Annotated in this window: 60 protein-coding genes, 1 tRNA gene and 2 pseudogenes (1 of these 63 only partly in view); 25 read left to right on the top strand and 38 right to left on the bottom strand. The window is 64.9% G+C overall.

The annotated features are described in order from the left end of the window. From IT41_RS07190 to IT41_RS20620, 3 genes and pseudogenes are all read left to right on the top strand, one after another. Positions 1 to 1,589 carry the 3' portion of a capsule biosynthesis protein gene (locus IT41_RS07190; RefSeq protein WP_036739909.1) on the top strand. It extends 154 nt beyond the left edge of the window, so 1,589 of the gene's 1,743 nt are visible here — the last part of the coding sequence; the start codon falls outside the window, past its left edge; it ends in the stop codon at positions 1,587 to 1,589. After that, positions 1,586 to 2,419, top strand: a complete 834-nt coding sequence (gene kdsA / locus IT41_RS07195; RefSeq protein ID WP_036739910.1) for a 3-deoxy-8-phosphooctulonate synthase — start codon at positions 1,586 to 1,588, stop codon at positions 2,417 to 2,419. The genes IT41_RS07190 and kdsA overlap by 4 nt, the downstream gene beginning before the upstream one ends. A 68-nt stretch (positions 2,420 to 2,487) precedes the next feature. Next, a pseudogene (locus IT41_RS20620) lies at positions 2,488 to 3,241 on the top strand (IS5 family transposase); the annotation flags it as partial. On the opposite strand, the gene IT41_RS07205 reads toward IT41_RS20620, so the two are convergent. After that, positions 3,238 to 3,483, bottom strand: a complete 246-nt coding sequence (locus IT41_RS07205; RefSeq protein ID WP_036739913.1) for a hypothetical protein — start codon at positions 3,481 to 3,483, stop codon at positions 3,238 to 3,240. The pseudogene IT41_RS20620 and the gene IT41_RS07205 overlap by 4 nt on opposite strands. 16 nt (positions 3,484 to 3,499) lie before the next feature. On the opposite strand from IT41_RS07205, the gene IT41_RS07210 reads away from it, so the two are divergent. After that, entirely contained in the window at positions 3,500 to 4,411 is a 912-nt protein-coding gene (locus IT41_RS07210; protein ID WP_217642785.1) for an AraC family transcriptional regulator, read from the top strand. A gap of 6 nt (positions 4,412 to 4,417) precedes the next feature. Here IT41_RS07210 and tsaA read toward each other — a convergent pair whose 3' ends face one another. The 4 genes from tsaA to IT41_RS07230 all read right to left on the bottom strand — a co-directional run bounded on the left by tsaA (position 4,418) and on the right by IT41_RS07230 (position 7,098). After that, positions 4,418 to 4,837: a tRNA (N6-threonylcarbamoyladenosine(37)-N6)-methyltransferase TrmO gene (gene tsaA, locus IT41_RS07215; RefSeq protein ID WP_052081336.1), complete on the bottom strand. Its 420-nt coding sequence runs from the start codon at positions 4,835 to 4,837 to the stop codon at positions 4,418 to 4,420. Next, positions 4,834 to 5,190, bottom strand: a complete 357-nt coding sequence (locus tag IT41_RS07220; protein WP_036739915.1) for a DUF5368 domain-containing protein — start codon at positions 5,188 to 5,190, stop codon at positions 4,834 to 4,836. The genes tsaA and IT41_RS07220 overlap by 4 nt, the downstream gene beginning before the upstream one ends. A 12-nt stretch (positions 5,191 to 5,202) precedes the next feature. Further along, a complete protein-coding gene (locus IT41_RS07225; protein WP_036739916.1) occupies positions 5,203 to 6,540 on the bottom strand; it encodes an NAD(P)/FAD-dependent oxidoreductase in 1,338 nt (445 codons plus the stop codon). 186 nt (positions 6,541 to 6,726) lie between these two features. Then, a complete protein-coding gene (locus IT41_RS07230) occupies positions 6,727 to 7,098 on the bottom strand; it encodes a DsrE family protein (protein WP_036739917.1) in 372 nt (123 codons plus the stop codon). 179 nt (positions 7,099 to 7,277) lie between these two features. Here IT41_RS07230 and IT41_RS07235 point away from each other — a divergent pair, with 179 nt between their 5' ends. The 8 genes from IT41_RS07235 (at position 7,278) to IT41_RS07270 (ending at position 12,620) form a co-directional block, all read left to right on the top strand. Further along, positions 7,278 to 7,940, top strand: coding sequence for a Crp/Fnr family transcriptional regulator (locus IT41_RS07235; RefSeq protein ID WP_036739919.1), 663 nt, complete (start codon positions 7,278 to 7,280; stop codon positions 7,938 to 7,940). Between the two features lie 67 nt (positions 7,941 to 8,007). After that, entirely contained in the window at positions 8,008 to 8,220 is a 213-nt protein-coding gene (locus tag IT41_RS07240; RefSeq protein ID WP_036739920.1) for a YgaP family membrane protein, read from the top strand. Further along, on the top strand, positions 8,217 to 8,648 hold the full coding sequence (locus IT41_RS07245) for a YeeE/YedE family protein (protein WP_036739923.1): 432 nt from the start codon (positions 8,217 to 8,219) through the stop codon (positions 8,646 to 8,648). The genes IT41_RS07240 and IT41_RS07245 overlap by 4 nt, the downstream gene beginning before the upstream one ends. Position 8,649: 1 nt before the next feature. Next, positions 8,650 to 9,084, top strand: coding sequence for a DUF6691 family protein (locus tag IT41_RS07250; protein WP_036739926.1), 435 nt, complete (start codon positions 8,650 to 8,652; stop codon positions 9,082 to 9,084). Between the two features lie 15 nt (positions 9,085 to 9,099). After that, entirely contained in the window at positions 9,100 to 9,807 is a 708-nt protein-coding gene (locus IT41_RS19415) for a beta-lactamase hydrolase domain-containing protein (protein WP_052081337.1), read from the top strand. Beyond that, complete coding sequence (locus IT41_RS07260) at positions 9,792 to 11,660, top strand: SulP family inorganic anion transporter (protein ID WP_231564705.1); 1,869 nt, start codon at positions 9,792 to 9,794, stop codon at positions 11,658 to 11,660. The genes IT41_RS19415 and IT41_RS07260 overlap by 16 nt, the downstream gene beginning before the upstream one ends. Beyond that, positions 11,599 to 12,033 carry a hypothetical protein gene (locus IT41_RS07265; protein WP_036739928.1) on the top strand — a complete coding sequence of 145 codons (435 nt, stop codon included), beginning with the start codon at positions 11,599 to 11,601 and terminating at the stop codon, positions 12,031 to 12,033. Before IT41_RS07260 ends, IT41_RS07265 begins: the two co-directional genes overlap by 62 nt. A gap of 14 nt (positions 12,034 to 12,047) precedes the next feature. Next, positions 12,048 to 12,620 carry a rhodanese-like domain-containing protein gene (locus tag IT41_RS07270; protein WP_036739930.1) on the top strand — a complete coding sequence of 191 codons (573 nt, stop codon included), beginning with the start codon at positions 12,048 to 12,050 and terminating at the stop codon, positions 12,618 to 12,620. An 83-nt stretch (positions 12,621 to 12,703) separates the two neighbouring features. Here the strand turns inward: IT41_RS07270 and IT41_RS07275 are convergent, their stop codons facing one another. Further along, the gene (locus IT41_RS07275; protein WP_036739932.1) at positions 12,704 to 13,606 is read right to left on the bottom strand and encodes a hydrogen peroxide-inducible genes activator; all 903 of its coding nucleotides are present in this window, start codon (positions 13,604 to 13,606) and stop codon (positions 12,704 to 12,706) included. Between the two features lie 103 nt (positions 13,607 to 13,709). On the opposite strand from IT41_RS07275, the gene IT41_RS07280 reads away from it, so the two are divergent. From IT41_RS07280 to IT41_RS21535, 9 genes are all read left to right on the top strand, one after another. After that, the gene (locus IT41_RS07280; protein WP_036739934.1) at positions 13,710 to 14,348 is read left to right on the top strand and encodes a peroxiredoxin; all 639 of its coding nucleotides are present in this window, start codon (positions 13,710 to 13,712) and stop codon (positions 14,346 to 14,348) included. Between the two features lie 61 nt (positions 14,349 to 14,409). Further along, positions 14,410 to 15,753, top strand: coding sequence for a bifunctional sulfur transferase/dioxygenase Blh (gene blh / locus IT41_RS07285; protein ID WP_036739936.1), 1,344 nt, complete (start codon positions 14,410 to 14,412; stop codon positions 15,751 to 15,753). A 327-nt stretch (positions 15,754 to 16,080) separates the two neighbouring features. After that, entirely contained in the window at positions 16,081 to 17,703 is a 1,623-nt protein-coding gene (cydD, locus tag IT41_RS07290) for a thiol reductant ABC exporter subunit CydD (protein ID WP_231564706.1), read from the top strand. Further along, positions 17,700 to 19,391, top strand: a complete 1,692-nt coding sequence (locus IT41_RS07295) for an amino acid ABC transporter ATP-binding/permease protein (RefSeq protein ID WP_036739940.1) — start codon at positions 17,700 to 17,702, stop codon at positions 19,389 to 19,391. The genes cydD and IT41_RS07295 overlap by 4 nt, the downstream gene beginning before the upstream one ends. Before the next feature lie 53 nt (positions 19,392 to 19,444). Beyond that, entirely contained in the window at positions 19,445 to 21,022 is a 1,578-nt protein-coding gene (locus IT41_RS07300) for a cytochrome ubiquinol oxidase subunit I (protein ID WP_036739942.1), read from the top strand. Positions 21,023 to 21,026: 4 nt separating this feature from the next. Then, complete coding sequence (gene cydB, locus IT41_RS07305) at positions 21,027 to 22,178, top strand: cytochrome d ubiquinol oxidase subunit II (protein WP_036739944.1); 1,152 nt, start codon at positions 21,027 to 21,029, stop codon at positions 22,176 to 22,178. A gap of 12 nt (positions 22,179 to 22,190) precedes the next feature. Beyond that, positions 22,191 to 22,322: a cytochrome bd-I oxidase subunit CydX gene (gene cydX, locus IT41_RS19820; RefSeq protein ID WP_074948018.1), complete on the top strand. Its 132-nt coding sequence runs from the start codon at positions 22,191 to 22,193 to the stop codon at positions 22,320 to 22,322. A 711-nt stretch (positions 22,323 to 23,033) separates the two neighbouring features. Then, a tRNA-Ser gene (locus IT41_RS07310) sits at positions 23,034 to 23,123 on the top strand. A 45-nt stretch (positions 23,124 to 23,168) separates the two neighbouring features. Continuing rightward, positions 23,169 to 23,426: a hypothetical protein gene (locus tag IT41_RS21535; RefSeq protein WP_036739947.1), complete on the top strand. Its 258-nt coding sequence runs from the start codon at positions 23,169 to 23,171 to the stop codon at positions 23,424 to 23,426. A 273-nt stretch (positions 23,427 to 23,699) separates the two neighbouring features. On the opposite strand, the pseudogene IT41_RS21540 reads toward IT41_RS21535, so the two are convergent. From IT41_RS21540 to IT41_RS07410, 19 genes and pseudogenes are all read right to left on the bottom strand, one after another. Next, positions 23,700 to 24,743, bottom strand: a pseudogene (locus IT41_RS21540) (recombinase family protein); the annotation flags it as partial. Further along, positions 24,740 to 25,126: an HVO_A0114 family putative DNA-binding protein gene (locus IT41_RS07325; protein ID WP_036739952.1), complete on the bottom strand. Its 387-nt coding sequence runs from the start codon at positions 25,124 to 25,126 to the stop codon at positions 24,740 to 24,742. The gene IT41_RS07325 and the pseudogene IT41_RS21540, both read right to left, overlap by 4 nt. Before the next feature lie 19 nt (positions 25,127 to 25,145). Continuing rightward, positions 25,146 to 25,460: a hypothetical protein gene (locus tag IT41_RS07330; protein WP_139221608.1), complete on the bottom strand. Its 315-nt coding sequence runs from the start codon at positions 25,458 to 25,460 to the stop codon at positions 25,146 to 25,148. Between the two features lie 146 nt (positions 25,461 to 25,606). Next, complete coding sequence (locus tag IT41_RS07335; protein WP_036739956.1) at positions 25,607 to 25,828, bottom strand: DUF2274 domain-containing protein; 222 nt, start codon at positions 25,826 to 25,828, stop codon at positions 25,607 to 25,609. Between the two features lie 2 nt (positions 25,829 to 25,830). Next, a complete protein-coding gene (locus IT41_RS07340; RefSeq protein ID WP_036739957.1) occupies positions 25,831 to 26,970 on the bottom strand; it encodes a TraB/TrbI/VirB10 family type IV secretion system protein in 1,140 nt (379 codons plus the stop codon). After that, positions 26,967 to 27,989, bottom strand: coding sequence for a P-type conjugative transfer protein TrbG (gene trbG / locus IT41_RS07345; RefSeq protein ID WP_036739959.1), 1,023 nt, complete (start codon positions 27,987 to 27,989; stop codon positions 26,967 to 26,969). Before trbG ends, IT41_RS07340 begins: the two co-directional genes overlap by 4 nt. After that, on the bottom strand, positions 27,986 to 28,675 hold the full coding sequence (gene trbF / locus IT41_RS07350) for a conjugal transfer protein TrbF (protein WP_036739963.1): 690 nt from the start codon (positions 28,673 to 28,675) through the stop codon (positions 27,986 to 27,988). The genes trbG and trbF overlap by 4 nt, the downstream gene beginning before the upstream one ends. After that, positions 28,672 to 30,048, bottom strand: coding sequence for a P-type conjugative transfer protein TrbL (gene trbL, locus IT41_RS07355; protein ID WP_036739965.1), 1,377 nt, complete (start codon positions 30,046 to 30,048; stop codon positions 28,672 to 28,674). The genes trbF and trbL overlap by 4 nt, the downstream gene beginning before the upstream one ends. Before the next feature lie 3 nt (positions 30,049 to 30,051). Next, a complete protein-coding gene (gene trbK-alt, locus IT41_RS07360) occupies positions 30,052 to 30,339 on the bottom strand; it encodes a putative entry exclusion protein TrbK-alt (RefSeq protein ID WP_036739967.1) in 288 nt (95 codons plus the stop codon). An 18-nt stretch (positions 30,340 to 30,357) separates the two neighbouring features. Continuing rightward, positions 30,358 to 31,137, bottom strand: a complete 780-nt coding sequence (gene trbJ, locus IT41_RS07365) for a P-type conjugative transfer protein TrbJ (protein ID WP_036739969.1) — start codon at positions 31,135 to 31,137, stop codon at positions 30,358 to 30,360. Next, positions 31,134 to 33,590, bottom strand: a complete 2,457-nt coding sequence (gene trbE / locus IT41_RS07370) for a conjugal transfer protein TrbE (RefSeq protein WP_036739972.1) — start codon at positions 33,588 to 33,590, stop codon at positions 31,134 to 31,136. Before trbE ends, trbJ begins: the two co-directional genes overlap by 4 nt. 10 nt (positions 33,591 to 33,600) lie before the next feature. Next, entirely contained in the window at positions 33,601 to 33,882 is a 282-nt protein-coding gene (locus tag IT41_RS07375; protein WP_036739975.1) for a VirB3 family type IV secretion system protein, read from the bottom strand. Continuing rightward, on the bottom strand, positions 33,882 to 34,214 hold the full coding sequence (locus IT41_RS07380; protein WP_036739977.1) for a TrbC/VirB2 family type IV secretion system protein: 333 nt from the start codon (positions 34,212 to 34,214) through the stop codon (positions 33,882 to 33,884). Before IT41_RS07380 ends, IT41_RS07375 begins: the two co-directional genes overlap by 1 nt. After that, positions 34,211 to 35,158: a P-type conjugative transfer ATPase TrbB gene (trbB, locus tag IT41_RS07385; RefSeq protein WP_425320045.1), complete on the bottom strand. Its 948-nt coding sequence runs from the start codon at positions 35,156 to 35,158 to the stop codon at positions 34,211 to 34,213. The genes IT41_RS07380 and trbB overlap by 4 nt, the downstream gene beginning before the upstream one ends. Positions 35,159 to 35,352: 194 nt before the next feature. Next, positions 35,353 to 35,796 (bottom strand): ribbon-helix-helix domain-containing protein, encoded by a 444-nt coding sequence (locus tag IT41_RS07390; RefSeq protein WP_425320044.1) that lies wholly within the window; start codon positions 35,794 to 35,796, stop codon positions 35,353 to 35,355. 29 nt (positions 35,797 to 35,825) lie between these two features. Then, positions 35,826 to 37,805 carry a conjugal transfer protein TraG gene (locus tag IT41_RS07395; protein ID WP_036739981.1) on the bottom strand — a complete coding sequence of 660 codons (1,980 nt, stop codon included), beginning with the start codon at positions 37,803 to 37,805 and terminating at the stop codon, positions 35,826 to 35,828. A 184-nt stretch (positions 37,806 to 37,989) separates the two neighbouring features. Further along, positions 37,990 to 38,955, bottom strand: a complete 966-nt coding sequence (locus IT41_RS07400) for a LysR family transcriptional regulator (protein WP_052081338.1) — start codon at positions 38,953 to 38,955, stop codon at positions 37,990 to 37,992. Positions 38,956 to 38,964: 9 nt separating this feature from the next. After that, positions 38,965 to 39,804: an SDR family oxidoreductase gene (locus IT41_RS07405; protein WP_036739983.1), complete on the bottom strand. Its 840-nt coding sequence runs from the start codon at positions 39,802 to 39,804 to the stop codon at positions 38,965 to 38,967. A 4-nt stretch (positions 39,805 to 39,808) separates the two neighbouring features. Then, a complete protein-coding gene (locus IT41_RS07410; RefSeq protein WP_197055983.1) occupies positions 39,809 to 41,389 on the bottom strand; it encodes an MFS transporter in 1,581 nt (526 codons plus the stop codon). Positions 41,390 to 41,468: 79 nt separating this feature from the next. Between IT41_RS07410 and IT41_RS07415 the strand changes: the two genes are divergently transcribed. Next, the gene (locus tag IT41_RS07415; RefSeq protein WP_036739985.1) at positions 41,469 to 42,053 is read left to right on the top strand and encodes a TetR/AcrR family transcriptional regulator; all 585 of its coding nucleotides are present in this window, start codon (positions 41,469 to 41,471) and stop codon (positions 42,051 to 42,053) included. Positions 42,054 to 42,111: 58 nt separating this feature from the next. On the opposite strand, the gene IT41_RS07420 is transcribed toward IT41_RS07415, so the two are convergent. The 9 genes from IT41_RS07420 to IT41_RS07460 all read right to left on the bottom strand — a co-directional run bounded on the left by IT41_RS07420 (position 42,112) and on the right by IT41_RS07460 (position 49,082). Continuing rightward, on the bottom strand, positions 42,112 to 44,166 hold the full coding sequence (locus IT41_RS07420; RefSeq protein ID WP_036739987.1) for a relaxase/mobilization nuclease domain-containing protein: 2,055 nt from the start codon (positions 44,164 to 44,166) through the stop codon (positions 42,112 to 42,114). A 313-nt stretch (positions 44,167 to 44,479) separates the two neighbouring features. Then, a complete protein-coding gene (locus tag IT41_RS07425) occupies positions 44,480 to 45,391 on the bottom strand; it encodes a lytic transglycosylase domain-containing protein (RefSeq protein WP_036739988.1) in 912 nt (303 codons plus the stop codon). A gap of 4 nt (positions 45,392 to 45,395) precedes the next feature. Further along, on the bottom strand, positions 45,396 to 45,743 hold the full coding sequence (locus IT41_RS07430) for a DUF736 domain-containing protein (protein ID WP_036739989.1): 348 nt from the start codon (positions 45,741 to 45,743) through the stop codon (positions 45,396 to 45,398). A 67-nt stretch (positions 45,744 to 45,810) separates the two neighbouring features. Further along, a complete protein-coding gene (locus IT41_RS07435) occupies positions 45,811 to 46,368 on the bottom strand; it encodes a S26 family signal peptidase (RefSeq protein ID WP_036739990.1) in 558 nt (185 codons plus the stop codon). Further along, complete coding sequence (locus IT41_RS07440; RefSeq protein WP_036739992.1) at positions 46,365 to 46,883, bottom strand: DUF2840 domain-containing protein; 519 nt, start codon at positions 46,881 to 46,883, stop codon at positions 46,365 to 46,367. The genes IT41_RS07435 and IT41_RS07440 overlap by 4 nt, the downstream gene beginning before the upstream one ends. Next, positions 46,880 to 47,134 carry a hypothetical protein gene (locus IT41_RS07445; RefSeq protein ID WP_036739993.1) on the bottom strand — a complete coding sequence of 85 codons (255 nt, stop codon included), beginning with the start codon at positions 47,132 to 47,134 and terminating at the stop codon, positions 46,880 to 46,882. The genes IT41_RS07440 and IT41_RS07445 overlap by 4 nt, the downstream gene beginning before the upstream one ends. Continuing rightward, positions 47,131 to 47,784 carry a ParA family partition ATPase gene (gene parA / locus IT41_RS07450; protein WP_036739995.1) on the bottom strand — a complete coding sequence of 218 codons (654 nt, stop codon included), beginning with the start codon at positions 47,782 to 47,784 and terminating at the stop codon, positions 47,131 to 47,133. The genes IT41_RS07445 and parA overlap by 4 nt, the downstream gene beginning before the upstream one ends. Then, complete coding sequence (locus tag IT41_RS07455; protein WP_036739997.1) at positions 47,781 to 48,809, bottom strand: replication initiator protein A; 1,029 nt, start codon at positions 48,807 to 48,809, stop codon at positions 47,781 to 47,783. Before IT41_RS07455 ends, parA begins: the two co-directional genes overlap by 4 nt. After that, on the bottom strand, positions 48,810 to 49,082 hold the full coding sequence (locus tag IT41_RS07460; protein ID WP_036176815.1) for a helix-turn-helix transcriptional regulator: 273 nt from the start codon (positions 49,080 to 49,082) through the stop codon (positions 48,810 to 48,812). A gap of 470 nt (positions 49,083 to 49,552) precedes the next feature. On the opposite strand from IT41_RS07460, the gene IT41_RS07465 reads away from it, so the two are divergent. The 3 genes from IT41_RS07465 to IT41_RS07475 all read left to right on the top strand — a co-directional run bounded on the left by IT41_RS07465 (position 49,553) and on the right by IT41_RS07475 (position 51,337). Continuing rightward, positions 49,553 to 49,840 carry a DNA -binding domain-containing protein gene (locus IT41_RS07465; protein ID WP_036739998.1) on the top strand — a complete coding sequence of 96 codons (288 nt, stop codon included), beginning with the start codon at positions 49,553 to 49,555 and terminating at the stop codon, positions 49,838 to 49,840. Between the two features lie 109 nt (positions 49,841 to 49,949). Further along, positions 49,950 to 50,621, top strand: coding sequence for a hypothetical protein (locus IT41_RS07470; protein WP_036739999.1), 672 nt, complete (start codon positions 49,950 to 49,952; stop codon positions 50,619 to 50,621). Positions 50,622 to 50,626: 5 nt separating this feature from the next. Then, positions 50,627 to 51,337, top strand: coding sequence for a PIN domain-containing protein (locus tag IT41_RS07475; RefSeq protein WP_074948015.1), 711 nt, complete (start codon positions 50,627 to 50,629; stop codon positions 51,335 to 51,337). Positions 51,338 to 51,383: 46 nt separating this feature from the next. Here the strand turns inward: IT41_RS07475 and IT41_RS07480 are convergent, their stop codons facing one another. From IT41_RS07480 to IT41_RS07490, 4 genes are all read right to left on the bottom strand, one after another. Beyond that, positions 51,384 to 52,016 carry a DUF2285 domain-containing protein gene (locus tag IT41_RS07480; RefSeq protein ID WP_081967488.1) on the bottom strand — a complete coding sequence of 211 codons (633 nt, stop codon included), beginning with the start codon at positions 52,014 to 52,016 and terminating at the stop codon, positions 51,384 to 51,386. Next, positions 51,943 to 52,158 carry a transcriptional regulator domain-containing protein gene (locus IT41_RS19830; protein ID WP_074948014.1) on the bottom strand — a complete coding sequence of 72 codons (216 nt, stop codon included), beginning with the start codon at positions 52,156 to 52,158 and terminating at the stop codon, positions 51,943 to 51,945. The genes IT41_RS07480 and IT41_RS19830 overlap by 74 nt, the downstream gene beginning before the upstream one ends. 313 nt (positions 52,159 to 52,471) lie before the next feature. Next, positions 52,472 to 53,668 (bottom strand): hypothetical protein, encoded by a 1,197-nt coding sequence (locus tag IT41_RS07485; RefSeq protein WP_036740062.1) that lies wholly within the window; start codon positions 53,666 to 53,668, stop codon positions 52,472 to 52,474. Between the two features lie 400 nt (positions 53,669 to 54,068). Then, complete coding sequence (locus IT41_RS07490) at positions 54,069 to 54,386, bottom strand: DUF736 domain-containing protein (protein WP_036740003.1); 318 nt, start codon at positions 54,384 to 54,386, stop codon at positions 54,069 to 54,071. Positions 54,387 to 54,487: the final 101 nt, after the last annotated feature.

Raw genomic sequence — 54,487 nt, forward strand, 5'->3', positions numbered from 1 at the left:
GGCAGCCCTTTGCCGCCGCTGCCGGCGAAGACGGTTTCGGCGACATGCGCTTTCCACAGGCCGCGAAACCGGCGCCCGATGCCGGGACCGACAAGGGCGGAGACATGGCCGAACGTATTGCCGCCGTCCGGGCGGAAAACCTGACCGATCGCCAGCTGCGCCTGGCCAGGCGCATCGCCGCCATGCACGAGATCGACGTGGCATCGGATCATGAGGCGGTGATTGCCCTGCGCGATCGCGGGATCGATCCGTTTCACCGCGCCTCGGTCGGTAAGATCCTGTCCGCCGAGGCTGCGCGCGCACAGGGCCAACCCCAGGCCGGAATGCCCGTGCCCGCGCGCCGTGACGCGGGTCCTGCCCGGCGCCCGCAGGGCACCGAAATCGTGCCGGTGGCGCCCGGCACGACCAGACTTCCCTCGCGCGAGGCGTTGACCGAGGACAAGCGCGCCGCCGAAATCATCCGCATCCAGCAGGATATTGCCCGGCGTCGCCGCCGCAAGCTGATCATGCTTGGCGCCCGGCTGGCGGTTTTCGTCGGCATTCCGACCATATTGGCGGCATGGTATTTCTTTTTCATGGCGACGCCGCTTTACGCCACCGTGTCGCAGTTTCAGATCCAGCAGGCCGAAAAGGCAAGCACGGGCGGCCTCGGCGGGCTGTTCAGCGGCACGCAGCTGGCGACCAATCCCGATTCGGTCTCGGTCCAGAGCTATCTGACCTCGCGCGATGCGATGCTGCGCCTGGACGGGGAATTGGGCTTCAAGCGCGCCTTTCAGGATCCCGGGGTCGATCCGCTGTTGCGGCTGGCGGCGGATGCCAGCAATGAGGAAGCCTACAAGCTTTACAAGAACTCGGTAAAGATCGGCTACGACCCGACCGAAGGCGTGGTGAACATGGAAGTGATCGCCCCCGATCCACAGCTTTCGCAGCAATTCTCGCTCGCGCTGATCAAATATGCCGAGGGGCAGGTCGATCAGATGACCGCCCGCCTGCGCGAGGATCAGATGCAAGGCGCCGTCGAAAGCTATCAGGATGCCGAGGCCAAGGTGCTGGCCGCCCAGAACCGCGTTCAGGAACTGCAGCAAAAGCTGGGGGTTCTGGACCCGGTGGCCGAGGGCAGCGTCATCATGGGCCATATCGCCGAGCTCGAGACCCAGCTCTCGGGCAAGCTGCTTGAGCTTGGCCAGCTCGAAGCGAATGCGCGTCCCAACCAGAGCCGGGTGGCGGGCGTCAAGGGCGATATCGGCCGGTTGCAGGAAATGCTCGCCGATACCCGCCGCCAATTGACCGAAGGCAACGAGATCCGCGGCTCTCTGGCGGCCATTTCGGGCGAGATCCGGATCGCTGAATCCGACCTGCTCACACGGCAGGAACTTCTGGCGGCCGCCGCCGCCCAGATGGAGACGGCCCGGATCGAGGCCAACAAGCAGGTCCGCTATCTGTCGCTTTCGGTGGCGCCGGTGGCGCCCGACGAAGCGACCTATCCCAAGGCTTTCCAGAATACGATCGTGGCGTTTCTGATCTTTTCCGGCATCTATCTGATGCTGTCGCTGACCGCCTCGATCCTGCGCGAACAGGTGTCCTCATGAAACATGTCCAGACCGGAAACGTCACTTTTGGCAATGACCTGCCCCTGGTGGTGATTGCCGGCCCGTGCCAGCTCGAAACGCTGGATCACGCGCTGATGATCGCTGAAACCCTGGCCGAGGCCTGCGAAAGGGTCGGTGCGGGCTATGTCTTCAAGGCCAGTTACGACAAGGCCAACCGGACCTCGCTGACCGGCCGTCGGGGCATCGGGATCGACGAGGGGCTGCACATGCTGGACGAGCTGCGCGGCCGTGTCGGCTGCCCGGTCCTGACCGATATCCACGATATCGAACAGGCTCGCGCTGCCGGTGCGGTCGCGGACATCATTCAGATACCGGCCTTTCTGTCACGCCAGACGGATCTTCTGCTGGCGGCCGGCGAAACCGGCGCCACGGTGAACATCAAGAAAGGGCAGTTCCTGGCGCCCTGGGATATGCCGAACGTCGCCGAGAAAGTCGCCTCGACCGGAAACGAACGCATCCTGCTGACCGAGCGCGGGGCGAGTTTCGGCTATAATACACTGGTCGCGGATATGCGCAGCCTGCCGATCATGGCGCGTACCGGCTGGCCCGTGATCATGGATGCCACGCATTCCGTGCAGCAACCGGGCGGCAAGGGCGGCTCATCCGGCGGGCAGCGGGAGTTCGCGCCGGTGATGGCCCGCGCCGCGGTATCCCTGGGTGTGGCCGGCGTGTTCATCGAGACCCATCAGGATCCGGACAATGCGCCGTCAGACGGCCCGAACATGATCCTGCTTGACCGCATGCCCGATCTGATCGCCTCGCTGATGCGCTTTGACGCGTTGGCGAAATCCGATCCGGTGATGGGCTAGAGCGCGTCTTCATCTGAGGATTTTCTTGTCGCCCGAGTTCTGATTCAAGACCGAAAACGGAGGCGAACCTCAGCAGACGGACACGTACCGACGGGCGTGGGAACGGATCGGGCCGCTGTTGCCCGGTAAGGCCGGTGACCGGGGCCGCAGTGGTGCCGGCAATCGGCTGTTCATCGATGCGGTGCTGTGGCTGGTGCGCGGCGCCGCGCCCGGGCGCGACCTGCCGCTGAAACTCGGACATTGGGAAACGGTCTCTACCCGGCCCCGCCGCTGGTCCGTGCGGCAGTATGGGAGCGCCTTTTCAATTGGTTGATCGTCGATCCCGACTTCGAATACATGCTGATTGACGCGACCATATCGAAGGTTCATGCCGATGCCACCTCGCAAAGGGGGGGCTCGAAGCTCACGCCATCGGTCGGCCTCGCGATGGGCTGTCGGCCAATATCCATGCCGCGGTCGATGCGCCCGGTCTGCCGCCCCGGGTCACGATCACACCGGGCCATTGGGGCGACAGCCCGCAGGCCGAAGGGCTGATCTGGCCTTGCCGATATCGGACATGTCATCGCCGACGCCGCCCATGACAGCGAGGCTCTGCACGATTTCATCGCCGATGACCCACGCACCACCACCCAAATCAAGCGCAACCGCAGCCGTGCCGGAAACAGGCCGCTCGACCGGCTGCTCTACAAGGAGCGCCATCTGGTGGAGTGCTTCTTCAACAGTCTCAAACGCTTCCGCCGCATCGCCCTGCGCAGCGAGAAAACCGTCGCGTCATTCAAGGCCTCCGTCGATCTTGCCTGCGCAATGGCGTGGACAAACTAAAGGAAGACGCCCTCTAGGACGGCTGTCGCGGCGCCGATGACAAAGCCCGAAACGATCAGCCAAACTGCGGTCGATTCAAAGCGCGCAAAGACCAGAACGGGCGGGTCCAGAACAAAGACCAGCAGCACCGCGAAGAAGATCGGGCTGGCCAGATAGCCGGGCGCGAGACTCGTGCCCAATAGCACCAGAGTCACGTCAGCATCGGCGGCGGCATGATCGCCATCGTCTGCGCTGCAGGGCAACGAGGACTGCAAGGATGTGTTCGATAGAGAAGGCTATCTGCCGGAACATGAGGGGCAGAAAAGTAACCGATCTGATCTGGCCGTGGCGGTGCCCCTGTGCCAGACTGGGATGATGACAACGGATGTCGCCAAACCGCCAGATCTCGACCCCGCGGATATCGCCTATGTCCTCGATCCCGCGCGGCCGATCCTGACCCATGGAAGGGTGATCGAAACCGGGCGGGCGCTGCGGTCGCACAACCATCCGCGCGGCCAGCTTTTATGGGCGATGCGCGGCGTTCTGCGGGTGGTCAGCAACGCCTGCATCTGGCTGGTGCCGCCCAGCCATGCCGTCTGGATCCCCCCAGGGATGGAGCATCAGGTCACCATCGAATCCGAGGCCGAGCTTCTGAACATCTATGTCGATCCCTCGATCACGGTGCGCAAGCCGACGCGTCCGATGCCCTGCTGCGCGGTGCTGCTCCTGACGCCGCTGGCGCGCGAGATGATCCGCAGGCTTGGCGAAAGCGATACCTCGGCCCCTTTCGACGACCGGCTGTTGCGCTTCTGCGCCGTGCTGCTGGACGAGCTGGAACAGCTGGCCGAGGCGCCGCTCAACCTGCCCGGCGGGCAGGACGAGCGGCTGAGCCGCGTCACGCGCCAGCTGATCCGCCACCCCGACGATCCGCGCCAGCTGACTGAGCTGAGCCGGGACGCTGGCGCCAGTCCCCGCACGCTCGAGCGGCTTTTCAGGGCCGAGACCGGGCTCAGCTTCCGGCAATGGCGGTCGAAACTGCGCCTGCTCAGCGCGATCGAGGCGCTGAACCGCGGCGACAGCAGCACGACCATCGCCTTTTCCATGGGCTACAGCAGCCCAAGCGCCTTTATCGCCGCCTTCCGCGAGGCTTTCGGGACGACCCCGCAACGATTTCTGCGCAACGGATCGTGAATCCGGTCACGACGAGACGGGCGCTTTCGCCCCGCCGCCACCGGGGACCGGCTTGATGTCGAACAGCGCAGTGCCGTCCAGACAGTCGAGGGCGCCGACGACGAGGGTATTCCCCTCGACCGCGATCAACGGCACCCGTGACAGCGCCACGGGATTGGGACGGTGCGGCGAGCGCATGGCGAAAACCCCACGCTCGACACCGTCATGCGGGCTGACGGAGCGCAGGACATCACGCGGCGCGCGGTCGAACCAGTAGAGCAGGTCCAGTTCCGCTGATGCCAGCGCATGAAGCCCTTCGGCATATTCGGGCAGGATTTCCAACCGTGCCTCTGCCTCGACCCGTCCGGGGCCGCTGGGGCAGTCCGCCAGCGTCTTCCATGGGGTGCGGATCTGGCCAATGGGCTGCAAAAGGATGGGCTTGCTCATGGCTTTGCCGCCCCGCCGCGCAGCAGGGATTGCACGGTATAGACAAGGATCGCCGCGCCCACGGCCCCGATGGCGGCCACCGCCAGCAGCACGATCACGTCGATCGGCCCGCCGATGTCGCGAAAGCCCGAACTGGTCATCACCTGGACGAACAGCACCGCCGCGATGGCGCCGAATGGCATCGCGACCTGCGCCCAGAGAAACTTGCGCCAGGACACGGCCCGGTCGCGGATCAGCACATGGAGATAGGCGACCGTCACCAGCACCGCGGCCGCCACCATGATCCAGAACAGCCCGCGCCCGAAGATTTCCTCGAACACCGCGATCAGCGTGGTGAATGTCAGATCCTGCATCGTTTCCTCCCTTCAGGCCCTGCCGCGCAGCATGGCGTTATAGGTCGCCTTCAGCGCGATCTCTTTCATCAGCCAGGACACCCACAACTCCTCCAGCGGAGCGATGAGGCCCGGGAATGACGGCACGAGGTTGTTGTGATAATCGAACTCGACCAGCATCGCGCGGCCGACCCGGGTGATCATCGGGCAGGAGGTATAGCCGTCATAGATGGCGGTCCCTTCCTTGCCCTGAATGGCGGCGACCAGATGATCCTCGACCACCGGCACCTGCCATTTCACGCTGGCCGCCGTCTTGCCCTTGGGCACGCCCGCCACATCGCCTAGCGCGAAGATCTCGGGGTGGCGCAGATGGCGGAGCGTCTTCATGTCGCATTCGACCCAGCCCTGATCGGTCCATCTGTCGGCCCAGGACAGGCCCGACTGCCGGATCACCTCGGGCGCGCGCTGCGGCGGGATCACGTGAAGATAGTCGTAATCCATGTCCGTGGTGGAGGTCACCGCCGCGCCGGTCACCGGATCGGTGGTCGCGCTGGAGAATGTCGCCCGTTTCGCGCCCGGGTCGATGGCCGTCAGCGTCTGGCCATGATGCGTCGCGATCTGGCGGGCGCCGAACAGCATCCGGACCTTTTCCGAAACGATCGGCACGGAAAACAGCGCCTGCTGCGGACAGGCATAGCGGATCTCGTATTTGCCGCGTGCCCCGCCCCGGCTGGCGATGTCGTCGATCAGGAAAGTGTGCTTCAGCGGTGCGCCGGCGCATTTCATCTCGGTCGCGGGGCGGGTGAAGATGCCGACGCCGCCCTCTTCGGTGAACCTGCGGGCGGCGGTCCAGGTTTTCGCGGCATGGTCCGGCCCGGCATAAAGCGCGCCGATGCCGTTCTGCCCCACGAGATCGAGCGAGAAACCCTCGATCGCGTCATGGTCCAGCACCAGCCCCGGCGCCACCACCAGGAAATCATAGTCCAGCCGCTGGCCGCCCTCGGTCGCGACGGTCTTTGCCAGCGGGTCGATGGCGGCGGCCCTTTCCGCGATCAGCGTGACGCCTTTCGGTAGCCAGTCGCCGGTCCCGCTGACCACGTAATCCGCCGGTTTCAGCCCGGCCGCGACCAGCGACAGCCCCGGCTGATAGAGATGCTCGCGGCGCGGGTCGATCAGCGTGATGCTTGCGCCCTCCAGCCGCGCGACCAGCCGGTTTGCCAGCGCCGTTCCCGCCGCGCCGGCGCCGATGATCACGATCCGCGCCCGTGTCGCCAGCTTGGCCGCCCGCGCCCCATCGCCAAGGCTCAGCGCCAGCGCCCCGAGCGCGCCCAGCCCCAGAAGCCCCCGCCTCGTGCTGTGAAATCCCGTCATCCTGCCTGCCTCCCTTTCCTTCAGAACCGGCCGGGCGGCGGAAATCCTCCGCCCCGCCCAGCCGTACGCGTAATGATCTTTGCCATGGCCTCCAGCAGCCTGTCGGCGGGCATTTCGCGGGCCTTCAGGACATTGCGTTGCGGAGCATTGCCCATGGTGCCTGTCCCTGGTTTCGGAAAAATGCGCTCAGGTGATCTGCAACGAGCCCTTGGCCGCCATCATCAGGTCGACGACCTCGAGCGCGGTGATGATCTCGTAATCCGGCACCATCTGCCCGGGGTCGAAGCCGTTATGGATCATGCAGGATTTGCAGATCCCGATCCGGCCGCCGCCTTCGAGAAACTTGGTCAGCAGATCCGGCACCGGCTCGAACGGCTGGCCGACATCCATGCCGGCGGTCGCGTCGGGCTGGCCAAGCTCGACCGCATCGACCATCAGAAGAACCATCGCGCCATGCCCCTTCTGCAGCGCGTTCAGCGCCATGGTAAAGGCCACGGTGACCTTGGCGGGGTTGGCGCGACCATCGAACAGGGTCGCAACGAAATCAGCGGATTGCATGGGTCTCTCCTGCGTTTGGGACCGTTCCCTCCGATCTGGATACGGGGCGGGCCATGCGGAATACCGCCGATCTGACATGATATGTCGCCAAGCCGCCAGCTCATGGCCCGACCCGGCCAGATCGTCCCTGCCCATTCCCTGCGGTTCCGGTTAGCATCGCTGCGGAACAGGGAGCGCGTATGACCGACTGGACGGCATATTTCACAGAGCTGGATCAGCTGCCCGCGCCGATGCGCGCGACGCTTTTGCGCGACAGCCGGCGGCTGAAATTCCCGGCGGGGACGCGGCTGTTCGGCCCGGGGCAACCCGCCGGATATCTGCTCTTGCTGATCTCGGGCAGGATCAGGGTCACGCAGATGTCGGAAACCGGGCGCGAGGTCGTGCTGTATCGCGTCGGCGCGGGCGAAAGCTGCGTGCTGACCTCGGCCTGCATGCTGGCCTATGACGATCTGGCGGCCGAGGGCGTCGCGGAAACCGCGCTCCAGGCCATCGGCATTCCCCGTGCCACCTTTGACGAGATGATGGCCCTGTCCGCCGAATTCCGGGGCTTTGTCATGCGGGCCTGGTCGCGGCGGGTGACCGATCTGCTGTCGCTGATCGACGATATCGCCTTTCAGCGCATCGACCTGCGGCTTGCGGCGCGGCTTCTGGCGATGGTCGAGGGCGATACCGTTCGCGCCACGCATCAGCAGCTTGCCACCGAGCTTGGCTCGGCGCGCGAGGTGATCAGCCGCGCCCTGTCCGAATTCCAGCGCCGGGGCTGGATCGAGCAGGCACGCGGCGAGCTGCGGCTGATCGACCGGCCCGCGCTCGAAAACCTGACCCAAGGGGCCGAACGGTAACCAAGTCACTGACCGGAGGCGGCGCATCCGGCATCCAGGATGGCGCAACCTGTTCCGGAGATGTCCCATGTCCAGAAATCTTGGCCAGACCGATCGCATCCTGCGGCTGGTCGCCGGTCTCATCATCGCGGCTGTCGCCTGGCTTTATGGCGGCGGCTGGCCGATCCTCGGCCCCGTCCTGTGGCTGGTGGCGGCGGTGCTCGTGCTGACCGCCGGTTTCGCGACCTGCCCGGCCTATCGGCTGCTCGGCCTGTCCAGCTGCCCGCTGAAAAAGCAATGAGCACCGGCTTCACGCCCCTGGCGTCCTTGGCCGGCGGCATGCTGATCGGGCTGGCCGCCGTCCTGCTGATGGCGTTGCACGGCCGCATCCTCGGCGCGACCGGGATCCTGGCGGGGCTGATGCGCAGCGATGACGCGCGCGACCGGTCGCTGCGGGCGGCGCTGCTTCTGGGCATGGTGCTGGCGCCGGGGCTGGTGCTGCTTGTGACCGGCGACTGGCCCGCGCTGGAGGTGCCGGTGCCCATGACCGCCCTCATCGGCGGCGGGCTGCTGGTCGGCATCGGCGCGGGCTTTGGCGGCGGCTGCACCTCGGGGCACGGGGTCTGCGGCAATGCGCGCTTCTCGCGCCGCTCGATCACCGCGACGCTCAGCTTCTTGATCGCGGCCTTTGCCACCGTCCATGTCACCCGCCACCTGATCGGAGGCTGAGATGCGCCTGTTCTCCGCCCTGCTCATCGGCCTGATCTTCGGCACCGGGATTGCGGTCTCGGGCATGATCAACCCGGCCAAGGTGCTGAATTTCTTCGATCTCGCCGGCAGCTGGGACCCCAGCCTTGCCCTTGTCATGGCCGGCGCGCTGGCGGTCGCCATGCCCGGCTATCGCTTGGTTCTCGCCCGCAGGGCGCCGCGATTCGCGCCCGAATTCCAGCTGCCCGACACCCGGCTGATCGACCTCAGGCTGGTCGCCGGATCGGCGCTTTTCGGCATCGGCTGGGGCATCGCGGGCTTCTGCCCCGGCGGCGCGCTGCCGGCGCTTGGCAGCCTGCGCCCCGAGGCCCTGATCTTCGTCGCGGCCCTGACCCTTGGCCTGCTGATCGCGCGCGGGCTGAAGGCCCTCGCCGCCCGTTCCCCGCAATCCGCCTGAACGCACGAGGAGCCCATGCCCTGCAAAGCCGATCCGAACGTGAAGCCCGAGGTCAGCGCCTTTCCCGATCCCGCGACCAGCACGATTTCCTATGTGGTCAGGGATCCCGCCTCGGACGCCTGCGCGATCATCGATTCCGTCATGGATATCGACTATGCCGCCGGCCGCATCGGCCATGAAAGCGCCGATGCAATCATCGCCTATGTGCGCGAACGGGGGCTGCATGTCGAATGGCTGATCGAGACCCATGTCCATGCCGACCATCTGTCGGCCGCGCCCTATATCCAGGCCGCGCCTGGTGGCAGGATCGGCATCGGCAGGAACATCACCGTGGTGCAGGAAACCTTTGGCAAGGTGTTCAACGAGAGCACCGAATTCCAGCGCGACGGCAGCCACCACCTCCTGGTCCGCAACCGCCCGGAGGGAGAAGAACGCGGCCAGCCCAGTTTCGCCGAAATTGCCAAGGCTGCCCGCGCGGCAGGATCGGAGGTCGTGCATATGCCCCCCGCAGGACCGGCCGATCTTGCGCCTCGGGCCCCGGCCATGGCCTGGGCCCTGCGAACCGCGTCAGGGCCGGTCCTGGCCTGCTGCCGGTCCGGCGCCCGATCCTCGACGCCGCGCACCGCAGCCACGGCATCCTTGCCTTGTCTCAGGACCAGGCCGGCGCCCGAAGTGGCGCGCGACCTGCCATTGCCGAAAGTGGCCCCATGCGCCTTTCCCTGACCCGCCATCTGCCCATCCTCGACTGGGGGCGGCGCTATTCGAAATCGGATCTGTCTTCCGACCTGACAGCGGCGGTGATCGTCACCATCATGCTGGTGCCGCAGTCGCTGGCCTATGCGATGCTGGCCGGACTGCCCCCCGAAGCCGGGATCTATGCCTCCATCCTGCCCATCGTGCTTTACGCGATCTTCGGCACCAGCCGGGCGCTGGCCGTCGGGCCGGTCGCCGTCGTTTCACTGATGACCGCATCCGCACTGGGCCAGGTGGCCGAAAGCGGCACTGCGGGTTACGCCGTGGCCGCGCTGACGCTGGCGCTCTTGTCGGGGGCGATGCTGATCGGGCTGGGCCTCTTGCGCTTCGGCTTTCTGGCGAATTTCCTCTCTCATCCGGTGATCGCGGGCTTCATCATCGCCTCGGGTCTGCTGATCGCCGCCGGACAGGCCCGCCATATCTTCGGCATTGCCGGCGGCGGTGACACGCTGCCGGAAATCCTGCATCGGCTCTGGCAGCATCTGGGCGGAACGAACTGGCAAACGCTGGCGATCGGTGCGGCCTCGACCGCCTTTCTGGTCTGGCTGCGCAAGGGGATGAAGCCCGCGATGAAGCGGCTCGGCGCAACCGACAGGCTGGCCACGCTGCTGACCCGTGCCGGGCCGGTCTTTGCGATTGTCGCGACGACGGTGACCGTCCGGGCTTTTGGTCTGCATGAACAGGGCGTCGCCATCGTCGGCACGATCCCGCAGGGCCTGCCGCCTTTGACCCTGCCCGACCTGTCGCCCGGTCTGATCGGGACGCTTGCCCTGCCCGCCGCGCTGATCTCGATCATCGGTTTTGTCGAAAGCGTTTCGGTCGCGCAGACTCTTGCCGCAAAAAAGCGACAGCGCATCGACCCGGATCAGGAACTGATCGGCCTTGGTGCCGCCAATATCGGCGCGGCCTTTTCCGGCGGCTTTCCGGTGACGGGCGGCTTCGCGCGTTCGGTGGTGAATTACGACGCCGGCGCCGCCACCCCGGCTGCAGGTGCCTTCACCGCAATCGGGCTGGCGCTGGCCGCGCTGACATTGACGCCGCTTCTCTATTTCCTGCCCCAGGCCACGCTGGCCGCGACGATCATTGTGGCCGTCCTCAGCCTTGTGGACCCTGCGATCCTGCGCCGCACCTGGGCCTATTCGCGGCGCGATTTCGCAAGCGTGATGGCAACCATCCTGTCCACCCTCATCTTCGGGGTCGAGGCGGGAGTCTCGACCGGCGTCGCCCTGTCGCTTCTTTTGCATGTGCTCAACACTGCCCGCCCGCATGTGGCCGAAGTGGGCCTGGTTCCCGGCAGCCAGCACTTTCGCAACGTGCTGCGCCATCAGGTCGAAACCCTGCCGGGCATCCTCATGCTGCGGATCGACGAAAGCCTCTATTTCGCCAATGCCCGCGCGATCGAGACGCTGGTGCTGGATCGTCTGGCCGCGGACCCCGCCATCCGCGATGTGGTGCTGATGTGCTCGGCGGTGAATGTGATCGACTTCTCGGCGCTGGAATCCCTTGAGGCCCTGGCCACGGAGCTGGCCGCGCAAAAGGTGCGCCTGCATCTTTCCGAGGTGAAAGGCCCGGTGATGGACCGGCTCAAGACCACGCATTTCCTGCAGCATCTGATCGGCGAGGTCTTTCTGTCGCAATACGACGCCTGGAAGGCCCTGGCCGCCCCTGCCCCCCTTGCGCCGGCCGGATGGGCGCACCAGCCCGTCATCTGCGCAACCCCCGGCACCCCATCCATTGTCATCAACGAAAAGGAACGAACCCATGAAAAAGACCCTTCTTGCCGCAGCCCTGGCTCTGACCGCCGCAGGCGCGGCTCAGGCTGACGGACCGCGCAAACTGGTGACCATCCTGACGGCAGCCGAGGCCCAGACACAGCTCATGGCCATGGTTCTGACGATGAATGCTGTGGCGCAGGGGGCCGAGGCGAAAATCCTGCTATGTGGCCCCGCCGGTGATATCGCGCTGAAAGCGGCGCCGGAAACCGCGACGGCAGGCCAGCCTCCGAAAGGCGCAAGTCCTCAGGGCCTTCTGAAGACGATGATCGCAGAGCATGGCGTGCAGGCGCAGGTTTGCGCGATCTATCTGCCCGGTATGGGTGCCGGCCCGGAGGTTCTGATCGACGGCGTGACCGCTGCTGCGCCCGACGCCATGGCCAAGGAACTGATCGCGGACGACACGACGGTCATAAGCTTCTGATCGGGAATCCGGACATGAAAAAAATCCTGCGCGCCCTTGCTCTTGCCAGCATGCTGCCATGTGCCGCCCTGGCCCAGCAGGGCGACACCTACCGCGAAACGAAACTGGGGCTCTATGCCAGCGCGACAGAGGCCCATGCCATGATGGAGGCCGATCCGCGCGCCATCCTGATCGATGTCCGCGACCCGTCCGAGCTGATGTTCACCGGCGCCGCCGAAGGGCTGGATATCCATGTGCCCTGGATGGTGCTCGACCGCTCGGCGTTCGACGCGGACAAGGGGACCTGGCCGATGAAGCGCAACCCTGGGTTCGAGGCAGCGGTCAAGGCCCGTCTCGATGCCCTTGGCGTTACAGCCGGGGACACGATCATCGTGATGTGCCGATCAGGCTCCTCGCGCAGCGCGCCTGCGGCAGACGTGATCAATGCGATGGGCTATGCCAAGGTCTGGTCCGTCACCGATGGCTTTGAGGGCAGCACGCTCAAGGAAGGCGGCTCGAAGGGCGTGCGCGCGGTGGACGGCTGGCGCAACTCCGGCCTTCCATGGGGCTACAAGGTCGAGACCGGCATCGCCTGGACGCAGGAGTAAGTCAGCTTCCCCCGTCGCATGATCATGCTGCGGCGCTGCGCCATCACGGAGATCGGCGCCGAAGCACCCTCTGGAACCGGGTTTCAAGCGCCGACCGTATCCCGCCGCACCGCCCGAAACAGCTCGGCCATCTGCCGGAAGGCCGCCGCATGCGGCGAGCCTGGGCGCCAGGCCAGCACCACCTGCCGCGGGCAGGCGCCGGGCAACGGCAGAAGCGCGACATCATGCCCCCGCGTCGCCCCCGCATCCACCGCCAGATCCGGCAAAAGCGTGATGCCAAGCCCTTCTTCGACCATCGAGACCAGCGTCGGCAGACTGGTCGCGGCGAATGTGTCATCGGCGTGGAGCGTGCTCCCCGGAAAGGCGGAAAGCGCATGGCGTTGCAGGCAATGCCCACGTTCGAGCAGCAAAAGCGGCGTGCGGGACAGATCCTCAGGCTCTGCCAGTCGCTTGGTCGCCAGCGCATGTTTCTCGCTGACCGCCAGCTGATACCCATCCTGAAACAACGGCTCGACCACCGCATCGCCCAGATCATGGGGCAAGGCGACCAGAATCAGGTCAAGCCGCCCCTCGGCAAGCCCGGCGGCAAGGCTGTCGGTCAGTTCCTCGCGCAGGAATATCCGCAGATCGGGCCAGCGACGGCGGATCTCGGGCAATGCACGCGGCAGCAGGAATGGCCCCAGCGTGGGGATCGCACCCAGCCGGACCTCACCCTGGAAGGCGCCGCTATGCTGGCGCGCCGCCGCCTCGATATCCTTGACCTCGGCGAGTATCCGGCGCGCACGCGCGGCGATATCTTCGCCCGCCGGAGTCAGCATGACCGATTGCCGCGTGCGCTCGGCCAACGCGATGCCGAGCCGCGCTTCGAGTTCCTTCAACCCGGTCGAAAGCGTCGGCTGCGTCACGTTGCAGAGCTCGGCCGCGCGCGAGAAGTTCAGGGTATCGGCAAGCGCGGTCAGAAAGCGAAGCTGGCGAAGGCTGGGCATGTTATTGAAAATCCAGATTACGATTAGTCATATAATCAATTTCATATATATACGCAAACCTCTTACCTATCGGGCATCGCAACACGAACCCAGAGGTTTCCAGATGACCGAAGCTCCCACGCTGCCCCGGCTGAACGAGCCGGCGCCCGATTTCGACGCACCGACCACCCATGGTCGCATGACGCTGGCCGATTTCCGTGGGAAATGGCTGGTCCTGTTCTCGCACCCGGCGGATTTCACCCCGGTCTGCACCACCGAGTTCATCGGTTTTGCGAAATTGCAGGAGCAGTTCGCCGCGATCGACACGCAACTGCTTGGCCTGTCGATCGACAGCACCCATTCGCACATCGCCTGGACGCGCAACATCAAGCAGAATTTCGACACCGATATCGGCTTTCCGATCATTGCCGACCTCAGCATGAAGGTTGCCCATGACTACGGCATGATCATGCCGGGCGCCTCGGACACTGCGGCGGTGCGGGCCACTTTCGTGATCGACCCCGAGGGCGTGCTGCGCGCGATGCTCTACTACCCGATGAACGCAGGCCGCTCGGTCGCGGAAATCCATCGCCTCGTGGTGGCCCTGCAGACGGCCGACAGCCACGCCTGCGCCATGCCCGAAGCCTGGGTGCCCGGCCAGCCGGTCATCGTGCCGGCCCCCAAGACCCCGGAAGAAGCCGAGGCGCGCGCCGCCGAAGGCTACAATACGGTCGACTGGTATTTTTCGACCCGCAACCTCTGAGCGTTAAGGCAGGGGCCTTGCACCCCTGCCCATCCGGCCTGCCCTGCGGAAACCCGCCTCCATGTCCCTGATCCGTATCACTGACAGTTTCTTCATCACCGGCCAGATCCGGGCTGCCGATATGCCCCGGATTGCCGCCATGGGGTTTGTTGTCATCCTCAACAACCGCCCCGATGGTGAGGAGGCCGACCAGCCCGATCATGAAACCATGCGTCAGGCGACCGTCGCCGCCGGAATGGGCTATCTCTGGCTGCCGGTGACCGGCTCCACGATCAATGGCGAGGTGGCCGAGACGTTTCGCGCCATGCTCGACGCCGCTTCCGGGCCGGTTCTTGCCCATTGCCGCTCGGGCGCGCGGTCCTTCACCCTATGGGCCATAGGCGAGGTGCTTGCCGGTCGGATGACACCCGAGGAGCTTGCCCGATTCGCGCAGGTCAGGGGATGCGACGCAAGCGGGGTGCTGAACTGGCTCGCAAGCGATGCCCAAAAAAGGGCCCAAGATCTTCCAAGAAAGGAATCTCTGATGTCAGCCAAACCCGAAGTGACCGGTTTCTTCGATCCGCGCACCTGGTCGGTTCAATATGTCGTGGCCGACCCTGCCACGAAAGATTGCGCGATCATCGATCCGGTCTATGACTACGATGAGAAATCCGGCCAGACCGGAACCGAACGCGCCGACGAGATCCTGCGCTTTGTCTCTGACAGGGGATATCATGTGCAATGGATCCTCGACACCCACCCCCATGCCGACCATTTCTCTGCTGCCGCCTATCTGAAGGCAAGGACCGGCGCGCCCACAGCCATTGGCGAAAAGGTGGTCGATGTGCAGAAGCTGTGGAAAGGCTTCTACAACTGGCCCGATTTCCCCGAGGATGGAAGCCAATGGGACAGGCTGTTTGCCGATGGCGATACCTTCACGGTGGGGACGATTCCGGCGCGCGTCATGTTCTCGCCCGGGCATACGCTGGCCTCGGTCACCTATGTGATCGGCGATGCCGCCTTTGTCCACGACACGCTGTTCCAGCCCGACAGCGGCACCGCGCGAGCCGATTTCCCCGGCGGAAATGCCAAAATCCTGTGGAGCGCGATTCAGGCGATACTCGCATTGCCCGACGAGACGCGGATATTCACCGGTCATGACTATCAACCCGGCGGGCGGAAACCGCAGTGGGAATCCACCGTGGCCGAGCAGAAAGCCAACAACATCCATATGTCGAAATACCGGACCGAGGCGGAATTCGTCGCGGCGCGCGATGCACGCGACGCAACCCTGCCGATGCCGAAGCTGATCCTCCATGCCTTGCAGGTCAACATGAATGGCGGTCGCTTGCCCGAGCCGGAGGCCAACGGCAGGCGGTATATCAAGCTGCCGCTGGATGTGCTCACGGGCGCGGACTGGGGTTGAATCGCCGGGGTAAAACGGCACGGAAAGGACCAGCCGCCATCTTGAACAGCTGCGGGGCCAAGCGCCCCGCAGCCAGAAAATGCCGTTGCGCCCGGTCGGAGAGATATTCGGGCCGACAGCATGACGTGCGTCACCCTGCCGCGCCGATGTGGCGGATCAGAATGATACCTTGTCGCGTTCCTCCCTGAACTGATCGGCCCCCTTCCCCTAATACACTTTCGCAAGCTCACTTCGCGAAACCGAACCTCGCCAGAGAAACAGATGCCTCGTCAGACCCGAAATGATCGCACGGCACAGAAGGCATGCAGCGCCGGGATACCGGACCTGTTGCCAACGCTCGCCGCGCTGTTGTGGCTGCCGCAAGCGGCCTTGCTTGCCGCAGCAATTGCGGCGGTAGCGGTGGATGCGTCGCTGGCAGAGATCGCCAGGTTCGCCGCCCTTGCGGCCGTTCTCGGCTCTTTGCGGGCGCTGATCGTCTGGGTCGGTGAGCGGGCGAGTTTTCGCCAGGCGCGCGAGGCGGTGAGCACCCTGCGCAATGCCGCAGTTCTGGCCCTTGCGTCGCGCTCTCCTCTGGATGCGACACGCACGGCTTCGGGCGAGGCCGCCAGCATGATCGCCGAACAGGCCGAGAGTATCACGCCCTGGCTCGCGAGGTTCGGCCCGACGCGGCTCAAGGCCGTCGTGATCCCGCTCGCGATCTTTCTGACGATCCTTCCGCTTTCCTGGGCGGCAGCGCTGGTCCTGCTGATCGCATTGCCGGTGATCCCGGTCTTCATGGCGCTGATCGGCTGGCGCGCGCAGGCTGCCAGCAAAGCGCAACTGGTTGAGGTCGGCGCGATGAACGCCTTTCTGCTCGACCGTCTGCGGGGTCTTGCGACCATACGCGGGCTGGCAGCCGTCGACCGGGTGGCGGAACGTGTCGAACAGGAAGCGCAATCCCTGCGAGCCCGCACCATGGCGGTGCTGCGGATCGCCTTCATGACCTCGGCCGTGCTGGAACTTTTCGCGGCGCTTGGTGTGGCCATGGTCGCGGTCTATGTCGGCTTTCACCTGCTGGGGGCCCTGGGCTTCGGGGCCTGGGGCGGCATGCTCGGGCTGGGGCAAGGCATGTTCATCCTGCTGCTGGCGCCAGCGTTTTTCGAGCCGATGCGCGAACTGTCCGCCATCTGGCATGACAAGGCGGCGGGCCAGGCTGCACATGAAAACCTCTTGCGGCTGGCGCAGGAAGGGCGCCGGCTCCCCGACGCCGGGCAATCCGGCCCGCCGGCTGCCGCACCTGTCAGCGCGACCGGCCCGGCGGTTGTGGTCCGCAATCTGGATATCGGCCGCACCGACCACGAAAGCCCCCTTGCGGGCGGGCTGAACTTCAGTGTGAACCGCGGCGAGCATGTCGCCCTTGTCGGGCCCAGCGGGGTTGGCAAGACCACGATTCTTTCGCTTATCGCGGGGCTGGCGACGGCGCCGCGGGGCCGGATCGAGGTCTTTGGACAAGAGCTGCGCCCGGATACCGCCATGCACCTGCGCGCAGGCATGGCCTGGATCGGGCAGAACCCGCACATCTTTGCCGGATCGCTTGCCGCCAACATCACCCTGGGTCGGAGCGGGATCGGCGAGGATGCCGTCACACGCGCGCTGGCGGCGCTGCTGCTGGACGATGTGGCGCGGGCGCGCGGAAACGCCGCCATCGGTGAAGGCGGTGCCGGTCTCTCCGGCGGCGAGGCTTTGCGGCTGGCCCTGGCAAGGATCGCCGTCGCGCCGCAAGCCGCGCTGATCCTTGCGGATGAACCTACGGCCCATCTCGATCCCGTCACCGCGGGCGAGATCACCGACAGCCTGCTGGAGCTTGCGCAGGGGCGCACGCTGATTGTCGCAACCCATGATCCACGCCTTGCCGCGCGGATGGATCGCAGCATCCGACTGGCCCCTCTTGAAGGGAGAGCGGCGGCATGAAGCGTATCCTGAGCGATTTTCGGCCCTTTCTTGGCCTTATGCGCGCCGGTACCGGCCGGGAACTGCTGGCAGGCGCCGCGCTGGCCGCCCTGACCGGGCTTATGGGCATGGCGCTATTGGGCCTGTCGGGCTGGTTCATCACGGCGACCGCGCTGGCCGGGCTGGTTCCCGCCACGGCGCTGGCCTTCGATGTCTTCATGCCCTCGGCCGCGATCCGGCTCTTCGCGCTTGGCCGCACCGCGGCGCGTTATGGCGAAAGGCTGGTGACCCATGATGCGATGCTTGGCGTGCTGGCCTTGCTGCGCGGGCGGCTTTTTCGCGGCTGGTCGGCGCCGGGCGCGGCAAGGGCGCTGGCGATGCGCCCCGCACGCCTGCTGTTTCGCCTGACCGCCGATGTCGATGCGCTCGATACCGTCTATCTGCGGATCCTGGTGCCGCTCGGGACCGCCATCGCGGCGGCGCTGGCCGCCGGGATCCTGCTGGCCTTCATCAGCCCGGCACTCGGACTGGCTGTCTTTACGGTGCTGGTGCTGGCAGGAGGCGCCGTCGCGGGGCTCACCGCGCGCAGCGCCAGCCCCGCGACCCTGCGCCGGGCCGCCCGGACCGAGACCTTGCGGGCGCGCGTCATCGACCTTGCCAGCGGTCAGACCGATCTGCTGTTGGCCGGGCGGATCCCGGCGCAACAGGAGGCGCTGGCCATGCTGGAGGCCCGCCTTGCCGCCGACGACCGCCGGCTCAACCGGATCGAGACAGGCGCCGGTCTGGCCTATGGGTTGCTTGCGGCGGTGCTGCCGCCTTTGGTGCTGGTGGCAACGGCAGCGTTCGCCGCCGGGGGCCGCATCGGCGCGCCGGGCGTCGCGTTCGCACTCCTCGTCACCATGGCCGCGACCGAACCCTTTGCCGCGCTGCGGCGCGGCGCAGTGGATTTCGCCCGCGCCCGTCTGGCAGCAAGGCGCACCGGGCCGGTTCTGCGACAACCCTGCCCGCGCATCGAAAGGGACGAACCCTGCCCCGGTTTGGTGGCCGAGTTGCGTCACGTCGCGCTGCGCCACGATGCGGCGGTTGCGCCGATCTTGCGGGACCTGTCGCTGTCGGTCCGGCAGGGCGAGCATATCGCGCTGATCGGGCCAAGCGGTGTCGGCAAGACGAGCCTGATCCAATGCCTGGCCGGCGATCTTTCGCCGGAGACGGGCAGCGTCCGGGTGCTGCCCTCGGCCCGCCTGACGCAACGAACGGAGCTGTTCCGCGACAGCCTGCGCGACAATCTCCGCCTTGGCGCCCCCGGTGCCAGCGATGCAAAGATGATGGCCGCGCTGACCCAGGCCGGGCTGGAAGGCATCATCCATGCGCTGCCCGATGGCCTTGGCACGGAACTCGGCGATGGCGGCCAGGGCCTGTCCGGGGGACAGGCGCGGCGGCTGGCCCTTGCCCGGCTGATGCTGCGCGATGTGCCGCTCTGGCTTCTGGACGAGCCGACCGAGGGGCTGGACGGCGAAACCGCCCGCGACGTGCTGGCCCGGCTGCGCGCCGCTGCCGGCCCCCGCTCCACCATCACCGCCACCCATATCCGCCGCGAGGCGGAAGGCGCCGACCGCCTGCTTGTTCTTGGCAATGGCGGCATCAAGGCCACCCATATCCGGGGCAGCCCGGGATTCGAGGCGGCGCTGGACAGCCTGCGCCCCGACTGAACCGCCCGTCACGGGCACAAGGCTCCATCCCCCGCAAACGCAAAGGCAGCAAGATGGAATTCGACATTGTCACCCTGTCGCGGCTTCAATTCGCCCTGACCGCACTTTACCACTTTCTCTTCGTCCCGCTCACGCTAGGTCTTTCCGTGCTGCTGGCGGCGATGGAGACGGTCTATGTGATGACCGGCCGCCCGATCTGGCGCCAGATGACCAAGTTCTGGGGCACGCTCTTCGGGATCAACTTCGTGCTGGGCGTCGCCACCGGCATCGTCATGGAATTCCAGTTCGGCATGAACTGGAGCTATTACAGCCATTACGTCGGCGACATCTTCGGCGCTCCGCTGGCCATTGAGGCGCTGATGGCCTTCTTCCTCGAAGCAACCTTTGTCGGTCTGTTCTTCTTTGGCTGGGACAAGATGTCGAAGGTCGGGCATCTGTTCGCCACCTATGCCGTGGCGATCGGCTCCAACTTCTCGGCGCTGTGGATCCTGATCGCCAATGGCTGGATGCAGCACCCGGTGGGTGCCGAATTCAACCCCGACACGATGCGGATGGAGGTGAACGACTTCTTTGCCGTCCTGTTCAATCCGGTGGCGCAGACACGCTTCGTGCATACCGTTTCGGCGGGCTACCTGACGGCTTCGGTCTTCGTTCTGGGCGTCTCGGCCTGGTATCTGCTGAAGGGCCGCCATATCGCGATCGCCAAACGCTCGATGACCATCGCGGCGTCTTTTGGGCTGCTGGCCTCGATCTCGGCCGTGGTTCTGGGGGATGAGGGCGGCTATCTCGCTTCGGAGCACCAGAAGATGAAGCTCGCCGCGATCGAGGGCATGTGGAAGACCGAACCGGCGCCGGCCTCCTTCACCCTGATCGGCATCCCCGACATGGAGGAGCGCACCACCCATTATGCGGTCCATATCCCCTGGGTCATGGGGCTGATCGGCACCCGTTCGCTGACGACCGAGATCCCCGGGATCGAGGAACTGGAAGCCCGCGCCGAGACGCGGATCCGCAACGGCATCCTTGCCTATGACGCACTGCAGGCCTACCGCGCCGCGCCCTCGCGCGAGGCGGTGCCGGCCGAGGCGGTCGAGACATTTGACAGGCATGGCGACGATCTCGGCTATGCGCTGCTGTTGAAGAAATATGTGGAGGATCCGCGCGAGGCCACCGAGGCGCAGATCGAGGCCGCTGCCTGGGATACGGTGCCGCATGTTCCGACCCTGTTCTGGTCCTTCCGCATCATGGTCGCGATCGGCTTCTTCAACGTCGCGCTGATGGGCTATTTCGTCGTGCTTTCGGCGCGCCGCAAGCTGGGCGCCAGCCGCTGGCCGCTGAAGATCGCGGTGGCCTCGCTCGCACTGCCATGGATTGCCGCTGAACTCGGCTGGATCACGGCAGAATTCGGCCGCCAGCCCTGGGCTATCGAGGGTGTTCTGCCGACGGTCGCCGCAGTGTCCGAACTGACCGTGCCCACGCTCTGGCTGACCATCATCGGCTTTACGCTGATCTATTCGGTGCTGATCGTGATCGAGGTCCGGCTGATGCTGCAAAGCATCCGCAAGGGGCCGCAGCCCGATCACGGCCCGGATATGCCCCTTGCCCCCAAACCCCTTGCTGCAGCGGAGTGACGCCATGATCCTGCATGAACTCATCGACTACGACACGCTGCGTGTCATCTGGTGGCTGCTGCTCGGCGTGTTGCTGATCGGCTTTGCCGTCATGGACGGCTTCGACCTTGGCGTCGGGATGCTCTTGCCCTTTGCAGGCAAAACCGACCTGGAACGGCGCATCGTCATCAACACCGTCGGCCCGGTCTGGGAGGGCAACCAGGTCTGGCTGATCCTCGGCGGCGGCGCGATCTTCGCCGCATGGCCGCCGCTCTATGCCGTCAGTTTCTCGGGCTTCTACCTTGCGATGTTCGCGATCCTCGCCGCGCTGATCCTGCGCCCGGTCGGGTTCAAGTATCGTTCAAAACGCGAAAGCGCGCGCTGGCGGAACAATTGGGACTGGGCGCTGTTTGTCGGGGGCTTCGTTCCGGCATTGATCTTCGGCGTGGCCGTGGGGAATGTGCTGCAAGGGGTGCCGTTCCGGCTCGGTTCGGACCTGCGGATCTATTATGATGGCACCTTCTTCGGGCTGCTGAACCCGTTTGCGCTGCTGTGCGGCCTCTTGTCTGTCGCCATGCTGGCGATGCACGGGGCGAACTGGCTGGTGCTGAAGTCCTCTGGCCCGGTTGCAGCGCGGGCACGGTCCTTCGCCCGGATCGCGGCCATGGCGACCATCGGACTCTATGCGCTTGGCGGCATGGCACTTTGGCTCTTTGTCGATGGCTACCGCATCACCAGCGTGATCGACCCGTCCGGCCCGTCAAATCCGCTGGCGAAAACCGTCGGGATCTCGGCCGGGGCCTGGTTCGCGAACTATGCCGCCCATCCCTGGATGCTGGTCGCCCCGGTGCTGGGCTTCCTCGGAGCCGTTCTGGTGCTTTGGGGGCTGCGTTCGGGACGCGAGATCGGGACGCTTCTGTTCAGCAAGCTCTCGATCCTTGGGATCATCTCTTCGGTCGGGCTCTCGATGTTTCCCTTCATCCTGCCCTCCACGGTGCAGCCGGGCGCCAGCCTGACGGTCTGGGATGCGTCCTCCAGCCACCTGACGCTCTTCATCATGCTCATTGTCACCGTGATCTTCCTGCCGCTGATCGTCGCCTACACTGCCTGGGCCTACAAACTGTTGTGGGGCAAGGTGGATGAGGACGACATCACCGGCGGCGGTCACGCTTACTGAAAGGAAACCGACATGTGGTATTTTGCCTGGATCCTCGGCCTGCCGCTTGCGGTCTGTTTCGCCGTCCTGAACGCGATGTGGTTCGAAATGCTGGAGGACAGTGACAGCGGCGACGGGTCTGATATACCTGCTCCCCGGCCCTGAGCCGGGGAGCAGGTATATTTTCCGAAGGGTTTTCATGACACGGCCCACACCGATCATGGAGACCTCCTTCCGGCTGAGTCACCCGGTCCTGCCCTGTTCACCGTAGCGCGTAAGCGCCGGCAGGAGGACCCGCCCTGCCCGTCATCAAAAGCCAAGCTTGTGGACCTGCCAGTATTTGCCCTGCGCCGGCAAGGCGAGCGACGCTTTGGTAGCAAAGAGGGAGCCTTCGCCGAAGATCGGCCATTCGCGGAACACCACACAGCTTCAGATCATCAAGGATCAGCCTGTGCAGGACCGGCACTGTATCTTGGGAGAACGGCGGGTTGTAGTCGAAGAAGCCGGTCAGGGTAATGTCGCCAGCCGGATTACCTCAAACCACCAGATCATCCCCGCGTTCGAGCGCCAAGCGCAACTCCTCAGACACGGGGTTGTCGTGCCCGAACGCCGGCGAAGCTCAGGCCAGCAGCACGCCAATCAGGACCAGACCAGACTGCATCACCACGCGGCTGTTGATATCTCGCATTCTTTCCCCGGATTCGATGGTCGGAAGCGCGCGTCTGCCATTGGCACGTTCGTCCCCCTCTCGCTTTCTGCTATCCGTGGTTATGGCTCAGGCTTAAGCCAGCGTTAAGCTGGCCCGGACAAGGTTGAAGGGCACGCAGAATCCGCTTGCCCTGAGGCCGAGCGCGCTTTAACTGACGGTCGCTGTTCGGAGGAGTGGCAGAGTGGTTTAATGCACCGGTCTTGAAAACCGACGTGGGGGCAACTCCACCGTGGGTTCGAATCCCACCTCCTCCGCCACTTCAGTCCGCCTCTGGGCACGCCAATCGCCGCCGATTGCCGCACTTGGCCGCCCGCGAGCGTCCTGAGCAGTTCCGTTTTCGATCCCATGATGCGAATTGCGTCGTCTGCGACCTCGACACGCTGCGCCAGGGCGCGCAGGTGATCCCGCCGATAGCCGCCCTCACGGTCCCGGATACGGTCGCGGGCGATCTGCGAGAATTGCCGGATCATCGCCGGGCTGACAGCGTTGTGGCCGGGGCTGTCGAGCAGCGCTTGCGCCCGGTCGGCGTCCGCCCGCGCCTGATCGCGGATGACCTTTAGGCCGGCGATACGTTCGGTCAGCGCCGGATCGTCCAGATCGGCAACCCCGGCCTCGATGGCGTCATAGAGGCGCTTGAGGCGTAGTTCCGATTCGGCTGCCCGCCGTTGCAATTCGGCGATGTGCTGGCGGCGGCGTTCGGCCTGATCCGAGCGGCGGCCGAGGACGCTGCCAAGCAGCTTCTCCAGCCGGTCGGGATCGAGCAGGCGTTCCTCGATATGGCCGGCAACCATGGTGTCGAGCTTGTCCATGGGGATGGCGCGCCCCTTGCAGCCGGTTTCGCCCTGACGCGCCCGGATCGAGCAGGCATAGTAGCGATAGCGGCCGCTCTTGCCGGTGCGGATGGTCATGGCTCCGCCGCAATTGCCGCAATAGCAGATGCCGGTCAGAAGCGTGGGACCGATCACCACGCGCGCGGGCAGTTCGGTCTTGGGATTTCGGGCCTGCAAGAGCTTCTGCACCGCCTCGAAGGTCTCCCGCTCGATGATCGGCGGAACCGGCACGATGACGATTTCATCGGCGTCCTTGTCCGTCTTGTTCTTCCGGTTCTTGCCCCATTGATGCTCGCCCATATAGGTGCGTCGCGTCAGGATGCGGTGAACCTGGCCGACGCCCCAACGGCCGCCGTCGCGGGTGAAGATGCCCTTGCCGTTCAGATGCTTGACGATGGCCTTGACGCCCATCTGGCCGGAATCGCCGTCTCCTTCCAGCGCCAGGCGATAGATCAGGCGGATCGTGTCGGCGTGCAGCGGGTCGATTTCCAGCTTCTTCTTGACCTTCGCGCCGCGCTGCTCGGCCGCGACGACGCGATAGCCGACCGGCGGCAGCGAGCCGTTCCAGAAGCCCTGCCGCGCGTTTTCCTTCAAGGCGCGCAGGACGTGCTTGGCGTTTTCCTTCGACTGGTATTCGTCGAACAGCGCCATGATCTGTCGCATCATGACGTGCATGGGGTCGTCGCCCATTTCCTGCGTGATGGAGACGAGGCGAATACCGTTCTTCGCCAGCTTCCTGACGTAGAACTCCAGCTCGAAGTGGTCGCGGAAGAACCGCGAGAAGCTGTGAACCACCACCACGTCAAACGGCGCGGGCTTGCTGGTGCCTGCCTCGATCATGCGTTGGAACTCGGGTCGGCGGTCGTTGGTGGCCGAAGCGCCGGCTTCCACGAAGGTCTCGACAAGCTGATAGCCCCTCACTTCGCACCATGCTTCGCCCTGCTTGCGCTGGTCGGGGATCGACACGTCATGCTCGGCCTGCCGGGAGGTCGAGACGCGCAAGTATAGGGCAGCCCGCAGGGCGACATTGGGATTTTGGATGTTCATTTGCGGGTTCCTTTCCTGCGAGGCTCGATCAGGGGCAAGACCAGTTCCACGCGGTCATGAACGAGCTTGGGGATCAGCCTCAGACCCCGGCCCTTTTCCATGCGCACAAGGCCGTATCCGACCATGGCCTTGAGGGTTCTGGACAGGTTGGACTTGGCGCGGCCGGTCATCTGCGCCAGCTCTTCCAATGAGGCCGGCTGCTGTTCGTGGATGATGCGCAGCATTTCGCAATTGCTCGCTGACATGAATTTGGCAAAGGATGTCGTGGAGACGAACCAGACCGTCGGCTCGCCGGGCTTGGGCTCTTGCTCGCCGCGCGCGATCCGCATGGTGCGGGCCTTCATTTCCTCGGGATTGCCGATCCCGACTTTCAATGTGGACATGGCGTGACTCGATCATCGTTCAGGGCTTTTCATTATCATAATACGATAACGATTTCAAGTCATCGGGCAGATCGACCGAGCCGAACAACTCATCGAACACGTCGGCGAACCAGCGCTCGAACACCTGAATCTCGGCCTCGGTGATCGGCACGTCCTCGGGCCAGTCGTCAATGACCGGCAGCCGCTCGACATCGAAGAGATGGAGCGGGCGTCCGCGCGGCGGGCTGACGCGCGGCATTGGATCGTCGCTATAGTCGTAGAGATCGTCGGGGAGCGTTTTGGGGACCGGCTGGCGTGGGCGGCCCCCGCTGCTGTGACGGCGTTTCGTGGACATGGAATCCTCCCTGGTTCGCGGGATTTTTCGGCGGCTGGAAGCCCCGGATCAGGCGAAGCATGGAGGGGGATCGGCGGCCTGTAGCGTGCCGCATTTGCGTTGATGCGCTGGCGGCACCCCTCGCTTGCGGAGATGCCGCCAATGGGTCAGCCGGCCGAGCGCCGCGCCTTTGCGAAGCCGCGGTCCGTGGCGATGAACCGCTCCAGCATGGGCACGATCAGCCTGACGGGATCGGCGGCCGGCTGGCCGGTCTCGCGGGCCAGCACCTCGGCATAGGCGACCAGATCGCGGTGAAGTGGCGCGGGCAGCTCCAGGGTCACCTTTACGGGCTTGTCGTCGGGCAGCGGGCCGAGTTTCAGCTTGGTCATGGTCAACCTCCTGCCGGCTCGAATACAAGGTCGCGGGTCACGATGATCCTGACCGGGAAGCCGGGACGGATGGTCAGCGTGGGCGCGACCTGCAACTGGCGCTGGACGATCTGCTGGCCCGCCTGATTGACGGTATCCTGCGCGCCGTCGCGGATCGCACGGATCAGCCGGTCCTCGTCGCTGGTCGCCAGCTCCGTGCCGACTGCGAGCAGCGTGGATAGTCCTGCGGCCTTCATCAGATCCCACCAATGATAATCGACGCCATCCTCAAGCCCGGCATAGCCGCTGGCGTCCGTGCCCGGCAGGCGCTCCAGAACGATGGAACGGCCGCCCGGCAGGATCAGACGGTTCCACACCAAGAGCACGCGGCGCTGGCCGAAGGTCACGCCGTCGTCATATTGGCCGATGATGCGGGTGCCCTGCGGGATCAGCAGCAACGAGCCGGTCGGGCTGTCATAGACGTTCTCGGTGACTTGCGCCGTTATCTGGCCCGGAAGGTCGGAACGGATGCCGGTGATGAGCGCGGCCGGGATCACGGCCCCGGCCTGCAGGATATAGGGCGATGCCGGTGGAGTAACGCGATCCGGCGCGACGATCTGGCGGTCAACCGGGCCGCCCAGGAAGGCGGCATGACGGTTCTGCCCGGCCGTTCCCTCCGGTTGGCCGCCGAGACCGGCCAGGCCGGGCATGGTCGTTCCCGGCGTCGCTCCGGGGCGCGGGCCGGTCTGGAAGAACACATTGCTCAGGCGCGCGGCCTCTTCCTCTGCGCGGCGGCGTTCTTCCTCGGGATCGACAGCGGGCGTTGTGATCGCAGGCGTTGCGACCGGCTGGCCCCGCCTCTCGGCGTCGAGGATTGGACGGCCGAGATCGCCGGGCAGCGCGGGGCCGAGCACCGGGCCGGTGTAGTCTGAGGGCAAGCCCGTGAGTCCGTCCGCCGTGGGGCGGTTCTCGGTCGAATAGAGTTCTTCGCCGCCCGGTCCCGCATCACGGGTCTGAAGGGCATAGATCAGCGCCCCACCGATCCCGAGAAGCGCGACGGCGCCGACGCCAGCCAGCATCTTGCGGGACAGGCGGGTGACGCGAGGCGGTTCTGCGCGCAGTCGCATGGGCGCTGTGGTGTCGGTGATCGGGTTATCTGTCATGACGGCGAGTCTCCGGTGGCTTCGGGCTGAGCGGCGGCCTGTCGTTGCTCGATACGGACGATCCTGACGACCTGCTGGCGGTTGCCGCTGCCGAGGCGCAGTTCGGCCGCGCCAAACAGACGGTCCACGATCAGGACGTTCCGGTAGATGCGGGAATTGACGATCTGCGGCTCGCCGTCCGATCCGAGCACGAAGATCGGCGGCATTTCGCCCTGCACAATCCCGCGCGGGAAGACGACATAGACGCGGCGGCCGTCGTCGAAGACGGAAACCGGCCGCCATGGCGGGCTGTCGCCCTGCACCTGCAATCCGTAGCGATAGTTCCGCGCCGCCTCGGCCGGGATGACCGGCGCGGCCGGGACGGCCCGGCGCTGGCCTGCCGGTGGCGCTGGATAGGCCCAGGCGACGGCGGGCATGTAGAGCGATTCCCGCGCGCGCAGCTCGATCATGTAGGTTCGCCGGTCGGTGGTCACGACAAGGTTGGTCGAGATGTCGTCGCGGGTCGGTTTCACGAGGATATGGACGCGCCGGTTGGCACCATTGCCGCTCTCGGTATCGCCGATGATCCAGCGGGCGGTGTCGCCGGCCGCAATCGGTCCCGCGCCGGTCAGGCTCTCGCCTGGCTCCAATGCGATATTGGTAATCTGACCGGGCGCGGCATAGACCTGATAGAGCGCGCCTTCGCTCCACGGGTATATCTGGATGGCGTTGTAATAGCCTTCGCGGCGCGGCTCGACGCGGGCGGCGGCGTTGGCGTTCTCGATGCGGCCGGTCGGTGTGCCCGCCCTCTCGCCACCGCGCGCGACGGTCCAGGCGGGCGGGACATGCAGCGGCCGGGGTCGGTCCTCGGTCGAAACCGCAGGCGGCGACGGCAGCGGCGGCACGGCGTCGTCATAGGAGAATTGCGGCGTCCGGTTGGTGGCGCAGCCGGCCAGCACGGTCGCGGAAAGCAGCAACGCCGCCAGTGCGGGTTTACGGAAAACCGGAAATCCGGCTTTACGGAAATTCGTGCGGGTCATTGGCTCATCTCCCGCGACCATGAGATTGCGTTGACATAGATGCCGAGCGGATTGGCGCGGAGGCGTTCGGCGGTGCGCGGCGGCTGGATCACGATGGTCAGGATCGCGGTCCATCGCTCGGTGCCGGAAAGCTGGCCGTTTTCGTAATGGCGTTCGGTCCAGGCGATGCGGAAGGAACCCGGCGATGCCCGGATGACGCTGGACACATCGACGGCGATCTGTTGGCGGCCGACGCGCGTGAACGGATCGTTGGCGCGGGCATAGTCGTTCAGGGCCGCAGCGCCCCGGTCGGTGGTGAACTCGTAGGCGCGCAGCCAGTTCTGGCGCACGATGATCGCATCGGCCGGGATCGAGCGCACCTGCTCGATGAAACGGCCGAGATGGAAAGCAATCTGCGGATCGGTCGGCCGATAGTCGGCGTTGGCTGGCGCGACGGTCTGCGCCTGTCCTAGATTATCGACCTGCACCACCCACGGCACCACGGTCCCGCGCGCCGACTGCCAGACCAGCGCCGAGGCGAAGCCGGCCGAAAGGATGAGGGAGCCGAAGGCCATGAGCCGCCAGTTCCTCGCCTGCACGCGGGCCGAGCCGATACGCTCGTCCCAGATCTGCGCGGCCTTCTGATACGGGGTCTCGGGTTCCGGCGTCTTGCCGTAATGGGCTGCGGGTCGTTTGAAGATGCTCATGAGCGGTCACTTTCGGAAAGGTTGACGGAAGAGCCGGGTCCGTGGCTGTCGCCGGAGCGGACGGCGTGCGCGGCCATGGTCGTGCCGTGGTTCATGGCCTGCGAGCGCCGCATCCGCTGCGCCCAGGCAGGCGGTGCGCCTGTGGCCGAGGCGGACGCGGCAGGGGCGGATGCTTCCGCCGCGCCGCCGACCGTTCCCATGGTGGAGGTGCCACCACTCGCGCCGAAGCCGGCCCTCGCGCCTTCGGAGAAACTGGACTTGACGCTTTCGGACGCGCGGGAAGCGGCGCGTTTCAAGGGTGAGACGGCTGCCGATCCTGCCGCGCGAGCGACGCCGCCAACGCCGGAGGCGACACCGGTCGCGCCGGACTGGCCGAGCGAACCGAGGCTGTAGGCTGCCGACGCGGCCCCGGCGGTTGCCACGCCGCCGCGAACGGCCGCGGCCCCGCCGGACAGAGCGGCAGAGCCGCCTTTCGCGCCGAGCATCGCCGCGCCACCCGCCGCCGCACCGCCCGCCAGCACCATGCCGCCGGCGGCGAGGCCGGTGCCCACGGCCGCGCCCGCGCCGAGCTGGGGGCCGCCCGAGACAAGGCCGGTGGCGATGCCGGGTCCGAAGATGCCGAGGCCGAGCAGCGACAGGGCGGCGAGCACAATCGCCATGGCGTCGTCGATGGTCGGGGTCGCGCCGCCGAAACCGGCCGTGAACTGGCTGAACAGCGTTGAGCCGATGCCGATGATGACGGCCAGCACCAGAACCTTGATGCCGGAAGAGATCACGTTGCCAAGCACACGCTCGGCCATGAAGGCGGTCTTGCCGAACAGGCCGAAGGGGATCAGCACGAAGCCGGCCAGCGTGGTCAGCTTGAACTCGATCAGCGTGACGAAGAGCTGCACGGCGAGGATGAAGAAGGCGAGGATCACCAGCGCCCAGGCGAAGAGCAGGCAGGCGATCTGGATGAAGTTCTCGAAGAACGACCAGTAGCCCATGAGGTCGGAAATGGAATCGAGCAATGGTCGGCCGGCATCGAGGCCGGTCTGTGCCACCCGGCCTGGCCGCATGAGGTCGGCAGCGGAAAAGCCCGTGCCCGACGCCATGAGACCGAGACCGGCGAATGAGTCGAAGACGATGCGGGCGAGGTTGTTCCAGTTGCCGATGATGTAGGCGAAGACACCGACGAACAGGGTCTTCTTGACCAGCCTTGCGATAATGTCGTCATCCGCGCCCCAGGCCCAAAACAGCGCGGCAAGCGTCACGTCGATGACGATGAGCGTGGTGGCGATAAACGCCACTTCCCCACCGAGCAGGCCGAAGCCGGAATCTATGTAGCTGGTGAAGACCCCAAGAAACGAGTCGATGACGCCGGTTCCGCCCATGGATCACTGTTCCTCGTTCTGTCGCGGAGCGGTCTGCGCGGGCGTCCGGCCAAGAAAGCGGTCGCGGCTCTCGGCCCAAGCGGCGAGGCAAGCCGGATCGCTCGCCGCCGTTTCCCCAAGCTGCTGGCACCGGCGGAGCGTCGCGCGGAGCGGATCGGTCGGTGATTGCAGCGCCGGTGCGCTGCTGGCCGGCGCGGGATCGTCCTTGCGGGTCATCTCGATCACTGTGGCGGTGATGGCGATGGCGACGAATACGACAGCCCCGAGCCGGGCCAGCATCTTGCCGTCCATGGGCGTCCCCTCCCGTGGTCAGTTGTTGCCGTTGAACATCTGCGCATTGCCCGGCTGGTAGCCGCTGCCGGGGGTCAGGAAGCGCTCGCGCTGGACGCGGCCCTGTTCGGCGGCCGTGGCGCGCTCGGCCTCGATCAGCGCTTCCGACCGGCCGTTGGCGGCAAGCATGGCGATCAGGTCGGAAAGCTGCTGCGACTGGAGGGCGAGGATCTGATTGCCGGCCTGCGTGGCCTGTAATGCGCCGGTCGCGCCCTGGCTCCGGCCGACGAGCGCGGCCATCTCGGCGCGGTTGCTGTCGATATTGCCGACGACACCGGCTTGCACCTTCATGGCGTCTTGCAAGCCGCCGACCGTGTTTTGCCAACGGTCGCGCGCATCGGCGACAAGCTGGGCGTCGGTCGCCGACAGCGAGACGTTGCCGTATTGCTGCTGAAACGCCTGGTCGATGTTTTGCACATCGAACGCGATGTTCTGCGCGTCGCTGAGAAGCTGCTGGGTGCGGCTGACGTTCTGTTGAATCTGCTGGAGCGCGCTGTATGGCAAGCTCGCCAGATTCCTCGCCTGGTTGATAAGCATCTGCGCTTCGTTCTGGAGGCTGGTGATCTGGTTGTTGATCTGCTCCAGCGTCCGCGCTGCCGTGAGCACGTTCTGTGCATAGTTGCTCGGGTCATAGACGATGCGGCCGAAGCCGAATTGCGCATGGGCCGGGCTTGCCAGCATGGGCGACAGCGCGACGGGCACGGCGAGGACCGCCGCCGCGATCAACGCGGCGCGAGGGGTCGGGAAACGGATAATCATTGTGTGGACTCCTTTTCAGGCTGGGGGATGAGATTGGTAAGGTTCGGGATCAGGTCGGCCGCCCAATCGACGCCGCGCGCGCGCAGCCATGCGGCGAGGAAACCATCGCAGCCATGTTCGGCGACGATCTGCGCAATGAGCGTCTGGTCGGATTTGGCGGATGCGGCGCAGAGCGCGAGGCCGACTTCGGACAGGCCAAGCTCGAACAGTCGGTTGCCGCGCCGTGACTGGCAGTAGTAGTCGCGCTTGGGCGTGGCCCGTGCGAGGATTTCGATCTGGCGGTCATTCAGACCAAAGCGCCGATAAATGGCCGTGATTTGCGGCTCGATGGCGCGTTCGTTCGGCAGCAGGAGCCGCGTGGGGCAGCTCTCGATAATCGCGGGCGCGATGTTGCTGCCATCAATGTCGGACAGACTTTGCGTGGCGAAGATGACCGATGCGTTTTTCTTGCGCAGCGTTTTCAGCCATTCGCGGAGCTGGCCGGCGAACCCCTCGTCGTCGAGCGCAAGCCAGCCCTCGTCGATGATGAGCAGCGTGGGCCGTCCGTCGAGGCGGTCGCCGATGCGATGGAATAGGTAGGCGAGCACCGCCGGGGCCGCGCCGGTCCCGACCAGCCCCTCGATCTCGAAGGCTTGCACCTCCGCCGCGCCAAGATGTTCCGTCTCCGCGTCGAGCAACCGGCCATAGGCGCCGCCGACGCAGTAAGGCCGAAGGGCTTGCTTGAGGTCGTTGCTTTGCAGCAGGACCGCGAGGCCGGTGATGGTGCGTTCTCCGACCGGCGCGGACGCCAGCGAAGTCAGAGCCGTCCAAAGATATTCCTTGACCTCGGGCGTGATGGCGATGCCTTCGCGCATGAGGATGGCGGCGATCCAGTCCGCCGCCCATGCGCGTTCATAGGTGTCGTGGATGCGGGCAAGCGGCTGGAGCGAGACGGATGCCTCGGCCCCTTCTGTCAGCCCGCCACCAAGGTCGTGCCAATCCCCGCCCATGGCGAGCGACGCAGCGCGGATCGAACCGCCGAAGTCGAAGGCGAAAACCTGCGATCCCGCATAGCGCCGGAACTGCAAGGCCACGAGCGCCAGCAGCACGGATTTGCCCGCGCCGGTCGGGCCGACGACAAGGGTGTGGCCCACATCGCCGACATGGAGACTTAGCCGGAACGGGGTTGAGCCTTCAGTCTTTCCAAAGAGCAAAGGGGGTGCACCGAAATGCTCGTCCCGTTCCGGCCCCGCCCACACCGCCGATAGCGGGATCATGTGGGCGAGATTCAATGTGCTGATGGGCGGCTGCCGGACATTGGCGTAGGCATGGCCGGGAAGGCTGCCGAGCCATGCGTCAACCGCGTTGACCGTCTCGGCCATGGCGGTGAAGTCGCGGCCCTGAACGATCTTCTCGACCAGGCGCAGCTTCTCTTGCGCCACGCGCGGGTCGGCATCCCATACCGTCACCGTGGCGGTGACGTAGGCCATACCCGCTACGTCCGCCCCGAGTTCCTGCAAGGCCATGTCGGCGTCGAGCGCCTTGTTGGCGGCGTCGGTGTCCACAAGAGCGGACGCCTCGTTCGTCATGACCTCTTTCAAGATCGCGGCGACGCTCTTGCGCTTGGCGAACCATTGGCGACGGATGCGGGTCAGCAGCCGGGTCGCATCGGTCTTGTCGAGCAGGATCGCGCGCGTGCTCCACCTGTAGGGGAACGGCAGCCGGTTCATCTCGTCCAGCAGGCCCGGCGTGGTCGCGGTCGGGAATCCCACGATGGTCAGGACGCGCAGATGCGCGCCGCCAAGGCGCGGCTCCAGCCCGCCGGTCAACGGCTGGTCGGCGAGCAGCGCGTCGAGGTGCATGGGCACCTCGGGCACGCGCACGCGATGGCGGTTGGTCGAAATGGTGGAATGGAGGTAGGTCAGCGTTGCGCCGTCATCCATCCAACGGCACTCGGGCATGAAGCCGTCGAGCAGCGCCAGCACGCGGTCGGTGCGGTCGATGAAGCCGCGCAGCAGCTCCCACGGGTCCACGCCGGTTTTCTCGCGGCCCTCATAGAGCCATGTTTCCGCGCGGGCGGCTTCCTCAGCCGGGGGCAGCCAGAGGAAGGTGAGGAAATAGCCGGACACGAAATGCGCGTCTGCTTCCTCGAAACCGGCTTTGCGCTCCGCATCGACCAGCGCCGACGCGGGATCGGGAAATGTGCTGTCGGGATAGGTCGCCGCCTCGTTGCGCTGCGCCTCGACGAAGATGCTCCAGCCGGAGCCGAGACGGCGCACGGCATTGTTGATGCGGCCGGCGACGGCGACCAGTTCGGCCGCGACGGCGGAATCCAGATCGGGACCGCGAAACTTCGCCGTCCTCTGAAAACTTCCGTCCTTGTTCAAGACGACGCCGGAGCCGACCAATGCCGCCCATGGCAGATAGTCCGCGAGCCGGGTGGCGGTGTGGCGGTATTCGGCAAGGTTCATCATGGCCGCGCCCTCACACCGCCAGAAAAGCCGGGACGCGCAGATGCCTGCGTCCGACCTCGACAAATTGGGGATCGCGCTTCGCCGCCCACACGGCTGCGAAATGGCCGATGGCCCATATCGCAAGGCCGACCAGCCAGAGGCGCAGGCCGAGGCCCACGGCCCCGGCCAGCGTTCCGTTCATGATGGCGATGGCGCGCGGTGCGCCGCCAAGCAGGATATGCTCGGTCAGCGCCCGATGGACCGGGACCGAGAAACCCGGCACCGCGTCGAGCTGTTCGAGGCCGCCCGCCATCAAACGAGCGCCCCGCCGCCAAACGAGAAGAACGACAGGAAAAAGCTCGATGCGGCGAAGGCGATGGACAGGCCGAACACGATCTGGATCAGGCGGCGGAAGCCGCCGCTGGTATCGCCGAACGCCAGCGTCAGGCCGGTCACGATGATGATGATGACGGCGATGATCTTGGCGACCGGCCCCTCGATGGATTCGAGGATGGATTGCAGCGGCGCTTCCCATGGCATCGACGATCCCGAGGCATGGGCGGCCGGAGCCATGAAGAGGCTGACATAGGTGAAGGCCGCGGCCGTGGCGACGTGGCGACGGATGCGCATGGCATGACGGATCATTCGGGGTCTCCAGTTCTGATGGGGGTTGCCAAAGGGCTGAGATGCGTGATGCGGTAGTCGCCGTCCGGCCCCAGCCCTTCGACGCGGGCGAGTTCGGCCAGCCGGCGCGCGGAACCGCGCCCGGAAAGGACGGCAACAAGGTCGATGGTCTCGGCGATCAGCGCGCGCGGGACAGTGACGACGCCCTCCTGAATGAGCTGTTCAAGACGGCGGAGCGCACCGATGCCGGTGCCGGCGTGGATGGTGCCGATGCCGCCGGGGTGTCCCGTTCCCCAGGCTTTGAGCAGGTCGAGGGCTTCCGATCCGCGCACCTCGCCGATGGGGATGCGGTCGGGGCGCAGGCGCAGCGAGGAACGGACCAGATCGGAAAGGGTCGCTACGCCGTCTTTCGTCCGCATCGCGACGAGGTTGCGCGCGGCGCATTGCAGCTCGCGCGTGTCCTCGATGATGACGACACGATCCGCGCCCTTGGCGATTTCGGCCAGAAGCGCGTTGGTCAGTGTGGTCTTGCCGGTGCTGGTGCCACCCGCCACGAGGATGTTGGCGCGGGAAGAAACGGCCGCGCGTAACGTCGCGGCCTGGTCGGCAGACATGATGCCGGCCGCCACATAGTCATCGAGGCTGAACACCGCGACAGCCGGCTTGCGGATGGCGAAGGCCGGCGAGGAAACCACCGGGGGAAGCAAGCCTTCAAAGCGTTCGCCGCTCTCGGGAAGTTCGGCCGAGACGCGGGGACTGCGGGCATGAACCTCGACGCCGACATGGTGTGCGACCAGGCGCACGATGCGCTCGCCATCGGCCGGCGACATCGTTTCGCCCGTATCCGCCAGCCCTTCGGAAAGACGGTCGATCCAGATGCGGCCATCCGGGTTCAGCATGACCTCGACCACGGCCGGGTCTTCCAGAAACCGGGCAATGGCCGGGCCAAGCGCGGTGCGCAACATCCGCGCGCCGCGCTGGATTGCCTCCGGTCTATGATGTGTGGCAGTCATGTCGGCCCCGCTTTCGACGGGGCGCGCGACAGTCGGTCCCCGCATCGGGGTCGATTAAAAGAACCTGATTTTGGGCCGACTCAACAACTATTTACGCGTGTGCGGCCATCGGCGGTGATCGGCGGCAAATAGGACGGTTTGAAAATTCAGGGTCGGTCGTTATCGGGGGCGGACGGCCGCTGCGCGGGACTGTCCCCAAGCGAATCGACATCGCGCGACAGCTCCTTGAGGAATCTGTCTCCGGTGGCGAGCCGCTTGCCGAGGGTCTGAATGAAGCCCTCGAACCGTTCCACGCCTTTCGCGCGGGCAGACGATTGCCCGGTGTCGGAGATCGGCGGCGTGATCGTCAGCCAGAACTGGACGAACAGCGAAAGCGTCTCGCCGAGCACGGCGAGATCTTCGTCGAGCCCGTCCATCTGTCGTCCGAGCCTGTCCAGACGGCGCGTCATGGCCGCCTCCAGCCGATCCGCCGCGTCGCCGGACAGGAAGGAAGCGACGGACGCCTCCACGATGGCGGATTTGGAGACATTGCGGCGCAGCGCAAGCATCTCGACCTGTTGCAGCAATTCGGGATCGAAATAGACGTTCATGCGGGTTCGTGTGGTCATGGGCGGGTTCCTCAAAGCTCGATCCCGTCATCGGGGTTCATTGACGCCTGCCGGGCGACCGCGCGCATGCGCTGACGCAGGGCGCGGGCCTTGGCAGCGTCCAGGTCCGGTTCGTCGTCAAGGATGTCGAACTCCCGTGCCGGAGACGGCGGCGGAACGATTTCCTCATGCTCGGGTAATTCCGGTTCGCGGCGGATGCCGGCATTGGCCGGATCGCCTTCCGTCCCGTTGGCCGTGGACTGGGCATCGCCCTTCTGCGCGACCACGCGGCTCGTCCAGTCGTCGGGTGACGGCCTCATAGCGGAATCGGAAGCCGGATCGGGCGGAGCCAGGAGGCGTTCGGTGAACCGCGAATCCTCGAAGTAGCGCGCCTTGGTGGCGCGGATCGGCGGCGTGCCCGCGACCATGACGATTTCGTCGGTAGGTGGAAGTTGCATGATTTCGCCTGGCGTGAGCAGCGGCCGGGCCGTCTCCTGCCGGGAAACCATCAAATGCCCGAGCCAGGGTGCGAGGCGATGGCCGGCATAGTTGGTGGAATCCCGTAGCTCGGTCGCGGTGCCGAGCGCGTCGCTCACCCGCTTGGCCGTGCGCTCGTCGTTGGTCGCGAAACTCACGCGGACATGGCAATTGTCGAGGATCGAATTGTTTTGGCCGTAGGCGCGCTCGATCTGGTTGAGACTCTGCGCGATCAGGAAGGATTTGATCCCGTAGCCCGCCATGAAGGCGAGTGCGGATTCAAAGAAGTCGAGCCGACCGAGCGCTGGAAACTCGTCCAGCATCAACAGCAGCCGATGGCGCTTGCCGGAGGTGTTCAAATCCTCAGTCAGCCGGCGGCCGATCTGGTTGAGGATCAGGCGGATAAGCGGCTTGGTGCGGTTGATGTCGGACGGCGGCACGACCAGATAGAGACTGACCGGCTCTTTGCTGCCGACCAGATCGGCAATGCGCCAGTCGCAGCGGGCCGTCACCCGCGCCACCACGGGATCGCGGTAGAGGCCAAGAAACGACATGGCGGTGGAGAGCACACCCGACCGCTCGTTCTCGGACTTGTTCAGCAGCTCGCGCGCGGATGACGCAATGACGGGATGAACGTCGGCCTCGCCGAGATGCTGCGTGTCCATCATGGCGCGTAAGGTCGCCTCGACCGGACGACGCGGATCGGACAGGAAGTTGGCGACGCCCGCCAAGGTCTTGTCCGGCTCGGCATAGAGCACATGCAGGATCGCACCGACAAGCAGGCTGTGGCTGGTCTTTTCCCAATGATTGCGTTTGTCCAAGCTGCCTTCGGGATCGACCAGAATATCCGCGATGTTCTGAACGTCGCGGACTTCCCATTCTCCTTGCCGGACTTCCAGCAGCGGATTGTAGGCGGACGATCTGGCGCTGGTCGGATCGAACAGCAGGACGCGGCCATGCTTCGCCCGGAAGCCTGCCGTCAGCGTCCAGTTCTCGCCCTTGATGTCGTGGACGATGCAGCTTCCCGGCCAGGTCAGTAGCGTCGGCACCACCAGCCCGACGCCTTTGCCGCTGCGGGTCGGGGCGAAGCATAGCACGTGCTCGGGGCCGTCATGGCGCAGGTAGTCTTGTGTATGTCGGCCGAGCACCACGCCATCCGGCCCGAGCAATCCGGCCGCGCGGATTTCCTTGTCCTCCGCCCATCGCGCCGATCCATAGGTGGCGACGTTCTTTGCCTCCCGCGCGCGGATGATCGACATAAAGATGGCGGCGGCGATGGCAATGAAGCCGCCGGACGCGGCGATGATCGCACCTTCGACGAAGATCGCGGGCGCGTAGGCGTCGAACGAAAACCACCACCAGAAGAAGGCCGGCGGATAATAGATCGGCCAGCCGGCCAGATCGAACCATGGATTGCCAAGCTGCGGCTGAAAGCCGAGGCGGAAGGCAACCCATTGCGTCGCCGCCCAGGTCATCACCAGAACGATGGTGAAAACCACCGCGATCTGGCCCCATAAGATTCGACCTCCGCGCATCCAGGCTCCAGTATGCAAAAGGGACGGAGCCGATCAGAGAGTAGTCAGAATCGGGATGGGCAACAGGAAAGAGGATGCCGGAGGGTTGCCGGATACTATCGGCGGTAAATAGGACGGGTTGCCTCGGGACCGTCGCCGATGCTGGTGCCTATGCCGGCTGGCGGAAACGAATCGCTGCTAGAAGTCAGTAGGTGCGGGACGGACGGCCCATGTCGCTGGCGAGCGTGAGCAGGTTGCGAAGCGCCGTGCTGCGGTTGGTCGGCGACCAGATCGCCGAGAACGTGATCGGCTCCGGCTCGTCGGCGAACGGCAGAAAGACGACGCCGGACGTCGGCAGCAGTGCCGTGGCCGCGCCGACGATGGTGATGCCGAAGCCCTGTCCGACCAAGGACAACAGGGTGCCGCGCCCCACGTCGAAACGCAGGATCGACGGCGAGGGCCAGCTTCCGGCGAGGCGCAGAACGATATGGTCATGCGCTTGCGGGCCGGTGCCGCCATGCCGGACAAGGAACGTCTCGCTGACCAGATCGGCCCATGTGACGGTTGCCTGCCCGGCAAGACGGTGCTGCTCCGACAGGACGGCGACCAGCGGCTCCGTCCAAATGAGGCGGGAATTGCAGTCGGGCAGTTCGGGTGTGCCGGCCACGAAAACTATGTCGAGCATGTTGGCACGTAGCTGCATGACGGTATCGCGGGCCGTGCCCTCGGCGATTTCGACCTCGATGCCGGGGTGGTCTTCCCGAAACCGCCCGATCAGTTCGGCGAGGAAGCTGCGCGGGATCAGGGCATGGATGCCGATACGAAGCCGGCCGCACTCACCCACCGCCGCCATGCTCGCAGTCTTCACCGCATGGTCGAGTTGATCGACGCCGGCCGCGATCCGCTCGACGAAGTGGCGTCCCGCCTCGGTCAACCGGACGCCGCGCGCATGGCGCTCGAATAGGAGGATGCCAAGGTCTTCTTCCAGCGCTTTCACGCGGGCGCTGACGCTGGATTGCGCCACACCGAGCGCATTGGCAGCGTGGCGGAAGTTAAGATATTCGGCGACAGCAAGCGTTTGGATCAGCGACGCGAGGGGGATACGCGATCCGAGCGCGGTCGGCGTTCCCCATGGATGATCATTGAGCGGGTTGGATCGCCGCCTGCGCATACCGCCCTCCTATCCACGGAACTCGTGCGCGTGATCCAGAACCCAGCTTTCAAACGATCTAGGATCATGGCCTGTAAGCATTCGGACCGAGGAAGTAACCGGCTCGGGCTTGTCTATAAACTCCTGCCAGCTTTCCATGATGTATTCGGCGAGTTCCAGGTCACCAAACTCTTGAGCGAGGCGATCACGGGCTTCTTCAAACGGTTCTTCGTCCCAATTCAGATTTCGACCAATGGTCTTTCCGATGATCTTTACCTGATCGACCTGCCGCAATGCGCTTGGCCCCGTTAGGGTATAGCGTTGCCCGGTGTGAGTTTTGTCGATCAGCGTTGCGGCGGCGGCATCCGCGATGTCCGCCTCATGTATCAGTGAGCGTGTCGCGTTTGCGAAGGGCCAGCGAACCGTATCGCCCGACTGGATTTGTGGTATCCACATGCGAACATTCTTCGCAAATCCCGTGCAACGTAGGATCGTCCATTCTGCAACGGCCTGCTCAATGGCATTTTCCATGATCGCCCACGACGAAGTAGGCTCGGCCGCTGCCGCCTCTGCGGAAAGATAGGTAACGCGCGCGCCTGAGGCACCGAGTATCCGGCCTATATCGCCGCCCGCCTCGGCTGTCTCCGAACCCGACAGGGAAGGCCAGAGCCAGAAAACGGCGTCCGCTCCTGCGACCGCGTTTTCTACCGACGACAGATTTTCTATATCCATCGCCACGCTTCGCACTCCCTCCGGCAAGGAGGCCCGTGTTTGATCGCGCACCGCTGCGACGACTTCGACCTGTTGTGAATGAAGGTTGCGAACCAGATGTTTCCCGACCGAACCCGTAGCGCCTGTGACGACGATCATATTCCTACTCCTTTGCGCTGATTTCTGCGGTGGCTTCGGTGGCCACCGTTGATTGAAGCTCGTGTTTGCTGGGTGCAGACCGCATGAGCCAAGGCACCAGAAGGGCAAGGGCAACCATCATGATTGCTCCGACCGCCGCTGCCGTGGTGAAGCCGGACGTGAAGGCTTGCCGGGCGCTCAAACGAAGCGCATCGGCGGCTGGTCCAGTGAGGGTGTCGGACACCGATATAGCCGCACCGAGCGTTTGCGCTGCCGCTTCCTGCAATGCTTCTGGAAGTTCAGCAGGAAGTGACAACGAAGCGCGGTAAATCACCGTTCCCAGCGTTCCCGTGAGTGCAATACCTAACGCCGCACCGAGTTCGGAGCCGGTTTCTGAAAGCGCGGATGCTGCTCCTGCGCGCTCTATCGGCGCGGCAGCCACCACCACATCTGTCGAAAGCGACATGATTGTCGTTACGCCGGTCCCCAGCAGAGAGCCGCCGATCAACACGATGGCTAGACCGTCCTGCGGCGGTGTCGTCGCTGTAACCGCCAAGCCGCCAGCAGCCAGAGAAAACCCGACGAACAAGGTTCGCGAAAGGCCCCACCGTGCGACAACAATCGTTGCAGCCATCGCACCGGCCATTGACGCAAGCGTAAGTGGAACCATCCAAAGCGCAGCAGCCAGCGGAGACATGGACAGCACGAGCTGGAGATACTGCGCCAGATACATGGTTGGGCCGGTCAATGCCAACATTCCCAATGTAACCGTGAGTATACCGGCAACGAACTTTCTGCGCCGAAACAGAGTGAAGTCGATCAGCGGCTGGCGTGCCGAGCGTTGTTGCACGAGGAAGCCCAGCGATAGAATCAAGCTGAGCAAGAGGAACGATCCGCTGGTGGCGGACCAGATACCCGCTTCTGCCCCCTTTTTGAGCGCGTAAATGAACGCGAGAACCGCCGCTAATGAGAGGGCTGCCCCAAAGAGATCGAAGCCGCCTTGTTCGTCGTGGCGATGCTCCGGCACGAGCTTCGGTGCGACAACGAGCAGGATGATGATGACCGGGACATTGATGAGGAAGACAGAACCCCAATCGAAGTAGCTTAGCAGCACACCTCCCACCACCGGGCCGAGAACCCCGCCACCTGCAAAGGCGGCGGTCCATAGCCCGATTGCGCGTGTTCTTTCTTCCGGGTCATGGAAAACGCTGCGGATCAGTGCCAGCGTTGATGGCATCAACGTAGCGCCGCCAACCCCCATCAGCGCGCGGGCCGCGATAAGAAACTCGGGGCTTGGCGCAAATGCTGCCAGCAACGATGCCACCCCGAATAGCGAGGCTCCGGCGAGCAACAGCCTGCGGCGACCGATCTTGTCGCCAAGGCTTCCCATCACGATAAGAAGTCCTGCCAGCACGAAGCCGTAGATGTCGAGTATCCAAAGCATCTGACTGCTGCTTGGCGTCAGATCGGCGCTGATGTGGGGGACTGCCAAGTAGAGGACCGATAGGTCCATGGAAACAAGCAGGACTGGCAACACCAAGGCCCCAAGGGCAAGCCAACGTCGCTGAGCTGCTTGAACATCCTGCACATCTTCGGGATCGGGCACGACTGACCTCTTATAAACGGACACTTCATCCGCTTAAATGGACATTGTGTCCGCTTGAGTCAAGTGCTAGCCTGAAACCATGATAACCCCATCCTCCCGTCCTCTCCGCGCGGACGCACGCCGCAACCGTGATCTGATCGTAGAAGCCGCTCGGGCAGCGTTCGCCTCCAAGGGTGTCGATGCTCCGTTGGAAGAAATCGCTAAAACGGTAGGAGTTGGCCAAGGCACGCTCTACCGTCACTTCCCGACGCGGGAAGACTTGATAGCGGCAGCAATACAGGATGACGTGGATCAGCTAGTCCGAAATTCGGAAAAGTATGCGCAGGGGCGCGATCCATTCGACGCGCTCGCTGCATGGCTTCGGGAAATAGCCATGTTTTCCAGAACTTACAGCGGGCTTCCGAATCGCGTCCTCGATGCCTCTGCGGGAAAATCAGGAAGCTTCGCCGTGGTGTGCGGCTCGTTGGAAAGCCTGACGGATCGCATTCTGGTTCGCGCTAAGGAGGCCGATCAGATTCGGGCGAACGTCACGGCCGAAGATGTGTTCCTACTGGCAAACGCTATTGCATGGAGCCTCACGAAAACACCTGGCACCGAATTGCTCGACAAGCATATTGATATTCTATTGCGGGGAATTGCGTCTGGAACAGGCGCGGCGTCATGATAGCCCGCTCAACACGCTTTGCGTGATGCCCGGCCGCCAAGATCGTCCGTCACAAGGACTACAGCCCCAACCCCCTCTGCCTTCCCAATTGCCACGACACCGAACCACCCTGCACAACGCCCATGACCTCGCGGCCGAGCTGGCGGTCGATGACCGGCCGCCAGGGGACAAGGGTGAACTCGTGCGCCTTCTCGACGATGGCGAACTTGCCGCTCGATAGCTGCACGGTGTTGGTGAACTTGCCGCTGACGGTCTCGCCATCCGCGGCGGCACGGAACGGCAGAGCCTTGTCATGCGCCATCTCGGCACCGACACGCGCGACCTCCCGCGTGCGCAGTGTGGCGAGAAGATTGCGCCGATAGAAGGTTCGGCCGTCCGGCTGGCGCGAGGCATCTCCGCGCTTGATGTGATGCTCGCGACGACGGTCCATCGCCTCTTGTACCTGCTGACCGAAGCCAACCGGCGCTAGATCGGAAACGTCTGGCGAAACCAGCCGCCGGTCGAGCCAGGTCGAGCCATCGGCACCGATTTGCTTTTCCAGACCGAAGGCCGACAGGAGGCGCACGCTGGCCTGCCGGGTGCGGCGGGCATCATAGGCGGCGGCACGGCTCTCGAAGTCGTCCGGGATGCGCCATTGATCGGCGCCGATGCGCTCCGCGATCCCGGCCCGGCGCAATGCCTCCAGCCGGCGCACATGGGCATCGACATAGCCCTCGTAGTCACCACCCGGAACGCGGCCCTCGAACTTCGCCTGCTCCAGATGGCGACTCGGTCGATAGATACCGTCCTCGGCGATGGCCGCAATGGTGCGGTCGGAGGGTCGGGCCGTCGCCTCGGCACGTCCGATCTCGATGACGCCGCCGATCCGGGCATCCTCCAACTGCATGGGGTCGATGTTGGCGATGTGGTGCGTCCGCCCGTCGATCCCGTCCACGACGATGGTGAGATTGACGCCCAGTTCGTTGGCGAGATATTTGTCGAGGACGCGGCCGGTGACAGGCGTGGCGGGTGCGCCCTCATGGATACGGAAGGTCATGGGATCGCGTTCGATCCCATCGGCGGCGAGCGACTTTTGCATGGTGCGGATAATGTCGCCGCGCTCTCCCAGCTCGCGCAGGGTCGGTTCCAGCCGCTCGCTCAATTCCCAGACGCCGGGCGCATGTTCGGTGGCGAGGCCCATGCGCCCCAGCTTGGACAGCCGGCGAAGGCGAAGCGTGCGCTCAAACTGCCGCTTCGGCTCTCCGGGTTCGTGGCGCAGGTCAAGAAACCGCGCATCGGCTTCCTCGGCCATGGCCCGGTCGATGCCGGTGAAACGATCCTGGTCGATCTCGGCGGTGAGTTTGCGGCTCTGCTCGATCTCGCTGACATGACCGAGTTCCAGCGTTGCCAACTCGCTGGCCCGCTCGCGAATACCATGAACGATGTAATCGCCGTTGATCACCAGATCCTGCCCCAGCTCGTCCTTGCCCCGGACGATGACATGCACATGGGGGTGGCCGGTGTTGTAGTGATTGACCGCGACCCAATCGAGCCGGGTGCTAAGATCGGCTTCCATCCGGCCCATGAGGTCGCGGGTATAGGCCGTGAGGCTGGACAGCTCCGCACCGTCCTCGGGCGAGACGATGAACCGGAACTGGTGGCGGTCGTCCTGGCCGCGTTCAAGGAAAGCACCGCCATCGGCGCAGTGCTCGGCGCGCGAATAAAGCTGCCCTCGCTCGCCGTCGCGCGATGTGCCGTCGCGCTGGATATAGCGCAGATGGGATTGCGCCTTCCGGCCCTTTCCGGGGTGAAGGATGTAGCGCTGCTGGACCATGACACGCCTCGCACCCGGCTGCCGGTGATGCCAGCCGCCACCGAGATTGCGGGTGCGGACAAAGACCGCGCCGCGCCCGCGCTTCAAGCCCTTGCCGCTCGACAGGACAACACCCGAACCCGCCGGGGTCGCGGGCGTGAACGCCGCCGTTCCGAAACCGACGCGGGGCGAGGTGCGGCGCTGCTGCCGCGCGATCTTCTTGGCCTGGGTGAGAAAGCTCTTTGTCTTGCCCGCGCGCGGCGTGTCCGAGCGGATGCGGCCGGGCTTGGGCCGAAAGCGGTTTTCGTCGTCGGCGCTCATGGATGCGCCTCCCACCGAAATCGCGGAAAATCGGGCAATCGGCGGGTATGGTGCCGGTCGAAACCCAGAGACGCCAAGGCGTTGCGCGAAATCGCGGCACTGCACGCCTCAAAGCAACAGTGCCGGAAACGGCCACCTAACCAGTGTGCAGACAACAAGAATTTCGGAAACCGGCCCGACATGGTGCCGGTTCCTTCAATCTTGCCCTCCCTTCTTACCGCCCTTTTCGCCTTTCCCGCCGGGATTCCAGCCAGGCGCAAACCTGCCTGACTGGACACCGGAATGGATCGCGCCGTGCGCCGGATCGCCGTCCTCATGGCGTTCCCCCGTCCTCCGCGCGGGCCACGAAAATGCTGCCGGTTTCCGGCTCCGCATCGACGGGACCGCGCACCGGAACGGTCGCGCGGTCGTCGCCGGATTGCGCCCCGAATGGCGGCGCGGCGACAGTCCGCGCGTCGGCAGAGCGCGTGACGAAAAGCGGAGCTTCGCGCCAGCCGGGCGGTGGCGGCGCTGCATCGGGAGAAGCCTCGCCGCCGAGGACCGGCGCGAGCGCAGCGACATAGGCGCGGGTCTCCGGTGGCAATGCGCGGCCGGTCGCAAGGTATTCGTCGTAGCGACCGGGACCGGCATTGTAGGCCGCCAGCATCGCCGCGACATTGCCGTAGCGGTCGAACATCTCGCGCAGATAGGCCGTGCCTGCGAGGATGTTATCGCGCGGGTCGTAGGGATCGCGGCCGAGCCGATGACGGATGCGCAGGCCCGCCCAGGTGTCGGGCATGACCTGCATCAACCCCATCGCGCCGGCCGATGACACCGCGCGCACGTCGCCCACGCTCTCAGTGCGCAGCACGGCGATAATCCAGTGCTCGGGGATGCCGAAGCGCCGCGCCGCGTCCGCAATGTGGGCGGCGTGGGGATCGACGGCGGCGGTTCGGACCATCGGCGTCGATTGCGCAACGGCCATTGTCGATCCCGCGCCGAGCGACAGCATGGCGGCGGTCAGCAGAACGGCATAACGCCATGCCGCCCTGTCTCCGCTTTGAGACCAGCCTGCCAGCGTGCTCGCTGCGGTCAAGGGCAAGGCGCAAGCGCCGGCGAAACGCCGCCCCTGACCTTCGCTGCGCGCGCCGGCGGTCTTGCGCCTGAGCGGGACGACGGGATGAAACGGTCTTTCCGCGAACAACGGGATGAGAGTTCTGAGCGCGGGGATGACGCGGGATCGCATGGCCTTAGTCCCGCTCGTCGCGCGGCTTCGGGCGGCTCCAGTGTAGCGACCACGACGCGCCCGCGTCGTCGTCGCGGAACAGGTTGGCGCGGATCGGATGCGGGAATGTGGGATCGTCCAGCAGCACGGAAAGATATTCGCCGGCCTTCTCGCCAGTGCGTTTCCAGGCCGCGCCGACCTCCGGGCCGGTTTCGTTGCTCATGGCGTCGAAGAGGTGAACGCGATAATTCGGTGCGTTCTCCGCGTCGGACGGCTCTGCCGCGACGATGATGATGTCCTGATGCAGCAAGAGCGTTCCGAGGTGTCCGATGAAGCCGGCCTCGTCGCGCGCAAATTCACCAATCTGGGGCATGACAGTCTCCTTGGCGGTGAGGTTGGGATACCATAGGCGGGCACCGCCCCCGCCGATGGGGAAGCGGTCATTGCGCCATTGCGCTGGTCTGGGCGCGCCATTCGTAGCGGCCGTCGCCTTCCTCATCGGTCCAGAGCGGGACCGCTCGGCCGATGACGGAACTTGCGGGGATGGGTCCGAAATAGCGGCCGTCCAGGCTGCCGCGGACCTCCCAATTCATGAGGAAGATTTCGCCGGGGACGATGACGCGGCATCCCTGCCAGACGGGCAGATCGCGGCCGATCCGGTCGCGGTCGAGCGCGTCGCCCATCTCGATCCCGTCCACCGTGATCGTGGATTGCAAGCGGCAAACCCGCTGTCCCGGTAGTCCGAGGACACGCTTCAGGAGCGGCACGCCGCGCCCGACATAGCCGCGTTCGACCATGAATCGCTCCAGCGGTTCCGGCGGCATGACGGCGACCAGCTCCGGCACGTTGAGCGCGTCGGCCGGTTCGACGGTGTAGAAACCGATGGGCGCGCTGGCGGTGGCGTTCCAGATCAGTTTCGTCGGAACATCGACGACGCTGGCGGCAGTGAGACCTGTGACGGCCAACGCCGTTACCACGAGGATGCGGGGGCGCGTCATGGGTCGATCCTCTGGCGGCCGAGCCAGGCGGCGTGTCGCTCGGGCGTATAGGCGTGCGGCTCCAGACCGGCAGTCAGACGGTTGTGGACGTGCCGCCAGTGCTCCGGCGATATGTCGGCGGGATCGAGGCCGAGCGCTTCCACGGCGTCGATGACGGCAAGCGCGCGCTGCACCTTCGCCCAGCCATCGAGACGCAACAGGATGTCGCCGCCGGGGCGGACGAAGGGCAGCGTCTGGAACGGCTCGCCGCGGCCGATGGCGCGCAGGATGTCGATGCGGGAAATGATCGTGCCATGCTCGCCGGACGCCCATCGCACGAAGGCGAAGATGCTACCGGGCGCGAAGCCGACGATGCTGCGGCGGCGATCGAGGATCTGTTCGTAGCTCTTGCGGCCGAAACGTATCCAGTGCTCGACCTTGCGCTTCTGGAAGGTCAGTTCGACCAATGTGGTGAAAGGCGCGGGTCCGTCCGGCAGCAGACGGCCGTGCAAGCGGCGGGCTGCGTTGTCGGTCATATCGGATCTCCTTCGGAGGCGGGAAATTCGCGGGCGAGCAGGTCTCGCAGCATGTCGGTGACGGTGATGCCTCGCCGGAAGGCGGCGACCTTGATGCGCCCGCGCAGCTCGGGCGTGATGTCGATCGTCAGGCGGGCGGTGAACGCCTCGCCAGCAGCCTTGCTGGCGGACGGCGTGTCGGCAGCCTTGATCCAGCTATCGGGATTGCCCGGCCGGGACGCGAAGCTGGGCTTGTGGGTGCGTCCGGTCATGTTGTGATCCTCCCCACGCCGAGACGGTCGATCTCGGCGGCGAGCGCTGCGATCTCGCGCGCGGCCGGGCTGTCGGCGTCGATCTCGGATGCGAGCCGACCGGACTGCGCAGCGTCGGCGAAGACGACGCGCTGGCCGATGGTGGTGGCGAGCAAGGGCGGATCGTGGTCGGCCAGCGTCTCGGCCGTCTCGCGGGCGATGACGGTGCGGGCGCCGCAACGGTTGAGCACCAAACGCGCGGCCAGTTCGGGCCGGTAGATGCGCGCTTTCCTGAGAAGCGCCAGCATCTCGGCCGAGGCCCAGCCGTCGAAGGGGGATGGCTGCACCGGGATCAGCACCAGGTCGGCGGCGAGGAGCGCCGAGCGCATCAGAGCGGCGACACGCGGCGGCCCGTCGATGACGACATGATCGGCGTTGCGGGCCAGCTCCGGGGCTTCGCGGTGCAGCGTATCGCGAGCCAGGCCGATGACGGTGAACAGCCTCGGCAGTCCCTCATGGCCGCGCCGCTGCGACCAGTCGAGGGCCGAGCCTTGCGGATCGGCGTCGATCAGGGTGACGCGCTGTCCCTGAGCTGCCCAGGCTCCGGCGAGATGCAGCGCCAGCGTGGTCTTGCCGACGCCACCCTTCTGGTTGAGGAGTGCGACGATCATGGCGCACCTCGCCGGGTAGCACCGGCACCATGGCTCGCCTGCGCGCGCGTCAAAGAAGAGAAGTTAGATTCTCTGTTAGAGTCTTCTATAGAGTCCGGGGTGCGATTTGCGCCTAATGTCCCGATACTGCGTGCGCCTAATGTCCCGATAGGATTCACAGGGGTTTCCACAGGCACTGTGGATAGATTTTCGGGCAGGAAACGCAGCAGTTCGCGCCCGTCTTCCCATTCGCTCTGGAGCAGGTAGCCGGGCAGAGATTGACGTGCCGCGATCCTGCGCAGGTCGAGCGCAAAGTCGGACGGCCGCGCCGCACTGCCGGATTTCTGGTGAAGGTGGGAAACCTCGAACGCCCAGCCCTCGGGCTGGCGTCCGGCGTGCTTGCGGGCGACGCGATACAGCCAGCGCTCGATCCCGCCCGTCAGCCGGAAATAGGCCGGGTCGATGGTCAGCACCAGCGAACGGTCGATGACGCTGTTGTAGAACCATTCGGGCAGGACGAACTCCATGCCCTCGACGCGGCCGGCGCGCGTCGTCATTTCCTCCCATTCGTTGATCCACGAGAACTGACGCCGCCGCCAGTGCTTGCCGTTGCGGATGGTCGTGGCGATGACGGTGGATTGCAGGCGGGCGAGCGCGGCCTTGAGCAGCAGATAGTCGCGATTGCCCGTAGCCCGCCCGATCGAGCGCAGAAGCTGATAGGGCATGAAGCGGAAGAAACGCGACGTAGGGATGCCGTTGTTCTCGGCCGCGACGATTTGCGAAGCGGCCCAGATCAGCACATCGGCATCCCAGATCGTCGCCATGCCATGTTCGGGCATGGCCAACACCTGCACCTCGACATCGGCGGCCCGGTAAAGGATCGGCGTGGTGCGGGGCCGCTTCGCCAGCGAGAAGAACGGCCGCTCCATCAAATCGCGCTGATCGCGTGGGCTCGCATCGCCAGTTGCGACCACGAAAGGATCGAGGCGGCTGCGCTCGCTGTCGTTCTCGGCCCGCGCGGGAATATGATCGTTGTCGCGCAGCATTCAGCACTCGTCCCGCTCTTCGGGGGTGAGCGGGCGCGCGGCGAAGACGGTGCCGGCGCTTGTGTCGCTGGTGGATTTGCGCGTGCCGATGGCGCTCCAGGCTTCCAGATCGCGCAGGGTATAGAGGACACGGCCGCCGATCTTTCGATAGAGCGGGCCGGTTCCGTAGGTGCGGTGTTTTTCAAGGGTGCGGATCGAAATGCCGAGGAAGCGTGCGGCTTCCTGTGTGCGCAGAAGGCGCGGCGGCAGGTCCGCATTGCGGCGGTTCGCCATGGATTCCCTCCGGTTCGTCAGTGGATGGCGCTGCCGATGACGGCGGCGCGCTATGGCGAACCATGGCGAGGGACCGGCGGCCTGTAGCGTGCCGCATTTGCGCACCCGCGCTGGCGGCACCCCCCTCCGGGGCGGGATCAGGCTGAAAAGATGGAGAGATTCAGCGTGTCAGTGGCGCGCGCGCCAATTCGGCGAAGACAATCCCGTGCGGGTCGGGTAAGACTGAACGCGGAGCAGACGCGCTGCTCTGGGGCTTAGTAACCCCTCACGAATGGCTGGTGCTGGCCATGACGGCACCACACTCCTTGACCTTATGGTCGGGGAGCCCGTGGCGCATGTCCAGGGCTGCCCGCCTAAAGGCCACGGGGCCGTTTCGTGACGGTTACTAACTCCCCGATCACCAGGTCAGAGGGGCCAATTGCGGGGGCGCACCGCAAGCCACGGCTCTTCCGGGTAGAAGGGGAACGACGATGCAAATGCCCGTCGAACTCGATCCCGATGTGGACGATGAAGCGCCAGCGGGAAACGACATCACACCCTACGACGAAGCGCATTTCGTGACCTATCTGCGGCTGCTCGACGCGAAGGCGGAAGGCGCGGACTGGAAGGAAGTGGCCGAGATCGTGTTGCACCGCGATCCGGTCGGCGACGAGTTCAGGACACGCCGATGCTGGCAAAGCCATCTCGAACGTGCGCAATGGCTTTCGCGTGAGGGTTACAAGCGGATACTGGAACAGGCTGCTGCCAACAAGGCGTGAAAAGGCGAATTGTGGCCGCTACGCGGACCTGAAAATCTTGCGCGGTTTGCATGTCATGTGTGAGACATACCTAACGGCGTAGGCGATTAAGCGGGTGAGAAGAAAACGTATGGCACAGGCAGGTATCGAGGTCTTCCGGGACCTGACTATTGGTTCAGATCATGTCCCACTCGGTGACATCCGTGCATCGCTGCTCAGCGTCGAGACCCGAGAGTGGGATCACAATGAAGAGCAGGAAGCCAACCTCAAAGATCACGCTGTCGGTATGCGTCAGGAAGATATCCTCGTATTTGAATATACTGGCCACACCCTTCCAAAGTCGACATTGACGCTCTGGCAGCGCGGGGAAACATACACGGTTACGAATATCGTACCCGCCGATGTCGGAGAATTGGGCGTCAAGCTCTATAATGATCTTCTTATCTGTTTTGTGGCCGAGGTTGTCGACAAGGCCAGCGTTCGAGATCAGCTCACGCTTTCGCTAACCGACGATGTTCGCAGTCTGGATACCTGGACGAGTGCCGAAGCCGCCGATTCCCTGCGCCGGTTCTCCGCCTTGGCCAACAAGAGCACAACGAACTCTCACCCCAATGACCGCGAACGTTGGGAGAGGTTTGTGATCGAAGCACATCGCAACGGCGATAACCTGCCCGTTGATATCCTTATGCAATGGTTGATCGAAGTCGATGGTTGGGACGAGACTTCGGCCAACAAGCTTGCCATAGAATTCGAGCAGGGAATTTCTCTTCTTGGAGCATATGATACGATCTTGAGAGGGTAAGCACGTTGGCCTACGCCTCTCTACAAGCGATTGCACAGGTAAATGTGCCTGTCCTGCTTCCAGATACCTGCATTCTTCTGGATCTATTGCGCTCGCCGCGTCGCGAGAACGTGGATGGAAACGCGATGCTCGCGGGCAAGGCTATCCGAGATGGCGTCGTTGAAAACGAAGCCATTGGATGCGTGGTTGCGGAGCAAGTACGCAACGAGCTCAACGACAATCTCCCGGCAGTCCGCGAGGACACAAACACGGCTCTACGGAAACTGCGGGACGAGATTGTGCGGATCGACAAATGGTCAGAAGCTCTTGGGCAGCCCAGCCAAACCCAGATCAGTCACTTTCTTACGCGTGTTCCCATCGCTGAAGCTGTCATGGCCGATATTCTGGGCGCGGCACTAACTCATGATACTACCCCCGATTTGACGTACCGGGCCATTGCCCGCATGACGCAAAAACGAACCCCGGCGAAGCCAGGTAAAGACTCATCGAAGGACTGCATCGTGGTCGAGAGCTACCTGGAGGTGGCAGGAAATCTGCGAAATTTAGGGCATACCGCTGATATCGTCTTTGCGTCTTCAAACACTAAAGAGTTCGTGTCTAGTACCACGAGCGTTTTGAACGCGGATATCGCGGCCGAGTTTGCCGCCGTTGGTATGCGGTACAGTCGTGCTCTTCACGAGACGCGACATCTTCTAGGGTTGCCGATAGCGCGGTAGAGAAGCGCAACTGACAAGACCAAAGCAGCAAGAAAATTCAACTTGGTTAAACCTTGATCGGATAGTGCAGCAGGAGCCGGTAGCCGCCGCGCATCATCCTGATGCCATGGGCGACGAGGCGACGCGCCTTGTTCTTGCTCGGATCGCTCTCGAAATCCTCCTTTGCGCCCCGAAAGCCAAGCAGGACTTCGGCAATGGTGCGGTAGCTCTCGCCGCGCAGCCGGGCATCGAGCGCGCGCAGGGACAGGATATGCCATTGCCGGAGCTGGGCGGGCATGTTGCGGAAGTCGGGGCCAGGTGTTCGGCCCTTGAGGGATCGCCAGAAGCGCCGCGCCGCGTGGGCGCGAAGCTCCATGAAGTCGTCCAGAGGCAGTTCGACGGCGTAGAACGCCGCCGCATCCGGCACGGATTCGGATAGCCAGAATTGATGTTCGATACCATCCGCCTGCCAGATACCGTGCCAGCCATCGGCAGCGCGACGCAGGTCGAGGCCGTCGAGATGGGCGAGAACGACGGTCGAATGGCTTGCCGTCGCATCCGGCTCGGCCGGCACGAGTTTGACGGCTTGGGGCTGAAACCGGGGCGACCAGAACAGCGGATCGCGGTCAGGCGCGGCGTCGGGATCGTGCGGGAAATCGCAAGCCCCAGCGTCGGGCGAAGGCTTCCAGCTCGGTCGCATCCGGGCGTTTCGCGCGGACGAGAAGCCGGAAATCCTCTCGGTAGTCGTCATTGCGACGCAGATACTCCCAGGCGAATCCGGCGGCGGGAATCTTTCGCGTGTGCGTGTAGGCCGCCGGCGCCCGCCAATCGATCTTCAGCATGGCGCACCCTCCCTTTACTCACGGGTGCTTGGGGAGACACCCGGACCAAGGAGTTTCGGGCACGACCTATGCGGGAAATAGTCTGTATGATCTGAAATGTTGTTCGTATATCCAGAACACTTATAGTTATTTTCTTCTTAACAGTGTTTGCGTGATTTTGCGAGCCGGGCGCAGCCCGGCGAGCGCGGCCATGTTCTCGGGCACGGCCGCAACGCCGATCCGCGACACCGGATCGGCGGAAAATTTGTGAACCCTGAAAGCCTGAAAAGCGCAAAGCCGCGCAACCGGGTTTCCGGCTGCGCGGCTCTGCTGATTAGGCGGCCTTCTCCAGCAAGGTCTTGGCCTTCGCCTCCAGTTCAAGGCGACTGTCCTGATGCGCCTTGCTGCGGGCATGGGCCGTCATGCCCTGCACGAAATCGAAGATGCTTTCGGGTGGGCGGCCTTCCTCCTGCAACACGGTTTCGATGATCTTGCCGGTCTCGGCCTTGCTGAACCCGCGCTTGCGCAGGAAGGTTTGCCGGTCCTCGTCGGTGCGGGCGACGATCCGCTCCCGCGCCGCCCTGATCCCGGCCACGAATGGCGCGGGCGAGGAATTGGCGAAGCTGGTCAAAGCCGGGGCCGCTTCATGGGCGAAACGCTGCGCGGCAAACTTGCTGTGCCGGATGCTGATTTCCTCGAACCCTTCCACGCCCCAAAGGTTGCGGTTCATGCAAACCGCCCGGAGATAGAAGGAAGCGATGCCGAGGGTCTTCGATCCGACTTCGCTGTTCCAGCAATAGAACCCCCGAAAATAAAGGTCGGGGTCGCCGTTCGGCAGGCGTCCGGCCTCGATTGGGTGCGTATCGTCCACCAGAAACAGGAAAACGTCGCGGTCGCTGGCGTAAAGCGTGGTCGTGTCCTTGGTCACGTCCACGAATGGATTGTGCGTCATGGTCGCCCAATCCAGAACGCCCGGCACCTTCCACATGGTATCGCCGACGCCATTGCCCGCGATCTTCATGACGGCGGCGACAAGGTCATGGTCCCAGATGCGCCCGTAGTCCGGGCCGGTCACGGCGCGAAGCTCAACGCGCCCGTCCTCGGTTTCCAGCGTCTTCACCAATTCGCCGCGATGGTTGACAAGGCCATGTTGCAGATTGATGCCCGCCAGCGGTGCGGGAAGGTCGCGCAGGTAGCGGGCGGGTGCGCCGACAAGGCTGCAAAGCTGGCCGAAACTCCAATGCGTCGGGGCGACAGGCTGCTCCTGTCCGGGGACGATCAGCGAAAGCCGCTCCGCATCGTCGCGGCTGGCTTCCACGCGCACGGCGCGGCTCTCCACGGTGCGGGCCTTGGCGCGATCCGCGCGGGACTTCACGGCGTCGTAAAGCTCGGTCAGCGACAGATAGCGTTCATCATCCGGGCGCGAGAACCATTCCGACGAAACCCGGCCGATATTCTCGCCGCGCGAAATGTCCACGCGGAAGCCCTTGGAAACGGGCTGCTGGTGATGGTTCAGGGTCATGGTGTTCATGGTCTTTCCTTTCATGGGCTTGGGTTGGAGCGCAGCGCTGCGCTGCAACCCTGCCCGTCGGCGAGACCGGGGGGTGCAAGGTGCAAGGGCGGACGGGCGGAGGGGGATCACCCGGCCTGCACAAGCGAATCGAAGTGATGACGAAGATGCGCAGCATGTATCCGCGCGGAAGGTCGGGGATACCGCCCGGCCGCCCTTGTGCCGCGCCAGGGGGCAGCGCCCCCAAGCATCCGGCCCGACCAAAGCGAAGCGGCGGCCGGGGGATAAGATCTGATCGGGATACGCAAAGCCTGAAAACCGGAAAGCTGCCTATCCCGATCTCCTTGTTCCTTGAGAGACGGCGGCCATGAGCAAAAAAGAAGCCCCGCTCGGATGAGCGGGGCAGTCTGGGGCTTCGGTCTCAGTCGCCGTTGCGGCGGGACCAGATGAGGTTGTGGGACTTTCCGTCCTCGGCTTCGACCAGGCTGGCGTAGATCGGTGCCGGGAAGCTCGGATCGTCCAGCTTGACGCTGAGGTATTCGCGCTGCGTCTCGCGGGCGATCTTCTTCCAGGCCGCACCGAACTCGGTGGCTCCGGCGAAGATGCGGAAGTCGGGGCCGCGCTCGCTGTCGCTCTCGGTGGCGGTGAACTTGGCCTTGACGTTGAGGGTCAGGGTCTTGACCGCGCCGGTGAAGCCCGCGCCGTTCTCGTTCTTGGTGAAGGTGCCGATGGTCGCCATTGTCGTATTCCTTTTTCCTGTCGGGCCGCACCATTGCGACCTCGATGGCGGTCGTGAGACCGGAGACGGTCGGCCCCGCACCCCTTGGGGCTGGAACATCG

Origin of the sequence: Paracoccus halophilus, from assembly GCF_000763905.1 — a bacterium.
Classification (GTDB): domain Bacteria; phylum Pseudomonadota; class Alphaproteobacteria; order Rhodobacterales; family Rhodobacteraceae; genus Paracoccus; species Paracoccus halophilus.

Bases quoted from the DNA above. Each gene is read 5' to 3' on its own strand.
- IT41_RS07390 (WP_425320044.1), bottom strand. From the start codon at position 35,796: ATGAACGTCTATTTCGATCCCGAATTGCTGCAACAGGTCGAGATGCTT.
- IT41_RS07340 (WP_036739957.1), bottom strand. From the start codon at position 26,970: ATGACAGATAACCCGATCACCGACACCACAGCGCCCATGCGACTGCGC.
- IT41_RS07295 (WP_036739940.1), top strand. From the start codon at position 17,700: ATGAAGCGTATCCTGAGCGATTTTCGGCCCTTTCTTGGCCTTATGCGC.
- IT41_RS07300 (WP_036739942.1), top strand. From the start codon at position 19,445: ATGGAATTCGACATTGTCACCCTGTCGCGGCTTCAATTCGCCCTGACC.
- trbB (WP_425320045.1), bottom strand. From the start codon at position 35,158: ATGTTGCGCACCGCGCTTGGCCCGGCCATTGCCCGGTTTCTGGAAGAC.
- IT41_RS07330 (WP_139221608.1), bottom strand. From the start codon at position 25,460: ATGTCCACGAAACGCCGTCACAGCAGCGGGGGCCGCCCACGCCAGCCG.
- IT41_RS07235 (WP_036739919.1), top strand. From the start codon at position 7,278: ATGACCGACTGGACGGCATATTTCACAGAGCTGGATCAGCTGCCCGCG.
- cydB (WP_036739944.1), top strand. From the start codon at position 21,027: ATGATCCTGCATGAACTCATCGACTACGACACGCTGCGTGTCATCTGG.
- IT41_RS07260 (WP_231564705.1), top strand. From the start codon at position 9,792: ATGCGCCTTTCCCTGACCCGCCATCTGCCCATCCTCGACTGGGGGCGG.
- tsaA (WP_052081336.1), bottom strand. From the start codon at position 4,837: ATGAGCAAGCCCATCCTTTTGCAGCCCATTGGCCAGATCCGCACCCCA.
- trbF (WP_036739963.1), bottom strand. From the start codon at position 28,675: ATGAGCATCTTCAAACGACCCGCAGCCCATTACGGCAAGACGCCGGAA.
- IT41_RS07245 (WP_036739923.1), top strand. From the start codon at position 8,217: ATGAGCACCGGCTTCACGCCCCTGGCGTCCTTGGCCGGCGGCATGCTG.
- blh (WP_036739936.1), top strand. From the start codon at position 14,410: ATGTCCCTGATCCGTATCACTGACAGTTTCTTCATCACCGGCCAGATC.
- IT41_RS07275 (WP_036739932.1), bottom strand. From the start codon at position 13,606: ATGCCCAGCCTTCGCCAGCTTCGCTTTCTGACCGCGCTTGCCGATACC.
- IT41_RS07335 (WP_036739956.1), bottom strand. From the start codon at position 25,828: ATGACCAAGCTGAAACTCGGCCCGCTGCCCGACGACAAGCCCGTAAAG.
- IT41_RS07225 (WP_036739916.1), bottom strand. From the start codon at position 6,540: ATGACGGGATTTCACAGCACGAGGCGGGGGCTTCTGGGGCTGGGCGCG.
- IT41_RS07280 (WP_036739934.1), top strand. From the start codon at position 13,710: ATGACCGAAGCTCCCACGCTGCCCCGGCTGAACGAGCCGGCGCCCGAT.
- IT41_RS07375 (WP_036739975.1), bottom strand. From the start codon at position 33,882: ATGGCGGGCGGCCTCGAACAGCTCGACGCGGTGCCGGGTTTCTCGGTC.
- trbE (WP_036739972.1), bottom strand. From the start codon at position 33,590: ATGATGAACCTTGCCGAATACCGCCACACCGCCACCCGGCTCGCGGAC.
- IT41_RS07270 (WP_036739930.1), top strand. From the start codon at position 12,048: ATGAAAAAAATCCTGCGCGCCCTTGCTCTTGCCAGCATGCTGCCATGT.
- IT41_RS07250 (WP_036739926.1), top strand. From the start codon at position 8,650: ATGCGCCTGTTCTCCGCCCTGCTCATCGGCCTGATCTTCGGCACCGGG.
- kdsA (WP_036739910.1), top strand. From the start codon at position 1,586: ATGAAACATGTCCAGACCGGAAACGTCACTTTTGGCAATGACCTGCCC.
- IT41_RS19830 (WP_074948014.1), bottom strand. From the start codon at position 52,158: ATGCTGAAGATCGATTGGCGGGCGCCGGCGGCCTACACGCACACGCGA.
- IT41_RS07480 (WP_081967488.1), bottom strand. From the start codon at position 52,016: ATGCGACCGAGCTGGAAGCCTTCGCCCGACGCTGGGGCTTGCGATTTC.
- IT41_RS07435 (WP_036739990.1), bottom strand. From the start codon at position 46,368: ATGACGCGCCCCCGCATCCTCGTGGTAACGGCGTTGGCCGTCACAGGT.
- IT41_RS07240 (WP_036739920.1), top strand. From the start codon at position 8,008: ATGTCCAGAAATCTTGGCCAGACCGATCGCATCCTGCGGCTGGTCGCC.
- IT41_RS07430 (WP_036739989.1), bottom strand. From the start codon at position 45,743: ATGCCCCAGATTGGTGAATTTGCGCGCGACGAGGCCGGCTTCATCGGA.
- IT41_RS07445 (WP_036739993.1), bottom strand. From the start codon at position 47,134: ATGACCGGACGCACCCACAAGCCCAGCTTCGCGTCCCGGCCGGGCAAT.
- IT41_RS07265 (WP_036739928.1), top strand. From the start codon at position 11,599: ATGAAAAAGACCCTTCTTGCCGCAGCCCTGGCTCTGACCGCCGCAGGC.
- IT41_RS07230 (WP_036739917.1), bottom strand. From the start codon at position 7,098: ATGCAATCCGCTGATTTCGTTGCGACCCTGTTCGATGGTCGCGCCAAC.
- IT41_RS07485 (WP_036740062.1), bottom strand. From the start codon at position 53,668: ATGAACACCATGACCCTGAACCATCACCAGCAGCCCGTTTCCAAGGGC.
- trbL (WP_036739965.1), bottom strand. From the start codon at position 30,048: ATGGGCGGAACCGGCGTCATCGACTCGTTTCTTGGGGTCTTCACCAGC.
- IT41_RS07470 (WP_036739999.1), top strand. From the start codon at position 49,950: ATGGCACAGGCAGGTATCGAGGTCTTCCGGGACCTGACTATTGGTTCA.
- parA (WP_036739995.1), bottom strand. From the start codon at position 47,784: ATGATCGTCGCACTCCTCAACCAGAAGGGTGGCGTCGGCAAGACCACG.
- IT41_RS07325 (WP_036739952.1), bottom strand. From the start codon at position 25,126: ATGTCCACATTGAAAGTCGGGATCGGCAATCCCGAGGAAATGAAGGCC.
- IT41_RS07490 (WP_036740003.1), bottom strand. From the start codon at position 54,386: ATGGCGACCATCGGCACCTTCACCAAGAACGAGAACGGCGCGGGCTTC.
- IT41_RS07440 (WP_036739992.1), bottom strand. From the start codon at position 46,883: ATGACCGACAACGCAGCCCGCCGCTTGCACGGCCGTCTGCTGCCGGAC.
- IT41_RS07420 (WP_036739987.1), bottom strand. From the start codon at position 44,166: ATGAGCGCCGACGACGAAAACCGCTTTCGGCCCAAGCCCGGCCGCATC.
- IT41_RS07400 (WP_052081338.1), bottom strand. From the start codon at position 38,955: ATGCGCAGGCGGCGATCCAACCCGCTCAATGATCATCCATGGGGAACG.
- IT41_RS07405 (WP_036739983.1), bottom strand. From the start codon at position 39,804: ATGATCGTCGTCACAGGCGCTACGGGTTCGGTCGGGAAACATCTGGTT.
- IT41_RS07455 (WP_036739997.1), bottom strand. From the start codon at position 48,809: ATGCTGCGCGACAACGATCATATTCCCGCGCGGGCCGAGAACGACAGC.
- IT41_RS07220 (WP_036739915.1), bottom strand. From the start codon at position 5,190: ATGCAGGATCTGACATTCACCACGCTGATCGCGGTGTTCGAGGAAATC.
- IT41_RS19415 (WP_052081337.1), top strand. From the start codon at position 9,100: ATGCCCTGCAAAGCCGATCCGAACGTGAAGCCCGAGGTCAGCGCCTTT.
- IT41_RS07460 (WP_036176815.1), bottom strand. From the start codon at position 49,082: ATGGCGAACCGCCGCAATGCGGACCTGCCGCCGCGCCTTCTGCGCACA.
- IT41_RS07395 (WP_036739981.1), bottom strand. From the start codon at position 37,805: ATGCGCGGAGGTCGAATCTTATGGGGCCAGATCGCGGTGGTTTTCACC.
- IT41_RS07465 (WP_036739998.1), top strand. From the start codon at position 49,553: ATGCAAATGCCCGTCGAACTCGATCCCGATGTGGACGATGAAGCGCCA.
- trbJ (WP_036739969.1), bottom strand. From the start codon at position 31,137: ATGATTATCCGTTTCCCGACCCCTCGCGCCGCGTTGATCGCGGCGGCG.
- IT41_RS07425 (WP_036739988.1), bottom strand. From the start codon at position 45,391: ATGCGATCCCGCGTCATCCCCGCGCTCAGAACTCTCATCCCGTTGTTC.
- cydX (WP_074948018.1), top strand. From the start codon at position 22,191: ATGTGGTATTTTGCCTGGATCCTCGGCCTGCCGCTTGCGGTCTGTTTC.
- IT41_RS07415 (WP_036739985.1), top strand. From the start codon at position 41,469: ATGATAACCCCATCCTCCCGTCCTCTCCGCGCGGACGCACGCCGCAAC.
- trbK-alt (WP_036739967.1), bottom strand. From the start codon at position 30,339: ATGGACGGCAAGATGCTGGCCCGGCTCGGGGCTGTCGTATTCGTCGCC.
- trbG (WP_036739959.1), bottom strand. From the start codon at position 27,989: ATGACCCGCACGAATTTCCGTAAAGCCGGATTTCCGGTTTTCCGTAAA.
- IT41_RS07380 (WP_036739977.1), bottom strand. From the start codon at position 34,214: ATGATCCGTCATGCCATGCGCATCCGTCGCCACGTCGCCACGGCCGCG.